Source organism: Actinomycetota bacterium (assembly GCA_035640355.1).
GTDB lineage: Bacteria > Actinomycetota > UBA4738 > UBA4738 > HRBIN12 > CALGFI01.
Genome location: DASQWI010000004.1, coordinates 1 through 56,672, shown reverse-complemented (window position 1 = coordinate 56,672; position 56,672 = coordinate 1). Strand labels below are relative to the sequence as shown.

The following is a 56,672-nucleotide window of genomic DNA, read 5'->3' as shown; positions in this document are numbered from 1 at the left end:
GCTGCGATCCTGTCGACGTGCAATCGAGTCGAGGTCTACGCCGCGGTCCCCGGATACCACCCCGGCTTCCAGGCGTTGAAGCGACTGCTGTGCGAGTCGCGCCACGTTGCGCCCGGTGACATCGACGAGGCCCTCTATTCGCACTACGAGCTCGATGCCGTCGAGCACGCATTCACGGTGGCGAGCGGGCTCGACTCGATGGTCCTCGGCGAACCGCAGATCCTGTCGCAGGTTCGCGAGGCGCTGAAGCGCGCACAGAAGGAGGGAGCGGCAGGTCGAACGCTGACCGCGCTGTTCCACTCGGCCACCCGAACGGGACGGCGCGTTCGGACCGAAACCGGGGTGGGCGCGGCTCCGGACGCGTTCGTTTCGGCCGGTGCGGACCTCGCGGAGGCTGCACTCGGTGGCATCGCCGACCGAAACGCACTTGTCGTCGGCGCGGGACACATGGCCGCCCTCGCGGCGAAGCACCTCCGCGAGCGCGGTGCAGCGAACGTGCGGATCCTCAACCGATCGACCGAACGTGCGGCTCGGCTCGCGGAGCGGACCGGCTCGGACCACGGGTCACTCGATGAGCTTCCGAGCGCGATAGCTCAAGCCGACGTCGTCGTCTCGGCAACGGGCGCCGCCGGCACCGTCATCTCGGCATCCACGATCGGCGAACGCAAGCGCCCGCTGTTCGTCATCGATCTCGCGGTGCCGCGCGATGTCGAACCGGAGGCCGCAACGCTCGAGCACGTCGCACTCGTCGACGTCGCCGGACTTCGCGAAGCCGTCTCGGTTCGAACCGGCGGGGCGTCGCTCGAGATCGAGCGCGCGAACGCGATCGTCGGCGATGAGCTCCGCAGGTTCACGCTGCGACGTCGCGCCGAGCGGCTCGCGCCGCTCATCCACGCGCTCCGGCGTCGGGGGGACGAGATCGTGGTGTCGGAGCTCGAACGATTCCGCTCGGACCTCGGCTCATTGACGCCGGATGAGCGTGAGGCCGTCGAGACGATGGCGCGGGGGATCGTGGCCAAGCTGCTGCACGAGCCGATCGTTCGTCTGAAGGAGCTCTCCGAGCCCGGCACGCAGGACGCGCACGCCAAGCTCCTCGCCGAGCTGTTCGGTGTTGAACGGGTCAGGTGAAGCTCCGGATCGGCACGCGGCGCTCCAAGCTTGCGCTTGCGCAATCCGAGGAGGTCGCGACGGAGCTCGCCGCGCGCCGCGTCGTCTCCGAGCTCGTCCCGATGACGACGTCGGGAGATCGTGGTGGAAACCCGTACTCGGATCCCGCAGGTGTGAAGGGGCTATTCGTCACGGAGATCGAACGCGCACTCCGCGATGGCGAGATCGACCTCGCGGTGCACTCGGCGAAGGATCTGCCCGCGCGTGACGACGAAGACCTGGCGATCGCCGCAGTGCCGGAGCGTTTGTCGCCGCTAGACGTTCTGGTCACCCGTGACGGCGAGCTCGCCGCAGGTTCAAGGGTCGGGACGTCGAGCGTTCGGAGACAGTCGCAGGTCTTCCGGTGGCGCCCGGATGTGCTGGTGAAGGATGTTCGGGGCAACGTTGACACGCGGCTGCGAAAGCTCGCGGACGGTGAGGTCGACGCGCTCATCCTGGCGGCTGCCGGCCTCCTTCGGCTGCGTGTCGTCCCGGAGCACGCGCAGCCGATGTCGATCTCGGAGATGGTTCCGGCGCCCGGCCAGGGCTGCCTCGCGGTTCAATCGCGCACCGGCGACGAGGCGACGATCTCGGCCGTCGCGCCCCTCGATCACGCGCCGAGCCGTGACGCGCTCACTGCGGAACGAACGCTGATGCGCGCGCTCGGCGGCGGGTGCGCGTTACCCCTCGGCGCGTTCGCCGAACGCAAGGACGATGGGATGTGGATGGTGGCAATCGTGCTGACACCCGACGGCGGGCGGTACGCGCGCGCCGAGGCCGCGGCGGCAACGCCCGAAGAGGTGGCGGAGCTCGTTCGGCTCGATCTCGCCGCCAGCGGGGCGGACGAGATCCTGTCTCACGTCCGGCCGTGACGACGCGCCGGTCGGCGCAGCCACTCGCCGGTCGGACGGTCATCGTGACTCGCCCCCAAGAGCAAGCGGCCGATCTCGTTCGCCAGTTGGAGCGGCGCGGCGCCACCGTGATCGTCGCTCCGGCGATCGAGATCTTGTCCGTCCGAACGGCCGCGCTGACGCGCGCTTTGCGCGATGTGGCCGATGGTCGGTTCGACTGGGTGACGATCACGAGCCCGCGCACGGTCGACGTATTTCGCGAACACCTGACGCCTGGTGACGTTCGCGCCCGAGTCGCAGCGATCGGCGACGGGACGGCCGATGGGTTTCGGCGGTGGACTGGTCGCGACCCGGACCTCGTGCCGAAGACGTTCACGACGTCTGCGCTCGCGCGCGCGTTCCCGCGAGGTGACGGGCGTGTGTTGTGCGCGCGGGCCGACGTCGCGCCCGAAGGTCTCGAGGATGCGCTCGCGTCGAAGGGCTGGCATCCCGTACGGGTGAACGCATACCGAACGCGGTTCCCTCGTTCGCTGCCGAAGGACGCGCGCGACGCGCTGCGACGCGGCGAGGTCGACGCCGTCACGTTCACGAGCGCGTCCACGGTTCGCGGATTCGTGCGGGCGTTGGGAGCCGTGAAGGGTGCACCGAAGGTCGTCTGCATCGGTCCCGTAACCGCCAAGGCGGCGCGCGAGCACGGGTTGACCGTTCACGCCGTCGCAAAGCCGCACACGGTCGAGGGCCTCGTCGCAGCCGTCGAACGGGCTCTCGCGTCGCGAACCCGTAGGTAGACTCGGGATCGTGAGCGGGTTCCCTCGACAACGGCCGCGCCGGATGCGTCGTACTCCAGCCCTACGCGCGCTCGTCCGCGAAACCGACCTCTCTCCGCGACACCTGATCGCGCCGCTGTTCGTGAAGGAAGGCGTCCCGGATCCGGTGCCGATCGCCTCGATGCCGGGTCAGTTCCAGCACACGCTCGAGTCGCTCCGGAAGGAAGCGGCCGAGATCGCCTCGCACGGCGTGCTCGCGTTCATGCTGTTCGGCGTCCCCGAGCGCAAGGGTCCCGAGGGATCGGAGGCGTGGAATCCCGAGGGGATCGCGCAGAAGGCGCTCCGAACGCTTCGCGCCGAGCTCGGCGACGAGCACGTGGTGATCGCGGACCTGTGTCTCGACGAGTACACCGACCACGGACATTGCGGTGTGCTCGACGAGAACGGCAACGTCGACAACGACGAGACACTCGAACGCTACCGGCGCATCGCGCTCGCCCAAGCCGAGGCAGGAGCGCACATGGTCGGGCCGAGCGGAATGATGGACGGCCAGGTCGCAGAGATCCGTGATGCGCTCGACGTCGGTGGCTTCGACCAAGTCGGGATCATCGCGTACGCGGCGAAGTTCGCCTCCTCCTTCTATGGGCCCTTCCGCGAGGCAGCAGAGTGCGCGCCTCGGTTCGGCGACCGAACGGGCTACCAGATGGACCCTCCGAACGCCGACGAGGCAATCCGGGAGATCGCGGCCGACATCGACCAGGGCGCCGACGTGGTGATGGTCAAGCCGGCGCTGCCCTATCTCGACGTGATCCGCCGCGCCAAGGACGAAACGCGCTTCCCGATGGCCGCGTACAACGTGAGCGGGGAGTACGCGATGGTGAAAGCCGCGTCCGCGAACGGCTGGCTCGATGAACGCAAGACCGTCCTCGAGATCCTGACGTCGATCCGCCGGGCCGGCGCCGACCTCGTCCTCACCTACCACGCGAAGGACGCGGCCGACTGGCTGCGCGACTGAGCCACCTCCAGCGCTTTCGGTAGCCTCGGTCCCGTGGGACCGTCGTTGCAGATCGTGTTCGACGCGAATGACGTACCGCGGCTCGTCGCGTTCTGGGAGGAGGCGCTCGACGGCTATGAGCAACAGCCGCCACCTCCTGGCTACGCGTCCTGGGAGGACTTCGCACGCGAGCAGGGGATCCCCGAGGAGCAGTGGGACTGGTGGGGCGCGCTCGTCGATACCGAGGGGACGCGACCGAGGATCCTGTTCCAGCGCGTCCCCGAAGGCAAGACGGCAAAGAACCGCGTGCACTTCGACATCAACGTTGGACAGGAGCTCGATGGCGACTCGCGGATCGTGCGCGTCAAGGACGAGGCCGATCGACTCGAAGCGCTCGGCGCCACCAGGCAACGGGAAGCGACCGAACGCGGAGAGTTCTGGATCGTGATGCAGGACCCGGAAGGCAACGAGTTCTGCCTCCAGTGACGAGCTCGGAGGAGTTGTTCGACCGCGCACGCCGAGTGATTCCCGGCGGGGTCGATTCGCCGGTTCGTGCGTTCGGCGCGGTCGGCGGTGTTCCGAGGTTCGCCGTTCGTGGCGAGGGCGCGTACATCTTCGACGCCGATGGAAACCGATACGTCGATCTCGTCCAGTCGTGGGGCGCGCTGCTATTCGGGCACGCACGCCCCGAGATCCTCAAGGCGGCGATCGACGCGGCCGAGCGCGGGACCACATTCGGCGTCCCCACGGAGCTCGAGGTCGAGCTCGCCGAACGCATCACCACGGTCATGCCCGCCGTGGAGATGGTTCGATTCGTCTCGTCGGGAACTGAGGCGGCGATGAGCGCGGTGCGTCTCGCCCGCGGCTTCACCTCCCGCGAAGTCGTCGTGAAGTTCGATGGCTGCTATCACGGACACTCCGACGCGCTCCTCGCGAAGGGAGCCGGCTCGGGCGTGGCGACGTTCGGGATCCCCGGCTCTCCCGGCGTCACAGAGGGCGCCGCGGCCGACACCCTTTCCGCGCCGTTCAACGACCTCGACGAGGTTCGAGCCCTGTTCGCCGAGCGGGGCGACGAGATCGCGGCCGTCATCATCGAGCCGGTCGCAGCGAACATGGGCGTCGTTCCCCCTAGGGTCGGCTTCCTCGAGGGAATCCGGGAGTTGTGCTACCGGCACGATGCACTGCTCATCTTCGACGAGGTCATCACCGGATACCGCGTGGCGTACGGCGGAGCCCAGGCTCACTTCGGCGTCGCCCCGGACCTCACCGTGCTGGGGAAGGTGATCGGCGGCGGCTTCCCGTGCGCCGCGTTCGGCGGTCGGCGCGATGTCATGGAGTTGCTCGCCCCGATCGGCCCTGTGTATCAGGCGGGAACACTCAGCGGGAATCCTGTCGCCATGGCCGCGGGCGTCGCCGCGCTCGACCTCGCTGCGGATCTCGACCCCTACGGGGAGCTCGACAGGACGGCCGAGACCATCGTCGATGGGCTGGCGAAGGCGCTCGCAGATCGGGGGATCCCCACGGCGATCAACCGCGTGACCTCGATGTTCAGCGTGTTCTTCTCCGATCAGCCGGTGACCGATTTCGAGGGGGCAAAGGCCGCCGACCACTCCCGGTTCGGGAGGTTCTTCCACCACCTGCTCGAACGCGGCGTCCACCTTCCCCCGAGCGGGTACGAGCTTTGGAGCCTCTGCACCGAACACGGCAGGGGGGAGGTCGACCGGATCCTCGCCGCCGCCGGCTCGTTCGAGGGCTAGCCAAAGCGGCGGCGGGAACGTTTCAAGGCGAGTCGGGGTTCATGAGGGTGAACCCATCCGAAGGAGGGGATGTTTCGCATGCGCACCGAGACCGCGACGTTCGGCGCCGGCTGTTTCTGGGGTGTCGAGTACGTCTTCGAGCGCGTCCCGGGCGTCCTGGCCACCGAGGTCGGGTATGCGGGCGGCCACACCGAGAACCCCACGTACCGCGACGTCTGCTCGGCCAGGACCGGCCACGCCGAGGTCCTGAAGCTCGAGTTCGACCCGGCGCTCGTCAGCTACGACCAGCTGCTCGAGGTGTTCTGGGCGATGCACGACCCGACGCAGGTGAACCGGCAGGGGCCGGACGTCGGCGACCAGTACCGCAGCTTGATCTTGACGCACTCCGACGAGCAGCAGCGGGCAGCTGAGGCTTCGCGCCAGAGGGCGCAGGAGCGGTTCAGCCGGCCGATCGCGACTCAGATCGAGCCCGCCGGTCCGTTCTACGGGGCGGAGGAGTATCACCAGCACTACTACGACAAGAACGGGCACGAGCCGTACTGCCACGTCATTCCGTGGGGGACGCTCCGTGAGCTCGGGCTTGTGAAGGCGAACGCCTAGCCCGGCGTTCGAACCACGCAGAACTCGTTGCCCTCGGGGTCGGCGAGCACGACGAACGGGTCGTTCGGATCTTCAGACACCCAAAGTCGCGTCGCTCCGAGGGCTTCGATCCTCTTCGCCTCCGCCTCCTCGTCCTGTGCGCCGAGATCCACGTGCACGCGGTTCTTGACCACCCTCCCCTCCGGCACCTTCTGGAAGCCGACGATGATCTTCCGATCGCCCTCGCCGTGGATGGAGGCCCAATCGTCCTCGTAGCTGTGGAGGTCGTAGCCCGTTGCCGACGCCCACCACCGGGCCAGCGACCGCGGGTCGGCGCAATCGATGACGACCTCGTGGAAGTGGACGGTCACCGAAGTCGGTCGGCTTTCGCGGCGAACACGAAGTCCGACTCGTGCAGGCCGTTGATCTTGTGCGTCCAGATGGTGAGCTTCACCTTGCCCCACGCGAGGTAGATGTCGGGGTGATGCCCGATCTCCTCGGCGAGCTCGCCGACACGGTTGGTGAAGTCGAGTGCCTCACGGAAGTTCTTGAAGGTGAACTCCTTCTCCAGGTGATGGTCGTCGACGACGCGCCACTCGTTGCCGAGATCGGCGAGGTACGGCTCGATCTGCTCATGGGTGAACGGCGGCACGCCGCCCTTGCACGGAACGCACACCATCGATGCGAGGTCGCGCTTGCTCATCGGGCTGATTCGGCGAGCCGTTGCCGCCAGATTCGGTCGGCGGCGTGTTCCGTCGAGATGTGTTCCGCATCGGCGATCCGGAAGACTTCGGTTGCCGTCTCGCCGATCGCCGCGATTCGTGCGTCACGCTCTTCGACGGTCTCGCCGAGCATCTCCAGCGACGCAAGGTGGATGATGCCGCCGGCGTTCACCACGTAGTCGGGCGCGTACAGGATCCCGCGCTGGGCGAACCGCTCGGCGTCCTCGGGTTCGGCGAGCTGGTTGTTCGCGGCGCCGGCCACGATCCGACATCGCAGCCGAGGGATCGATTCCGCGGAGAGAATGCCGCCGGTAGCGTTCGGAGAGAACACGTCGCATTCCGTCGCGATCGCGTCATCCGGTGCGACGACGTCGCCATCGACCTCGACGGCGAGCTCTTTCGCTCGGATCTCGTCCACGTCCGTAACGATGACGCGCGCGCCAGCGTCGGTGACGAGCCGCGCGAGGATCGATCCCACAGCCCCCACTCCCTGAACGAGCACCGTCCGTCCCGACAGATCGTCCGTGCCGAACAGGTGTCTCGCACTCGCGCGGATCCCCACGAACACGCCGTCTGCCGTCGCCGGCGCGGACGTCCCCGAACCGCCGTGCGCCTCCGTCTTGCCGAACACCGACGAGCACCGCTCGCCGAGAACGTCCATGTCGGCCGGCGACGTGTTCATGTCGCACGCGGTCCAGTAGGTGCCATGGAGCGACTCGACCATGTCGGCGTAGCGAAGCAGCAGCGAGCGACGCGCCTCACCGTTCGGTATCTCGGGTACCGAGAGCACGGCCTTGCCACCGCCGAGCGGCAATCCCGCGACGGCGTTCTTCCGGGTCATCGAGGAGGAGAGACGGAGGCCATCGGCCGACGCGTCTCGGGGATGCGCGTACACCTTCATCCGCGTGCCGCCGGCCGCAGGGCCGAGGGCGGTCGAATGAACGCACACGAACATCCACGTGCCGGACGGCGCGTCGTAGCGGACGACGACCTCCTCGCCGTCCCACGATCGCAGCAGCTCGTCGAACACGAGCTACGCGGAGCTTCTCGACGCCTGTTTCTTCGCCTTCTTGGCGGCGCGCTTCTCCTTGATGGACTTCTGCGCGGCGCGCTTCACGTTCTTGTCGCCACCCTTGTCCTTCGCCTTGGCCATGGGTCGTACCTCCGCGTCTCGGGTCGCTTCATTATGGCGCGTGCGCGCGGCGTACACTCCCCAGAATGGACGACGGGGCCGTCCGTTCTAGGCGAGATCCGCGAACGCCGCTCGGACGTCCTTCCGGATCCCCATCACGAACGGAACCTCTTCCTTCGTGAAGCGGCGTGCCTCCGCCGCGCGGAGCCGGCGGATGCACTCCACGATCCGGTCGAGGTGGTCCGCCTCGAACGCGAGGATCCACTCCCAGTCGTTGATCCCGAACGCGCTCGTCGTGTTGGCCAGGACGTCGGGGAACTCTCGCCCGATCTCCCCGTGCTCGCGGAGAAGTGCGGAGCGCTCCTCGGCCGGGAGCAGGTACCACTCAGACGTGCGGACGAACGGGTACACGCTGAGGTAGCGCTTGGGCGGCTCACCTCTGACGAACGCCGGCGAGTGATCACGTGTGAACTCGGCGGGCTTCACCACGCCCATGAACGACCACGACAGCTCGAGCAGCCGGCCGGCCTCGGTTCGCCGCAGCGAGACGAGCGCCTCCTGGACGACATCCGGCGACGGCCCGACGAGCCACAGCATCAGGTCGGTGTCGGCTCGGAATCCGAACGTCAAGTAGACACCCCGAACGTCGACTCCGTCCCACGACTTGAACACGTTCTCGACTTCCTGCGCGGCGTCGTCGGTGTCGAGCTCGGCGAACGACGGTGATGCCTTGAAGCAAGGGTAGAGCGCGTAGATCGACTCGCTCATCGCACCTTCTCCGTTCGAACCGTTCCGGCAACGTGGGTACGCACGCGTTCGGCGACCTCGGTGGCGCCGCGAACCGTGTCGGCGATCCCAACGCCTCGATACGCATTGCCCACGACGAAGATACCGGGCGGGAGCGCGGCCTCGGTGGCCGCAACCCGGTCGAGGTGGCCGACCCCGTACTGCGGCATCGAGCGCGGCCAGCGGACGACCGTCGACGCGTCTGCGCGCTCGGGAAGCGGAACGAGCGCCGCGAGGTGCCTGGAAACCGCGTCCACGATGTCCTCATCCGCCGCATCGAGGACGTCCTCCGTGCCGGCCGCACCGACGAAGCATCGGACGACGGCTCGATCGCCGAACGCGGGATCCGGCCACTTCCGGGAAAGAAAGGTCGCTGCGGTCATCGGCGCTCGCTCCTTCGGCACGACGAATCCCGTGGCATCCGGTAGGGAGTCCCCGGTGCCTCCGCCGTAGACGAGCACGACCACTGCGGTCGACACGTACCGGATCTGGTCGAGGTGTCTCGCCGCATCGGGCACCGTCTCGCGCAGCAAGTCTGCTGCAGCGAACGCCGGCGTCGCCACGACGACGCCGTCCGCGCTGAGATCCCCGTCTGCCGTGCGAACCACGAACGCTTCGCCGTCGCCCACCACCTGGGTCGCTCCCGCCACGGTTCGAACGCGCAGGTCACCGATCGCCGCGACGAGCGAACGCGGCAACGCCTGAACGCCTCCTACGGGTCTCACGAACATCGGACCGGCGCCGGACGCCGCCTTCGACGCCGTTCGAGCGGCACGGATCAGACTGCCGAACGTGCGCTCCCAAGCGGCGAGCTCCGGGAACGTCGAGCGGACCCCGAGCTCATCGACGTCGCCGGCGAACAGACCACCGAGGAGCGGAGCGACGAGCCGGTCGGTCGCCTCGTCCCCGATCCGTCGCCGCAAGAGCGCCCCGAGCGCCTCGTCGTTCTCTCGTGGTCGCGCCTTTCGGACGAGATCCGAAAGGGCGCCGAACCTTCCGACGCGCGATAACGCCGGCCACCGGATCAGCGCACCGACGTCGGCGGGGATTCCAAGCGCCGTCGGCGGCAGGGGGACGAGGCCGCCATCGGTCCAGACGTACGCGCCGGGCGCGCCCGGTTCCGCCAACCTCAGGCCGAGCTCACGGCAGAGCTCGACGGCCCATGGCTTCCGAGCCACGAACGAGTCGGGGCCGGCGTCGATCTCGAGATCCGCGATTTCGAGGGACGTGAGCCGCCCACCCGGCCGATCCGCGGCCTCGAGGACGGTCACCGAGAGCTCGGGGTCACCTTGGAGCAGTCGGTACGCCGTCGTCAGACCGGCAACGCCGCCGCCGATGACGACGACCGAGCTCATACGTCGTCGAGGTGCTCGCGCACCACCGCGGCGAGCAACGCCACGAACTGCGGGTCGTCGTTCGGCATCTCCGTTCGAACGAATCGGATCCCGGCTTGCTCGGCGACCTCGCGCGCGTCGATGTCGAGGTCGTACAGGATCTCCAGGTGATCCGCGACGAAGCCCGCCGAACACACGACCACCGCAGGATGGCCTCGTTCGGCCAGGTCGACGATGACCTCCTCGATCGGCGGCCCCCACCACGGGTCTGCGGTGCGGCCCGCGCTCTGCCACGCGATCGCGTGATTCGCGAGGTCGAGCTCCTTCGCGACGAGATCCGCGGTCTCCTGCAGGCCATCTCGGTACCGACACGAGGTCTCACAGACGGTGCACGTCTTGCACCGGAGCGTGCCGTCCTCCACGGTGCGAACGGGAAGGCTGTGCGCCGAGAAGATCGCGGCGGCCCCCTCTCGTTCGGAGGGGCCGAGCTTGGCGAGCGCGTGGGCCACCCGACCGCCGAGCAACTCGATGAACGCCGGGTGGTCGTGGTAGCTGCGGACGAACGCGAACGCCGGTGGCCCGTCGCCGGCCGCGGTGCGTACGCGCTCGACATAGGTCTCCACCGACATCGCGGACCAGTGCGGCGCCATGACAAGGCCGACGGCCCGCTCGATCCCGTCGCTTCGCATCGTCTCGACCGCCTCGGAGACGAACGGCGGCGAGTGCTTCATGCCGATGTACGCGCGGAAACGTCCCTCGTCGCCGTGGTTCAGCGCGCGCTCGAGCCCTTCGGCCTGACGCCGCGTGATGCCGAGAAGCGGGAACCGGTTCCCGATCGCGGCGTACCGCTCCTTCAGCTCTTCCAGGTGTTCAGCCGACGGCGCGCGGCCGCCGCGGATGTCCGTGTAGTACCGCTCGATGTCGTCGGGGCCGCTCGCCGTCCCGTACGCCATGACGAGCACGCCGATCGGCGTGTCGATCATCGTTCGGTCCGTTCGTGGACCAGATCCACGAGCCGCTGGAGGTTCTCGACCGGCGTCTGGGGCAACACGCCGTGGCCGAGATTGAACACGTGTCCATCGCGCATCGCCGCGCGTTCGAGCACCTGGAGCGCCTTGCGTTCGACGGCCGGCCACGACCCCGTGCACACCGCAGGATCGAGGTTCCCCTGGATCGCCCGGTCGGTGCCGAACACGTCCCACGCTAGGTCGAGCGGCGTGCGCCAGTCGACGCCGATGGCATCACCGCCGGCGTCGCGCATCTGCCGAAGCAGGTGCGCCGTTCCGACGCCGAAGTGGATCGACGGGACGGCCAGATCCTCCAGGATCCGACGCACGAACGGAGCAACGTCCCGGTCGTAGTCGAGGGGGTCGAGCGTCCCCACCCAGCTGTCGAACAGCTGCACCACTTGCGCGCCCGCCTCGATCTGCGCGTCGAGATGGGCACGGACGATCGATGCGAGCCGCTCCATCAACGTTCGCCACGCCGCCGGGTCATCCTGCATCAGCCCCTTGGTTCGAACGTGGTCGCGCGATGGACCTCCATCGACCAGGTACGTGGCCAGCGTGAACGGCGCGCCGGCGAACCCGATCAGCGGAACGCTCAGCTCCTTGCGGGCGAGCCGGATCGTCTCGAGCAGGTACGGCTCGTCTATGTCGGGCTCGAGCGGTCGGAGACGCTCGAGGTCGGCTGTCGTCCGGATCGGTTCGTCGACGACCGGGCCGGTGCCGGCCTCGATGCGCACCCCCACGCCGACCGCCGCGAGCGGCTGCATGATGTCGCTGAACACGATCGCCGCGTCGAGCGGCATATGGCGGAGCGGCTGAAGGGTGATCTCGACCGCGAGCTCCGGCTCACGGCATACCTCGAGGACGTCGCGGTCGCCTCGCACGTCGCGGTATTCAGGCAGGTACCGCCCCGCCTGCCGCATGAACCAGACCGGCGTTCGGTCGACCGACTGGCGGCGGAGCGCACGAAGCAGGCGATCGTTCACGGCCACGCAGAGAGCATACGAACGCGCCGAGCGGGCTCAGAACGCCGCTTCCCGCGCCCGCGGGTACAGTCGAGTCGGAGGCGATACGGAGGAACCATGCGCGGGTTCGACGAGTCCGAGTTCGGCCCCAACGCCTGGCTGGTCGACGAGCTGTACCGCCAGTACTTGGCCGATCCGGAGTCGGTGAGCGAGGCCTGGCAGGAGTACTTCGAGGACTACCAACCTCGCGCGGGAAACGGACAGGCCGCGCCCGCGCAAGCACCCGCGCCTCCGCAAGCACCCCCGCCCGCGCAAGCACCCCCGCCCGAACCGACGCCTCCCGCGCCGGCCCCGCCGCAGGCGGCGCAACCCCCGAAACGGACGGCAGACCAACCGGATGCGACCGAGGCTTCCACCCCGGACGGCGCGACCACGCCCCTCACCGGCGCCGCGGCAGTCATCGCGCGGCGGATGGAGGAAAGCCTCACCGTCCCCACTGCGACGTCGGTCCGGACTGTTCCCGCCCGCCTGCTCGAGCTGAACCGCAGCCTCATCAACCGTCACCTCGAACGCGTTCGCGGTGGGCGCGTCTCGTTTACGCACCTGATCGGGTACGCGATCGTGAAGGCGCTCGGGGCATTCCCCGGCATGAACCTTTCATACGCCGTCGTCGATGGAAAGCCGACCTCGATCGCGCACGAGCACGTGAACCTGGGCCTCGCCGTCGACGTGAAACGGGACGATGGCTCACGCACATTGCTCGTTCCGGCGATCAAGTCGGCGGACGGTCTCGACTTCACCGCGTTCCACGCAGCGTACGAGGAGCTGATTCGCAAGGTCCGCGCGAACAAGCTGACGCCCGACGACTTCGCCGGAACGACCGTCTCGATCACCAACCCCGGCACCGTCGGGACGGCGATGTCCGTTCCGCGGCTGATCGCGGGGCAGGCCGCGATCATCGGCGTCGGCGCCATCGCGTACCCCGTCGAGTATCAGGGCGCCGATCCCGAGACGCTCGCCGAGCTCGGCGTCTCGAAGGTCGTCACGCTCACGAGCACCTACGACCACCGCGTCATCCAGGGAGCAGAGAGCGGCGAGTTCCTGGGCCGCGTCCACGAGCTGTTGCTCGGCGGGCACAACTTCTACGGCGAGGTCTTCCGTTCGTTGCGACTGCCGTACCGACCGATCCACTGGACCGTCGATACCAGGCCCCGCGAGGACTCACTCGATGCGCGCGAGAAGCAGGCCCGCGTCCTCCAGTTCGTGAACAACTACCGGGTACGCGGTCACCTCATCGCCGACCTGGATCCGCTCGCGACGGCGCCTCCGGCGACGCATCCGGAGCTCGACCCGGCGAACCTCGGGTTCACGATCTGGGACCTCGAGCGGAACTTCGTCACGGGCGGGCTCGCCGGAACGCGCGAGGCGACGCTCGACGAGATCTGGCAGATCCTTCGGGACGCCTACACGGGAACACTGGGTGTCGAGTACATGCACATCCAAGATCCCGAACAGAAGGAGTGGATCCAGCAGCGCGTCGAGGGCGAGTCGGACGGGATCACGCCAGAGGACCGGCGGCACATCCTGTCGCGACTCACGGAGGCCGAAGCGCTGGAGCGATTCATGCACCAGCGGTTCCTGGGCCACAAGCGGTTCTCGCTGGAGGGCGCCGAGAGCCTCATCCCCATCGTCGCCGAAACCCTCGACCAGGCCGCCGATGCCGGGCTCAACGAGGTGACGATGGGGATGGCTCATCGGGGACGTCTGAACGTTCTGGCCAACGTGATCGGCAAGAGCTACGCACAGATCTTCCGCGGCTTCGAGGGAGAGCTCGACCCGCTGTCGGTGGAGGGCTCGGGTGACCTCACGTACCACCTCGGCGCGACCGGAAAGCACACGTCGCGCCGCGGCAACGACGTGAAGGTGTCTCTCTCAGCGAACCCCAGCCACCTGGAATCCGTCGACCCCGTGGTCGAAGGAATCGCTCGCGCCAAGGAGGACCTCCTCGGCTCGATCGACGGCGCGCCGGTGCTTCCGCTGTTGATACACGGCGAGGCGGCGTTCGCCGGACAGGGCGTCGTCGCCGAGACGCTGAACCTGTCGCAGCTCCCCGGGTACCAGACGGGCGGAACGATCCACGTCGTGGTGAACAACCAGCTTGGGTTCACCACCACGCGCGAGCACGCGCGGTCGAGCGTGTACGCGAGCGACGTGGCGAAGACGGTGCAGGCGCCGATCTTCCACGTGAACGGCGACGACCCGGAGGCGTGCGTCCGCGCTTCGCGCCTGGCGTTCGAGTTCAGGCAGACGTTCGACAAGGACGTCGTGATCGACATGTGGTGCTACCGCCGATGGGGGCACAACGAGGCGGACGAACCGTCGTTCACGCAACCCGTCATGTACGCGCGCATCAGCGAGCTGCGTTCGGTACGCAAGCGCTACATGGAAGCGCTCGTCAACCGGGGCGAGCTTTCGCTCGAGGAAGCCGAGAGCGCGTTGGAGGCCTTCTCGGAACGTCTCCGTCAGGCGTACGACGAGACGAAGGAGCAGCGGCCGAGCGTTCCGAGGACCGAACGCGAGCGACCCGAGCCGGTCTCGGCCGCTCCACTCGAGACGGGCGTCGAACGCGAGCGGCTGGACCAGATCGCCGATGCCCTCACGCGCGTGCCCGAAGGCTTCTCGGCGCATCCGAAGATCGAGCGATGGCTCGAGGACCGGCGCGGCAGGCTCGCGAAGAACAACGTGGATTGGGCGTTCGCCGAAGCACTCGCGTTCGGCTCGCTGCTGCTCGAGGGGATCACCATCCGGCTGACGGGACAGGACACGCGGCGCGGAACGTTCAGTCAGCGTCACGGAGTCCTCGTCGACCAGCGGACGGGGGAGGAGTACTTGCCGTTCCAACACGTCGCGGAGCGACAGGGAAAGGCGTTCATCTACGACAGCCTGCTGTCGGAGTTCGCGGCAATGGGGTTCGAGTACGGCTACTCGGTGGCCGATCCGGACGCGCTCGTCCTGTGGGAGGCGCAGTTCGGCGACTTCGTCAACGGGGCGCAGGTCATCGTGGACCAGTACGTCGTTGCGGCGGAGGACCGCTGGTCGCAGACGAGCGGGCTCGTCCTGTTGCTGCCGCACGGCTACGAGGGCCAGGGGCCCGAGCACTCGAGCGCCCGCCTGGAGCGATTCCTCAATCTCGCCGCGGAGGACAACGTCGAGATCGTCGTGCCGTCGAACGGAGCACAGTACTTCCACCTGTTGCGGCGACAGGCGCTGCGCGACGTTCGAAAGCCGCTGGTCGTGTTGACCCCGAAGTCCCTGCTACGGCTCGGCGCAGCGGCGAGCACGACCAGCGAACTCGAGTCGGGTCACTTCCGTCCCGTGCTGCCGGACCCGTCACCGCCTAAAGGCGCGAGACGCGTGCTGCTCTGCCAGGGGAAGCTGTTCTACGAACTCGTCGATCGAAGGAGCGAACAGAAGATCGAGGACATTGCGATCGTCCGCTTGGAGCAGTGCTACCCGTTCCCGGCCGATGCGCTCCGATCCGAGCTCGAGCGATTCGGCGGCCCGGAGGTCCTCTGGGTTCAGGAGGAGCCGGAGAACATGGGCGCCGGCCGGTTCGTCTGCAGGAACCTGCGCGAGCGGCTCGGCGTGGAGGTTCGTTTGGTATCGCGCGCCGAGAGCCCCAGCCCGGCAACCGGCAGCCTCACTCTCCATAAGAAGGAACAGGCCGAGCTCATCGATCGCGCCTTCGCCCGCGACGGTTAGCGAACCCCCGGATGGTCGTTCGGCTCAGTCACCTCTTCATGATCGTGTCGAACGTTGACGCCGAAGTGCGACTACTGGTGGATATCGTGGGCCTCGAACTCCTCGTTCAAGAGGAGGGATACGTCCGCGTTGGCGGCAACGGCGGCTTCTACATCGGCATGGAGCAGGGAAGCCCATCGGTTGGCGACGACATCGATATCAACATGGAGGTCGACAACGTCGACGCCGCGTACAGGCGTTTGATCGAGGCCGGTGTCGAGGTCGAGGGACCGCCCGAGCAGCAGGAGTGGGGCGGGAGGCACCTGTGGTTCCGAGACGTGGACGGCCGTCGCATGTCGCTGTTCACCTCATAAGGTTTCGTCGCATGCCTGCCGAGCAGAAGAACGGGCGGCCGGGAACGATCCTGCTGACAGACGATCCGGTCGAATCGATCGACGAGTACGTCCAGCGTGGTGGTGGCCTTGGGCTTGCCGCTGCCCGCGATCGTTCGCCGGACGACGTCATCGACGAAGTCCGTAGGTCTGGACTTCGCGGTCGAGGAGGCGGGGGGTTCCCGACCGGCATCAAGTGGCGCACTGTTCGAGACGACCCGAGCGGGACGAAGTTCGTCGTGTGCAACGCCGCCGAGGGTGAGCCGGGAACGTTCAAGGACCGCTGGCTGCTTCGCGCCAATCCGTACCAGGTCGTGGAAGGGCTCGGCATCGCGGCGTACGCCGTCGGAGCTGAGCGCGCCTTCATCGGGATCAAGACGGCGTTCGAACAGGAGATCGAACGCCTACGCGCGGCGATGGAGGAGATGGCGGCGCGCGATCTGATCGGCCCGGCAGCCATGGAGCTCACGCCGGGTCCGGACGAATACCTGTTCGGCGAGGAGAAGGCGCTGCTCGAGGTCATCGAGGGCAACGAACCACTCCCCCGCATCGTGCCACCGTGGATGGAAGGACTCTTCCGATCCCCGGACTCGCCCAACCCAACGGTCGTCAACAACGTCGAGACGCTCGCGAACGTCCCGCACATCCTCCGGCGCGGCGCGGAATGGTTCCGCTCGTTCGGCACCGACGAGTCTCCGGGAACGATGGTGTTCACCTTGTGCGGCGACGTTCGTCACCCCGGCATGTACGAGCTGCCGTTGGGGTTCTCACTCCGAGACCTTATCTACGGGATCGGTGGCGGTCCGCGCGAAGGTCGCGACCTGAAGGCGGTCTTCCCCGGCGCGTCGAACACCATCATCTCGGCGGAGCAGCTCGACGCCCCGCTCGCCTTCGAGACCATGCGCGCGGTTGGGACGGGCCTCGGATCCGGCGGCTTCGTCGTGTACGACGACACGGCCTGCATCGTCCGAGCAACCCTTGCGTTCTCGCGGTTCCTCTACGTCGAGTCGTGCGCGCAGTGTCCGGCCTGCAAGCACGGGACCGGCGCCATCACGCAGCTCCTCGAGCGGATCGATCGCGGCGACGGCACGGACGCAGACGTCGAGACGATCCTCGCGCGAGCTCTGACGGTCACCGACGCGCAACGGTGCGCGCTCCCGACGGGAGAGACCCTGATCGCCCAGAGCGCCGTGCAGGTGTTCGGCCACGAGTTCGAGGAGCACCTCGGTCGACCGTGCCCCCGTCCGCGCGACCTGATCGTGCCGAGGATCGTCGACTTCGACGACCGTGCGGGCGACTTCGTCTACGACGAGCGGTACCGACTCAAGCAGCCGGACTGGACGTACGCGGACGAACGCAGCGCATGAGGTCTAGCCGGACGGGCCGTACTCGTCCGCGAAGTCCCACGCTCGGACGACTCCCGGCTCGAGTCGGACGATGACGAGATCGTCGTCCACAGAGCTCGCGTACGTCGTTCCTTTCTCCTCGCCGAGATAGCGCACGGCGATCCGGCGATTCGTCTCGACGACTTCGTCTGCCAACAGCTTCGCACGAGCGCGGAGCTCGACGCCGCGGTACGGGGGCTCCTGATCGAACACGACCAGACCGGCGCGAGGGTCGCTACGAACATGTTGCGCTTTGGCGTCGTCGGCGCCGACAACAATGTTGAACCCGCCCTCCCACCACTCGTGCCACACGGGCGACAGCAGCGGGTCGCCGTTCGAGCGGTGCGTCGCCAGGACCGCAACGATCGGACGCTCGAGAAGGTCCCCGAGGTCGCCGATCGCCAGATCGCGGCGCATCGACGAAGCGTATGCCACGTTCGGTCGTCGCGTCCCTGCGAAAAAGGCCGAAGAGATGTTCGAGCGTGACGAGCGTTTGCGGAGTCAACGAGGCGGGGAGAATCGTGCCTTCGGCGGGAGGAGGACGGTATGTTCGGCGTGCTGGGACTACTGTGCATCATCGTCGGATTCGTCGTAGCCATCATCGAGGAGAAGATCCTGTTCGGCCCGCAGGCGTGGTTCATCGCCGCGATCGCGTTCAACACGATCGGGAGCATTCCCTTCTTCGCCAGAGGCCGCACTCGGTAACTCTGAACGTCAGCGAGCGCCGGCCGCGTCGATGAGACCCATGGCCGTCCGGCGCCACGACCACTGACGCGTTACGAACTCCCGGACGCCCTCCCGAAGCGAGGCGCGATCCGACGGCTCGAGCATGAGCAGCCGGTCGATCCCTTCGGCGATCCGCCCAACGCTTCCTGATCCGGGTTGGAAGGAGAACAGCCCAGGACGACCGACATGGCTCTCGAGTGCGCCGGCCACCTCGGCCAGTCCGGAGTGGCGAGCCACGAGCGGAAGCGCGCCGGCGGCGGCGCCCTCGGCGGCCACCATCCCGAACGCCTCGTTCAGCACGGACGGCACGACCAGGACGTCGACGGCCGCGAGAGCGTCGGGCGCGTACGAATGGTCGAGCCTGCCTGTGAACGTCACGCCGGAGCGCAATGGAAGCGGCCCCAGGTCGGCCCACGGCATATCCCAGCCCGCGGACCCAAGGAGCCAGCGCAGCGTCGCGTCGTCGCCGGAGCGGAGCGCACGCGCGAGCGCCTGGAGTCGCTCGCGTTCGGTACCGAACCCGATGATCAGAGCGGAGGGGGTCGTCGAAGTCCGCGTGAGCGCGGCGAGCAGCAAAGCCACGCCTTTCTGAGGGATCAGCTTCCCGAGGTAGCCGACCGTAGAGACATCGCTCCGCGCGAGCACGCGCAGGGCGGCCGCAGCGGTCGGATCCGGGACCGTTTGGTCGTAGTCGTGGGCGAGCGCGTCTAGCGAAGTGAGGTTCCGAGACCGCGCCGCGTCTTCAGCTTTCACATCGATCGACGGTGGGCGGCCACGCGCGGTCGACGCGTCGATGTCGAGACGTGCAGCCACATCGAGCAACGCCGAGCGTCTCGGACGTGGGCTGAAGCGGACTGCGTCGACACCGGGATGCACGACCCGCGAGCGCCGTTCGATCCCAGGGACGAGCTCGGCGCACCGGTCGAGGACGTCTTGGGAGGAGCCCGTTACCACGAGCGCAGTCTCGAGTCCTTCGCGCGCCAGTTCCCGGTAGCGCTGTTGCGGTCGCATCGCGTACTCGACGTCGCTGCCGTGGATCTTCACGACGTATCGTCCGGCACCGAGCGCACGCCCCCCGATCACGCCGCCAGGCACCGCATGTCCCACGACCACCACGTCCGACGATTGCCACTCAACTGCCGCGCGGAGCGCTTGGACGTTCGCGTCGAGATACCGCCCGAGCTCGTCCTCGGTCAGGTCGACGAATCGCTTGACGTCGAATCCCTCGTATTCGTCGAGCACGAAAACCGGGAGCAGCCGTCCGATGTCCGGCCGCAGGATCGCACCTCGTCCGGAGCCGGGACCGGCCGATGCCGGCTCCGGATCCAAGGCACCCACACCCGCCGCTGACACCGTGCCGACGGCGCCTACCCACGCGTGTCGTTCGGTGTGGCGCTCCTGACATAGGACGACGACGTCGTGCCCGTCCTCGACGAGCACCTCCGCCACCCGGGCGGTGTAGACGTTCGAGCCGGTGCCATCGAGTAGCCACCCGTGCCAAAGAAGGACGCGCATGGAAACAGCGGGATGCTCGCACACGCGTGGCTGACGGAGTCATCGCTAGGCGTGAACGGTCGTCCCCGTTGGCCCCCGCGAACGGCGCGCAAAAAGGTGGGCCAGGGGAGCCAGTCGCCCGCTGGCGGTTGTCAGTAAACAGTGCGCGGAGGGGGTGGGATTCGAACCCACGGGAGGTTGCCCCCCAGCAGTTTTCAAGACTGCCACCTTCGTCCGCTCGGTCACCCCTCCGGGGAGCTCGGATCGCGAACGGCTCGAGTCGAGTGTATCCCCGCAGGATCCACCTGATGCAGTCCGTGTATCGGCGAATATCGGCGACGCTGGCGGCCGGACCGACCGGACAGTCGAAACGCAACTGGCGCTTTCTGTCACGATGAACCGATGCCGAGCCACGACGAGCCCGTGGGCCCAGACCGCGAAGGGACCGGTGACGCCGAGCGAGCGCTGCGCGAATCGGAGGCCCGCTACCGCTTGCTCGTCGAGAACATCCCCGCGGTTGTGTACATGGTCGCGCCCGACGTCGATCGGCGAACGCTCTATGTGAGCCCTCAAGTCGAGCGGGCGCTCGGGTACACGCGCAAGGAATGGCTCGATCAGCCGGACATCTGGATGGAGCTCCTCCACCCCGACGAGCGCGAGCAGACGCTCGACGCGCACGATCGCCACAGCGAGACCGGCGAGCCGTGGAGCCGCGAGTACCGGCTGATCGCCAGCGACGGACGAGCGGTCTGGTTCCGCGACGTCGCGACGCTCGTGCGCGACGAGAGCGGACGACCGCAGTACTGGCTCGGCGTCCAGACCGACATCACCGAGCTGAAACGGGTCGAGAGTGCCCTGCGGGCATCCCGAGACGAGCTCGAACGACGGGTGCAGGAGCGAACGGCGGAGCTGGAAGAGGCCAACGAGCTCATGGCGCTGGAGATCGCCGAACGACGGCGCGCAGAAAAGGAGCTGCGCGCTACCGAGCACCGATATCGCACGCTCGCCGAGCACATCCCGGCCGTGACCTACATCTGGGAGATCGATTTCGAGCAAGCATCGCCCCACGCCTACACGAGCCCGAGGATCGAACAGCTCCTCGGCTTCACGATCGACGAATGGCACCAGTCGCCCGATTTCTGGACGTCGCGCCTGCACCCGGACGACAGGACCGCCGTGCTCGCCGCGACGATCCGTTCCGAGACGACCGGCGAGTCGTTCTCGATGGAGTACCGCTATCTGCACAAGGACGGGCACATCGTCTGGGTGCTCGACGAGGCGGTCCTGCTCACGCGCGACCAGCACGGACGCCCCGACCTGTTCCAGGGAGTGATGATCGACGTCACCGCGAGGAAGCTCGCGGAGGAACAGGCGCTGCGGAGCGAGCTACGGTTCCGCTCGCTCGCAGAGCACGCGCCCGCGGTCACGTACGTGGTCGACGTGACGACGGGAACTCCCGGCGGAGAGGTCACGTACATAAGCCCGCAGCTCCGAACGATGCTCGGCTACACGCACGACGATGTACGAACCGACTGGGTCGACAGCGTTCATCCCGAGGACATTGATCGAGTCCTCGCCGTCACGAAGGACGTCACCGAGACCGGCGAGCCCTACGCGATCCAATACAGGATGCTTCACCGTGACGGTACTGTCCGTTGGGTGCGCGACCATGGGACGGTGCTCTCGCGCGATCCGAGCGGCAGACCGAAAGAGCTACAAGGCCTGCTGCTCGACATAACCGAAGCCAAGCGAGCCGAACAGGAACGTGACCAGGCAGAGGTTCGGTACCGCGCGCTCGTCGAGCAGATGCCGGCGGTCACGTACGTGGAGATCCCCAACTACCAGCCCGCCGAGGTACGGTTCGCCTACCTGAGCCCGCAAGCCGAGCGGATCTTCGGCATCCCGGTGTCAGATCTCGTGACGGATCCGGCACATTTCGGGCGGATGCTCCATCCGGACGACCGCGACCGCGTGCTCCTGGCCAACGCGCATGCCGAGGAGACGGGCGAGCCGTTCGATGAGGAGTACCGCGTCGTCCGGCCCGACGGAGACATCGTGTGGCTCCACAGCCGGGCCACGCTCGTTCGCGACGACGAGGGGCGCGCGGTGTTCTGGCACGGTGTCGCCCTCGACGTCACCGCGCAGCGATTGACCGAACTGTCCCTCCGCGAGCTCGAGGATCGCTACCAGGAGCTCCGGGCGAGGACCGAGCGGCCCTAACCGTCGCGCGGGCGGAGCTCGCGGAGGCTCTCGGGAAGGAACTGATGGAGCACCTTCGGCAGGGCGACCGACCCGTCCGCCTGCTGGCCGTTCTCCAGGATCGCGATGATGGTCCGGCCGATAGCGGTCGCGGTCCCGTTCAGCGTGTGGAGGACCTCGATGTCGCCCCCCTCTCGCCGGACGCGCGTCTGCGCTCTGCGCGCGCCGTAATCCACGTAGTTGGAGCACGACGTGAGCTCGCGGTAACGGTTCTGCCCCGGTAGCCACACCTCGATGTCGTACTTCTTCGCCGCAGCGCTGCCGAGATCGCCCGCCGCGATGTTCACGACGCGGTAGGGCAACTCGAGGTTGCTCACGATCTGCTCCTCGATACCGACCATGAATTCGTGCTCGTCCCACGAATCCTCGGGACGAGCGAACGAGAACATCTCCACCTTGTCGAACTGGTGTACACGGAACATTCCACCGAGATCCTTGCCGTACGAGCCGGCTTCGCGGCGGAAACACGTCGAATAGCCCGCGTATCGGATCGGCAGGTCCCTCTCGTCGAGGATCTCGTTCATGTGGAACGCGGCGAGCGAGACCTCCGAGGTGCCGACGAGGTAGAGCTCGTCCGGCTGCGTGACGTAGATGTTGACCTCATCGGTCGGCAAGAAACCCGAGCCGTACATCGCCTCCTCGCGAACCAGGACCGGCGGGATCACCGGCGTGAAGCCCTTATCGACCAGGACGTCGAGCGCATGCCGGAGCAGCGCGAACTGGACCTGCACGATGTCGCCCAGGAGATAGACGAATCGAGAACCGCTCGTCCGGGCGCCTCGTTCGGTGTCGAGCACCCCGAGCAGCTCGCCGAGCGCCGCATGATCCTTCGGCTCGAAGTCGAATGTCGTCGGCTGGCCGTGACGCCTGACCTCGACCGCGTCTTCCTCGGTGAACCCGTCGGGCGCCGACTCGTGCGGGACGTTCGGGACGCGCGCGAGGAGCGCGTTCAGCCCCGACTCGGCGTCCGCCAGTTGCGGCTCGAGCTTCTGGATCTCCTTCGAGACCGCGGCGACCGCGGCGATGAGGTTCTGCTTCTCGTCGCCCTGCGCCTTGCCGATCTGCTTCGAGGCGCGGTTCTGCTCGGCGCGGAGCTCTTCGACGCGTACGGTCAGCGAACGACGTCGCTCGTCCGCGGCGAGGAGTTCGTCGACGGCTTCGGCCATGTTGCGCCGGCCGAGGCCGGCGCGGAACCGCTCCGGGTCCTCGCGGATCGCCCGGATGTCGAGCACGTCCTAGACCTTGGCGCGCTCGGCCTCGGGGATGTTCTCGCGGCGCGCGGGCTGTTGGGCGGGTTGCTGACCCGCCTGTTGGGCTTGCTGATCCATGATGCTCTGCCCCTGGAAGATGCCGCCTTCCTCGACCACGAGCGTCTTCGCCGTGATGTTGCCGTCGACGCGACCTCCGCGCGCGAGCTCCGCCCGCCCCTTCACGACGATCGAGCCCTTGAACCGACCGGCCACGGCGACGTTCTGCGCTCGGATGTCCGCTTCGACCTGGCTCTCCTGCGCCAGCATCACGTCGCCGTCGGCGTTCACCTGGCCCTTGATCTGTCCCTCGATCCGGAGCGAGCCGACCGAGACGACCGTTCCTTCGAGCTTCGCGCCCTTCCCGATGATCGTGACCTCACCGCTCTGCTGCTCTGCCATCCGCGGTCCCCCCGTCTCGAGTTCCTCGGCGGGCCGAGCCTGACCCTCGGCCTCGGTCTCTGCGTCTTCACGTCGCCAGATCATGTCGCCGTCACCGTCTCCCGCGGTGTGGCCAGCGCCTGGCGGATCGCTTCCTCCTCCTCGATCGACAGGTTGTGGGCGCTCCGCCCTTCGGTAACGGGCTTCGCGTAGACCCTTGTGTCCTGCCGTCCGTTGATCGAGGTCATCACCACGCCGTTCCCTCTCGCGTCCAGCAGCGCGCACGAGAACGACAGCCGTCCGCCGACGTCCTCGAACGCGTCATAGCGCACCAGTCCTACATGCCGCACGGCGCCCGCGATGAGTCCACCGCGCTGCTGTTCGGTAGCCGCCAATGAGCGCACAGCGGCCTCGAGTTGTTGGATCTGCCGCGCCTGGCCCTGCAGGAGTCCACGCAACATCGTGGTCACGCGGACCGGGTCGCGTGGTTGTTCCGCCCGCGCACGCCCCCTCGAAAGTGCCGAGAACGCGAGCGCCAGCGCCGCCAGGCCCAGCGCGACAAGCACCAGAAGTGTGAGCGTCTCGGGCGAAAAGGTCATCGCGATCCACGATCCCCGTTACATGGCCATTGACCTGCGGTGTTGCGGAGACGGGAGTATACAATCGACGCTCTCGCGGTCGAACCGACCGCGCCGTCCCGAGGCGGTTCGACCTGATGCGCATCGCCTACTTCGATTGCATCGCCGGGATCACTGGCGACACGGCGCTGGCAGCGCTCCTGGACACAGGCGTCGACGTCGACCACGTGAAGTCGCATCTGTCGACGCTGCCGCTCGAGCCGTTCGATCTCGCCGTGGACGAGGTAGAAGAGCACGGCATCCGAGCGACGCGCGTCGGGGTCAGTGCCGACAACGTGGCCGGTGTCATCCGGACGTACGCGAGCGTAAGAGCGTTGATCGACGCGGCCGATATCCCGCCGGAGGCCCGGCGGCTGGCGCATCGCATGTTCCGGCTGTTCGCCGAGGCCGACGCTCGCGTTCACCGTCGCGAACCCGAGACCGTGACGTTCCACGAAGCCGCCGGCGTCGACGCGCTCGTCGATCTCGTCGGCGTGGCGGTCGCGTTGACGACGCTCGAAGTACAGCGGGTCTTCTCATCAGCGGTTCCGACGGGGCTCGGCATGACCAGAACGGAGCACGGCGCGATGCCGATCCCCACACCGACGGTCGTCGAGCTGCTCCGCGGCGCGCCGATGTTCTCGCTGGGCATCGCCAGTGAGCTGACGACGGCGACCGGGGCGGCGATCCTCGCGGCGACGGTCGAAGGGTACGGAGAGCTCCCGACGATGCGAGTCGAGGCGGCCGGCTACGGCGCCGGCGCACAAAGACTGGAGATACCGAACCTGCTTCGAGTTCTGATCGGCGAACAGGAGCCGGCGACATCGCGGCCGAGCGTCGCCGGTACGCCCGATCTGCGCCTTGTCACAGAGCCGGAGCCAGCGCTCGAGCCGGAAGACGCAGGCTGAACCGGAAGGGTACCGAGAAACGCCCGATGCTGCCCCGTCGTGGGGCAGCATCGCGGCTGTTCCTGGCGCGCGCGCTGGAGTGCGACTAAGAGTTCTTCCAGCCGTTACCAACGGCCATCATGAAGGCCGCTAGCCAGCCGAGCGACACCATGAGTCGGCGGTACTTCGACACGGCATCGCCTCCTTTCGGGGCCGGTACCGACGGGGTGTATCGGCACCTCGGGGTCGGAACGTAAGCTGAACGCACGTAGGGCCGATATCCCCCCATCGGCGGGAATGGCTGGTGGGGCGGCCGATTTGAAAACAGTCCGATCACGGGGGACATGGCGAGCGGCGGGTTATGGCAGACGGCCGAGCGGCGTGTCATAAACGGGCTGGTAACCGCAGTCGAACGCTCGCGGAGGTGACCGCATGACGCCGGAGGAGGAGCTCAGGCGCGAACCGGCCCGACGCTGGATACAAGTCGCGTACCAACTTGGCGTCGTCGTCCCGCTCCTGACGTACCTGGCGATCGCGCTCCCCACCGCTCGAGAACGGCTCGAACCTTCGATGGTCCTGTTCGTGATCGCGGTCGCCGCGGTTGATCTCATCCCCGTTCCGGCGTGGGGCGGGATGCAGCTCTCGCTGAGCTTTCCGTTGCTGCTCGGCGTGGCGATCATCTTCGGCCCACCCGAAGCGACGCTGATCGCGCTCCTCGGTTCGGTGGATCCGCGCGAGTTCCGCCGCGAGGTGTCGCTCCTCAAGGCCGTGTACAACCGGAGCCAGATGGCGCTGTCGATCCTCGCGGGCAGCGTGCTCTTCCACGCAGTCGCGGATCCGCACTCCGACTGGTACGTGCTGCTGTTCGGCACGGTGCTCGCCGCATTCGCCGCGTACGCCCTGAACGCGACCCTGGTCGCCGGGCTGGAGGCATTGCAGCAAGGCTTCACGCTGCGCCAGGTGCTCGTGAAGATGCACGGTCCAGCGCCGTACGAGTTCCTGTTCTCCTACATAGGGCTCGGACTGTTCGGCGCGGTGATCGCGCAGTTCTATCTTTCAACCGGGTTCTGGTCGGTCGTCGTGTTCCTCGGCCCGCTCGTGTTCGCGCGCCAGATGTACTTCCGTAGTCGCGCGCTCGCCGATCGACTCGCCGAGCAGAACAAGCTCCTCGCCGACCAGACGCGACGGCTCGAGGAGCTCCTCCAAAAGGAACACCACACGGTCGGCGAGCTGATCGAGCTGAACCGCATGAAGGGCGAGTTCGTTGCCGTTGTGTCGCACGAGCTCAGAACACCGGTCACCGCCCTCATGGGCTACGCGAAGACGCTCCGCCAACCGGAGTTCGCAGACGACGACAAGATGCGCGAGGAGTTCCTCGAACGCATGGAGCGGCAGAGCGACCGGTTGCTTCGCCTGATCGAGAACCTGCTCACCGCGTCCAACCTCGAGACGCACCAACTTCCCGTCGCCGTCGGGCGCGTTCTGTTCGAGGACCTCGTGCGTGAGGTTATGGAGGGACTGGCGAACGACGCGGTTCGCGTGCACGTCGACATGCCGGACGATCTGCCCGTTCTGACTACGGATCGTCAGCTCCTGACTCGCGTGCTGCAGAATCTCGTCGACAACGCGCTCAAGTACTCACCCGACGGGTCGCCGTGCGAGCTGGAGGCGCGAAGCGACGGTGACTACATCGTGTTCTCCGTCCGCGACTACGGGATCGGCATACCGCCCGACGAGCTCCCCAGGATCTTCGACCGCTTCTATCAGGTGGACTCGTCGAGCACTCGGACGTTCCGGGGTACGGGGCTTGGCCTATCACTCGTTCGCGACCTGCTCGATCACCTGGGCGGGACCATCGACGTTCAGAGCACGCCGGGCGACGGGAGCAAGTTCATCGTGACGATCCCGATTCGCTACGAGCCGCCGCAGCCGGGCGATCTGGACGCCGGGAGGCCCGGCGACGTGGTCATCAAGATCTAGTCCGATACAGGCGCTCCAACCAGAGCGCCGGACGTGGGCGAGGGGGGAGTTGAACCCCCACGAGGTTGCCCTCACAGGAACCTGAATCCTGCGCGTCTGCCAAGTTCCGCCACTCGCCCGGCGGGGCGTCATGGTAGCAGCGGCGTGCCGCGGAGATGCGGCCCAACGCACCGGGTAGAATCGCGCTTCGAATGGCGTGAGCAGGGGAAACACTTCCAAACGTGCCGATCCTCCGAGACTTCGAGCGACGCCTCGGCGCCCTGGTTGAGGGCTTCTTCGCTTCCACCCTTCGTTCAGGGCTGCAGCCCGTTGAGCTCGCCAAGCGGGCCATCCGTGAGATGGACGCGAACAAGACCGTGGGCGTCCGCGAGGTGTGGGCGCCGAACCGGTTCGTGTTCACGCTTTCAGTTGCGGACGGCGAGCGGTTCGAGCAGGTCGAGCAGGCGCTCGTTTCGGAGCTTCGTCGCGTCGTCCGCGAGACGGCGAGCGAGCGCGGCTGGGGCCTGGCCGGGCCACCCGAGATCGAGCTCCAAACGGACGAATCCCTCGGCAAGGGACGGTTCGACGTCGAGACCTCCTTCGTCGAGGGCGAAGAGGAGCTCGCGCCGGCACCGAGCGGTCGAGCCACCCTGACCGCCTTGAACGGCGGGGAGACCTTCACGCTCGGAACGAGCGTCGTCACGCTCGGCCGGCTCCCCGAGAGCGATGTCGTGGTGGACGACCCCGGCGCATCGCGCCAGCACGCGCGGATCAGGAACTCCAATGGCGAGTTCGTGTTGACCGATCTCGGGTCGACGAACGGCACGCTGGTGAACGACGAGTCGGTGCAGGAGCGCGTGCTCGACGACGGCGACCGCATCATGATCGGCGAGACGGTGTTGGAGTTCCGGAGGGCCTGATATGACGCCGTTCGTCCTATCCGTCCTCAAGTACTCCCTCCTCTTCCTGCTGTACTTCTTCGTGTTCCGCGCGGTGCGTTCGGTCGCCCTCGACATGGCCGGTCGGCGGCGTGAACGACGCACGACGGAGATGCGGGCACCGACGGAGCAGCTCGCCGCCGCGCGGACGTCGAAGGGCGGAAAGCCGCCGTCGCACGTCGTCGTCCATGAAGCCGACGGCTCGAAGGCGCGGAACGTGAAGCTGTCTGGCCCGACGCAGATCGGCCGGGGAGCCGCGTGTGCGATCCGGTTGTCGGACACGTACGTTTCCCTGGTGCACGCGCGCCTGTACGGCGAGAACGGGAGCTGGTTCGTCGAGGATCTCGGCTCGACGAACGGCACGTACCTGAATGATCGCAAGGTCGCCTCGCCCGTGGAGGTTCACGCCGGCGACGTGGTCAAGGTCGGCAAGACCGTGCTGGAGCTCCGCCGATGAGGACCCGTGTCGGCGCCACGACCGATATCGGTCAGGTCCGCGAGGGGAACGAGGACGCAATCCTGATCGACGATCCGCTGTATGCCGTGGCCGATGGCATGGGCGGGCACCGAGGCGGCGAGGTGGCGTCGAACCTTGCGTTGCAGACCGTCGAGCAGCTGTTCGCGGAGCGAGAGGGAACGCTCATCGAGCAGGTCGAGCGAGCTAACCGGGCAGTGTTCGAGCGATCGCAATCCGACCGAGACGTGTCCGGGATGGGAACGACGCTCACCGCGGCGCTGATTGAGGGCGGCGCGGTGCGGCTCGCGCACGTTGGCGATTCGCGCGCATACCTGTTCCGCGGCGGGAAGCTTCAACTGCTGACGGAGGATCACACGCTCGTTCATCGGATGGTCGTGGAGGGCGAGATCACCGAGACAGAGGCCGAGAATCACCCGCACCGAAGCGTCCTCACGCGTGCGCTCGGCGTCGAAGGAGACGTGCGGGTCGACGAGACCAATGTCGAGGTGCAGGTTGGGGATCGCCTGCTGCTCTGCACCGACGGGCTCACCGGCATGCTCAGCGAGGACGAGATCGTCTCGGTCCTCCAGGACGTGCGAGACCCGCAGGAAGCCGTCGATCGGCTCGTCCGCGAGGCGAATCGCGCCGGCGGGATCGACAACATCACCGCGGTGATCATCGATTTCACCGAAGACGGGCGTATCGATGGCGGCGGGACGAAGGAGGTCTCGCGACCGCACCCGCCGACGACGACCCGACATCCGACCCCGACGATGACACCGCCACCGCCTGCGGGCGGCGACGTCACCACCTGGTCGAGCCCTCCCAGCACGCGTCGTCAGCCCGCACCAACCTCCTCTCGGCCGCCGATCGCGCGCAAGTTCTTGGTCGGAATAGTGATCGTGCTCGCCATCGCCGCCCTCGGGTTCGTCGGCGTCCGTCTCTACCTGGACTCGCAGTGGTTCGTCGGCGTGTCGAACGGCCGTGTCGCCATCTTCCGCGGCGTGCCGGCCGAGGTCGCTGGGATCGAGATGAACTCGGTCGTCGTCGAGACGTCGATCCGCGCCGGCGAAACCGAGGACCTTGCCGTCTGGAGCGACCGCCTTCCCGAAGGCATCACGGTCGACGATCGGGACGCCGCCGAGGACGTCGTCGAACAGATCCGCACCGACATCGAGCGCGCACGACAGAACGCCTCGTGAGTCGCGCGGTCGTTCGCACGTCGCGCGTGTCTCTCGGTTCGGCACTCGGATTCACGATCACCGCGCTGATCCTTTCGGTCGGCGCATACGTGATCGCGGGCTATGGCAAGCGCGGTCAGCTCCCAGCGAAGTTCGTGATCTACGCGGCGATCTTTGCGGGCGGGTATGCGCTCGCGCTCATCGCGATCAGGCGGTTCGCCCCGGCGGCGGATCCCGCGCTGTTCGCGACGGCGGGCGTCCTGGTCGGCTTGGGGTTCGCCATGATCTTCCGCCTTTCGGGCGGACTGGCAACCGAACAGGCGACGTGGATCGTCGTCGGTCTCGCCGCGTTCGTCGTGACGATCGTTGTCGTGCGCGACCATCGGATGCTCGACGCGTACACGTACACGATCGGCTTGCTCGGCCTGATCCTGCTCATGCTGCCGCTGGTTCCGGGCATCGGCCGCACGATCAACGGCGCCAGGCTGTGGGTGCAGATCGGACCCCTCGGCTTCCAGCCGGCGGAGCTCGGCAAGGTGCTGATCGTGATCTTCCTCGCGTCATACCTGACGCAGAAGCGCGAGCTGCTGCAGGTGGCAACGACGCGGCTCGGTCCGTTCCGCCTTCCGGCGCCGAAGCACCTCGCACCGGTACTGTTCGCATGGGCCGGGTCGCTGGCGATCCTGTTCCTACAACGCGACCTCGGCGCGTCGCTCCTGTACTTCGGCATCTTCGTCGTGATGCTGTGGGTCGCCACCGGCCGCGCCGTGTACTTGGTCATCGGGTTGGTCCTATTCGCAGTCGGCGCGTACCTGGGGTGGGCGCTGTTCGATCACGTCCAGCTTCGCGTCGACGTCTGGTTGAACGCGCTCGACCCGAACAAGGTGTTCGACGTGGGCTACGGACAACTCGCGCAGGCGCAGTTCGGCATGGCGACGGGAGGCCTCGTCGGCGCCGGGCTCGGTCAGGGTTCACCGGGGTTGATCCCCTTCGCGTCGACCGACTTCATCTTCGCGGCGATCGGGGAGGAGCTCGGCCTGCTCGGCACGACGGCGCTGCTGCTGCTGTACGTCGTGCTCGTCGGGAAGGGCCTTCGAATCGCGCTCGAGGCGCGCGATCCGTTCGGACGGCTGCTCGCCACCGGGCTTTCGGCGTTGATCGGCCTGCAGACGTTCGTGATCGTGGGCGGCGTGACGCGTGTCATACCGCTAACCGGCGTGACGCTGCCGTTCGTGTCGTACGGCGGCTCCAGCCTGGTGTCCAACTTCATCCTGCTCGCGCTGCTCGTGCGGATCTCGAGCGGTCCCGCGCCCGGACGGGCGGTGACCTGACGTGGAGCGGCAGATCCGGCGCCTGGGCATCGGTCTGCTCGTGCTGTTCCTGTTGCTGTTCGCGCAGGTCAACTTCATCCAGGTGTTCGCCGCAGAGGACCTCGAGAACAACCCGGCGAACGCACTGCGGCTGTTGCGGACCGAGTACTCCGTCGATCGGGGCGAGATCCTGGCCGCCGACGGTACAACGGTGCTCGCGTCGAGCCGTCGCAGCTCGGGTGATCTCAAGTACCAGCGCCGATATCCCCAGGGCGACCGCTTCGCGCACCTGACCGGGTTCTACTCGTTCGTTTTCGGGCGCACCGAGCTCGAGCAGAGCTTCAACGACTACCTGGCCGGCGAGGCGGCCGAGCTCTTGCCGCAGACGCTCGCCGACCTGGTTCTCGGTCGCGACAAGCGGGGTGCAACGATCGTGACGACTCTGGAGCCGGAGCTCCAAGAGGCCGCGATCCAGGCGGCCGAGGCGGAGTCCGGCGACGTCGCCATCGCGGCGGTCGATCCAACGACGGGCAACGTGCTGGCTTTGTACGCGGAGCCGACGTATGACCCGAACCAACTTGCCTCGCAAGACCCGAAGGTCGTTCGTGCCGCATGGGACGAGCTGAACGAGGACCCGGACAAGCCGCTGGTCTCGCGCGCGAGCGACGAGCTGTTCCCGCCGGGCTCGACATTCAAGATCGTCACGGCGTCAGCTGCGCTCGAGAACGGGTTCGGTCCCGAGAGCACGTGGCCGAACCCGCAAGAGCTGGATTTGCCACTCACGGATGCGACGATCCAGAACTTCGGCGGAACGCACTGCTCCGGCGGCGCTGCACAGATAACGCTGGCCTCGGCGTTGCAGCAATCGTGCAACGTGACCTTCGGCGAGGTCGGTCTGGAGCTCGGCGCAGAAGCGCTGGCGGAGCAGGCGCGGAAGTACGGGTTCACCGCGGAACCGGGCGAGGATCTGATCCCCTTCGACATCCCATGGGTCTCGGGCGTGTTCCCCGATGCCGAGAGCTTCGTCGAGAGGGCGCCGGCGGTCGCCATCTCGGCGATCGGGCAGCAGGACGTGGCGACGAACGTGCTTCACATGGCTCTGGTCGCCGGCTCGATCGGCAACGGCGGTGTGATGATGCGGCCGCGTCTCGTCACCGAGGTTCGAGATCCGAGCGGCCGCGTGATCCAAGAGTTCGCGCCGGAGGATTTCTCGGAACCGCTGTCGAGCGAGAACGCGGCCGCGCTGACGCAGATGATGGTCTCCGTCGTCGAGGGCGGGACCGGGACGGCGGCGCAGATCCCCGGCGTATCGGTCGCGGGGAAAACGGGTACGGCACAGCACGGCGAGGGCGAGGCGCCGCACGCGTGGTTCGTATCGTTCGCGCCGGCAGGAAGTCCGCGGGTAGCAGTCGCAGTGGTGGTGCTCGACGGGGGTAACCTCGGGAGCGAGGCGACGGGCGGCCAGGTTGCGGCACCCATTGCGAGGGCAGTCATCGAGGCCGCGCTCGGCCTCTAGGCGCAGGAGATGACCATCGATCAGCCCGTGATGCTCGGAGGACGCTACCGGGTCGAGAACGAGCTCGGCCGAGGCGGCATGGCGAAGGTGTATCGGGGGCAGGACACCGTGCTCGGGCGCACGGTGGCGATCAAGATCCTCGCGCCGCAGTACGCGGAGGACCAGGGCTTCGTTCAGCGGTTCCGCCGCGAGGCGCAGGCCGCGGCCCGGATCAGCAACCAAACGATCGTTTCGGTGTTCGACACCGGCTCGGACGACGGCGTGCACTTCATCGTCATGGAGTACGTCGAGGGCCGAACGCTCGCGGACTACCTCACCGGCGGCGGGCGGATCATGCCCGACCGCGCGATCGACATCGCGATCGACGTCGCGCGTGCACTCGAGGCCGCGCACGCGCAGGGCGTGATCCACCGCGACATCAAGCCCGGAAACATCATGCTCGACGGCCAGGGCGACGTGAAGGTGACGGACTTCGGCATTGCGCGCGTCACTGCTACGGCCGAAACCGTTGCGCAAACGGCGGCGGTGCTCGGGACCGCGTCGTACCTGTCGCCGGAGCAAGCGCAGGGTCAGCCCGTCGACATACGTTCGGACATCTATTCGCTGGGGTGCGTGCTGTTCGAGATGGTCACGGGACGGCCGCCGTTCCCCGGCGACTCGCCGGTGGCGGTGGCATCGAAGCATGTGCTCGAACAGCCGACGCCACCTTCGCAGATCAACCGGGACGTGTCGCCGGATCTCGACGCGGTGATCCTCCGCGCGCTGGCGAAGAATCCGGCCAACCGGTACCAGTCGGCGACGGAGATGCGAGAAGACCTCGAGCGCGTCAAACGAGGGCAGCCCGTCGAGGCGACACCGCTCCTCCCGGCGGGCGTCGGAACGACGCAGGTCATCCATCGAGACCAACCGGCGCAGACGGCGGTGCTGCCGCCCACCGGTCCGCCGGAGCAAGAAGAACGATCGCGGTGGTGGATACCAGTCCTCGTGACGCTGTTGATCCTCGGATTGCTCGGCATCGTGCTCTTCTTCTTGGCCCAGAACCTGCTCGAGGACGAACAGCCGCAGGCCCAGATGGTCTCGGTTCCCGATGTCGTCGGCGATCCACGACGCGAGGCCGAGCAGGAGATCCGCGACGCCGGCTTGGAAGTCGGCGAGATCGTCCCTGCGCCCGCGGAGGATCATCCCGACGAGGAGCCGGGAACGGTGATCGAGCAGAACCCCGCCGCCGACCAGCAGGTGTCGGAGGGGACTGAGGTGATCCTCACGGTCGTCGCGCAGCCCGAGCTCGTTGCCGTGCCGGACATACCCGAGGGTTCGAGCTTCGAGGAAGCTCAATCGATCCTCGCGGACGCTGGCTTGGTGGCCGTCCCACAGGACCAGGCGAGCGACACCGTCGAGGAGGGCGACGTGATCGGAACGGAGCCGCCCGCCGGCACAGATGTCGAGCCTGAGTCCGAGGTCCAAGTGCTCATCTCGACCGGCCCCGGCACCGTCGCCGTCCCGGAAGTGCGTTGCCAGTCGTTCCCATCCGCGCAGAACGAGCTCAGCAACGCCGGTCTGAATCCGGTGATCTCGGATGAGAGGGTGGAGATCAACCCGGCGTGTCCGCTGGGGAACAAGGTTGCCGCTCAGGAGCCCAGCGCGGGAACCGAAGCCGAACAAGGTGAGACGGTGACGCTGTTCGCAGGAGAAGAGTCGGTTCCAACCGGCCCGACCGGCGCAACCGGGGCGACCGGCGACTGACGTGAGCCTCTGGTTCGTCCACGAGGAGTTCACGCCCGACGAGCGGGCGCGCCTCGAACCGCACTTCACGAACCTCGACGGTCCGGTGTTCGCCCTGGTGAACCTCCCCGAGGTCGTAAAGGGCGCGCTGTTCGCTCGCTACTCGCGGACGACGAAATCGCTGCGCCGCTTGTTCCTCGACGAGTTCGCCGACGAGGTGGGGGACGCCTCGCCGCAGAGCGTCGTCGGAACCGCCCGCGCGGAGAAGCTCTATGACAACGTCTTCTTCGAGTACGGCGACGACTCGGTGGCACAGCTCGGCGGCGTCCACCTGGCGTGCGAACAGGCGTCGCAGCTGCTGGCCAAGGCGATCGAGTGGGGACGCCTGGCCGCGTACCTCGAGCAGTCGACGCGGTACATGCGGTACGACGACAGGCCTGGAGGGCGGTGGCGGCTCGCGATGCCGCCGGAGATCGACGGTTCGCCCGCCGGGGATGCGTACCTCGCATTCGCCGATCGGACGTTCGCCACGTACGGACAGCTGTTCCAGCCGCTGTACGACCTGTTCGTCGAGCGCTTCCCCAAGGAACCGAACGACTCGGACTTCCTTTACCGGTCGACGATCACGGCGAAGACGTGCGACACGCTTCGAGTGCTGCTGCCCGCCGGCACGCGGTCGAACCTCGGCGTGTACGCGACGGGCCAGAGCTACGAGCAGATGCTGCTGCGCATGCGAGCGCATCCGGTGGCAGAGGTGCGCGAGTACGCCGATCTGATGCTCGTCGAGCTTCGCAAGGTCATCCCCGCGTTCCTGAAGCGCGTCGACCTCCAGGACCGAGGCGTCGCGTGGTCCAACTACCTGCGCGATGCGCGCGAGTCGACCGCCGAGATCACCGCGAAATACACCGACGGCGTCGAACCCGGACCGCGCGACGTCGTCACGCTGACAGATTTCGATCCGCTCGGCGAGGAGAAGGTCGTCGCGGCGGCGCTCTACGCCTCGAGTGACCTGCCCGACGATCGGCTCCAGTCGCTCGCCCATACGATGAGCTTTGACGAGCGCGAGGCCGTCCTCACCGCCTACATCGGCGATCGAACCAACCGACGTCACAAGCCGGGGCGCGCGTTCGAGCGGACGGGATACCGGTTCGACGTGCTGTGCGACTACGGAGCCTTCCGGGATCTGCAGCGTCACCGGCTTCTGACGCTCGAGTGGCAGTCGCTTTCACCGACGCACGGCTACGAGATCCCGGAGATCATCACTGAGGCGGGCATGACAGACGACTGGGAGCGCGTCATGGATGACTCCGCCTCGACGTGGTCCACGATCGCGGAGCACGCCGGCGCGGACGTCGCGCAGTACGCGGTGTCGATGGCGTACCGGATCCGGTTCGTCATGCAGATGACCGCGCGTGAGGCGATGCACTTGATCGAGCTGCGCTCGTCGCCGCAGGGACATACGACGTACCGGAAGGTCGCCCAGCAGATGCACGACCTCATCGACAGAACCGCAGGCCACCGGGCGATCGCCGCGGCGATGAAGTACGTCGACTACAGCGACGTCGACCTCGAACGCCTCGAGGCGGAGCGCCGCACGGAAGCCAAGCGGAAGGCGGCGCAATCCTCGCGCTGAGGCGCGACCACTACGTGCGCTTCGGCGGCGGCCAGTCGCCGTCGCCGCGGAACTCCGCCCACGGGTCGTAATCCACTTCGAGCGCTTCCTGCGGCGGCCGCTGTTCTTCGGGGACGTGCTCGAGGTTCACGCGGATCCGCCACCAGGCCTTGAAACGACCGCGCATCGAGTCGACGAGCACGTCCGCGGGCTGAAGATGCTCCGCAGCCACGACGTGCCGTTCCTTCCATCGCTCGAGACCCGCAAGAGCTTCGTCTTTCGACTCGGCGCGGGCGATCTCGATCAGCGGCTTCGAGCTCTGTCGGCGCCCGGTTCCGGTTCCGCTCGACGTGGGCGGAGCTTTCCGCCTCCGTGACGGCTGCACGCGCGGGGGTTCGTCCTCTCCCTTCGGGAAGTGCGGCGGCCACGGCGCGTCGCCGAGTCCATCGCGCTCGTCCCGATCGGCCAGCTCGAGCAGCGCATCGAGCGTGTGCGATAGCTCGTCGATCTCGGCGCCCGGATCGCCGACGGTCCGGAGTCGTTCGGGGATCGTCGCCACCGTGTACGCGGCCGGATCGACGTTGGCAACCTCGTCCCACTCCAGCGGCGTCGAGATCCGGGCATCCGGCACAGGACGGATCGAGTAGGCGCTGGCGACGGTTCGGTCGCGCGCGTTCTGGTTGTAGTCGACGAAAACACCGTGACGTTCCTCCTTCCACCACGCGCTCGTCGCTTTCGGAGAGCGGCGCTCGACGGCGCGCGCGAGCGCCAGTGCGGCGCGCCGGACCTGTGTGAACGTCCATCGCGGCTCGATCCGAAGGTTCACGTGGATGCCGCGCTTGCCGCTCGTCTTGGGGAACGCCCGGTACCCGAGCTCGTCCAACACATCGCGCGTGACGAGGGCAACCTCGCGAACGTCCTCCCACGGAACGCCCGGGATCGGGTCGAGGTCCACTCGGAGCTCGTCGGGGTGGTCGACGTCGTCGCCTCGGACCGGCCACGGATTCACGTCGACGCAGCCGAGCGTCGCGTGCCAGGCGAGATGCGCTGCGTCCGCCATCACCGGCATCGTCGCCGTTCGCCCGCTGGGGAACGTGATGTGCGCGGTCTCCACCCATTCGGGCGCACCTTTGGGCAGGCGCTTCTGATAGAAGTCCTCGCCCTCGATCCCGTCGGGGTACCGGTGAAGAACAACCGGACGGTCGCGGCACCCGTGAAGCGCGACCGCCGCGACGTCGACGAAGAACCGAACGACGTCTAGCTTCGTCAACCCCGCCCGCGGGAAGTACGGCTTGCTCGGGTTGGTCACGCGGATCTCGCGACCGGCGACCTCGAGCACCTCGGCTTTGGCGGGGCTCATCGTGGCTAGCTTGCCGCATAAATGAGGCGCCGGGACGTGGATCGCGTCCCGGCGCCTCGCGCGCTTCGTGAACCTCACGCTGCCAGCGGCAGAACCCTCACGATCGGCTCGTCGCTTGGGAGCTGCACGGCGGCGAGCTCGGACCCGGAAGCGGCGTCGAGCACAGCCAGCCTGTCACCGACCGCTGCGTAGAGGTTCGAGCCATCGAAGGACCCACCGATCGACGACACCACGCCGCCGAGTCGCCACGTGGCGATGACCTCGAACGTGGACGCGTCCAGCGCGGTCACGACCGATCCATCGTCCTCGCCGGTCGCACTCATCGCGTCATCTCCCGCCACCGAGACGAACAACGTTCGTCCGTCAGGGCTGATCCACGCCGAGGTCCGACCGATCGACCCGATGTTCGGCAGCTCGAGCTCGGACGTATCGACCTTGAGCGACCCCGTGTTCATCGCGGCGACCAGTCCCCGACCGGCGTCGACGATGTACAGGTACGCCCCGTCGGGTGTCGTCGCCATCGCCTGCTCGTCGGCCGGTCGGTCCCACATGGCTCTGGGCAGCCCGACACAGTGCGCCCACCCGTCCTCGAGGCTCAGCACGTGGACGAACGAGACGTTCGCATCGCTCGCAACGGGCGCGTCGTGCGGCGCGTATCCAGGGCGCGAGCTCGTGTACAGGGTGTAGAGCTGGTCGGCGTCCGGAGCGAGGAGCTGCGACAGACGCGTGCCGGGCATCCGCTCGGCCGGGCCCTTGAACGGCCCGAAGACCGGCAGGAGCTTCTCGCGGACGAGGTCGAGCACCGTGACGCGATACGCCGTCGGCGTCTCGGCCGGCAGGTGCTGGATCAGGAACAGGCTGTGGTCGTCCGTCGAGAACGCCTCCGGCTCGAAGTTGCCCTCGAGATCGAGCGTGATCGTCTCGTTCACCCCGGTCGGATCGGCCACGACGATCGTGGTCCGGGCGCGGGGGAACGGAACCGACGCATCCCAGCTCTCGGGCAGCGGTTCGGTCAGGGCAACCGCTCGCCCACTCTCGGAGACGATGCGCGCCTCGAAGTCGCCTGGAACCGTGGTCGTCGATTCGAGCACACCGGTTGCCGCGTCGCGCTTCTTGATCGCGGTCTGGCGACCATCGAACGATGTGGACAGAACCCATCCGCCGCCGAGGCTCGACACGGACCCGGGGCCGTCGAACACGACCGAGCCGGTGGGCACTCGAACGACAAGCGGTCCGTCGGGCGTGCCGAGGAAGAGCGTCTCGGCGGTGAGGTCCCTCGCTGTCTTGGTTTCAGTCGGAGTGGTAGGGCCCGTGCACGCCGCTGTCAGCAGCGTGAGCACGGACGCCGTCACGAGCAGCCTGACGCGCATCCCAGCCTCCCGTTTGTCGTGAGGCACTGGTCTCAGTACGCCTCGACCAGAACTACTGCCGGAACGCCGAGAAGGTTCCAGGGAACCGACGCCCGATCCGCTCGGTCTGCCTCGATGAGAAAGCGGATAGCGAGGAGACTGCGATGCGCTTGAGGTTCGGACTCGTGGCGTTGGTGGCGATCGTTCTCATCCTGTCCGCGCAAACGGCCATGGCCGACGGCGGCGCGTACATCGAATTCCGCGGGCCGCGTCCAGGGTCGCACTTCCTTCCCGGCGACGACGCATCGGGAACGGCGTTCGTGGCGATCCCCAAGCGACACGAGGAACTCCTCAACCGTGGGCCGTTCTACGTCTATCTCGTCCCGGGCAACAAATGGATCCAGGAGGGGAAGGCCCTCCCCGAAGGGGTCATCAGGCTCGCCGCGGCGACAATCGAGCGCGACTCAGGAACGACCTTCGAGATCACCACGAGCTTCACGGTGCCCGACGTGCCGGGTGAGTACTACACAATCCAGTTCTGCAACGACCCGTGCACGATCTCTGGCTTCCGCGAGTCGCTCTCGGGACAGATTTCGATCGTGCAGACGCTTCGCGAAGCGAGCCTGCTGAACGAGCAGCAGCGCTTGTACGGCAAGAATTGGCACCTGCGGCGTCAGGTCCGCAAGGCGACCAAGGAGATCGAAGACCTCCAACTGATGATCGATTCGGCCGGGTCGGAGCGGAGCGATCTCATCCAACAGATCGACGACCTCGAGGCAGAGATCATCCGGGATCAACAGGCGCCGGCGGAGATCCGACGCCCGCTCGCCGAGGCGTGGGCACTCGTGGCGCTCGGGATCGCCGTCGTCGTCGCGCTGACCTCCATCGGGCTGGGGATCGTCTTCGCACGTCGGCGTGACGTACACACACCCTTCGTGGTTCCCGACACGATCGCCGAGCTCGACAGGGAGCGCGAGGACACACTCGCCCGAGCCTGACGCTGCTTCCGCACCGGGAAGCGGCTAGTCGAACGACGACATGCGCGCCATGGTGTTTCGGGTACCCTTTCGATCCCCATGGACCGGCAAGGGACGCTGCTCTTGGCCCTCGGCCTGTTGATCGTCGCCGCCGCGGTCGTCTCCGCGAGCGGCTGGATCCTGTTCGTCCGTGACCGTCGCGCGTCCCGCGCCATCACCCCGGAGCATCACGAGGCCATCGAGGGGCACTAGTGCTCGAGGTCCTCGACCTCCGGGATCGGAGGGAGCGGCTCGAGCCCCGGCGCCTCGAGATCGGTCCCGACGTATCCGCCACCGCTCGCGACGCGATCGAACGCGTCCGCCGTGAGGGTGACGCAGCGCTCTTCGATCTGACGCTTCGATTCGACGGTGCCGACTTACGCGAACGCGGCATCGTCGCGACGCCGGACGAGTTCGCCTCGGCATTCGACACCGTTCCGGTGGAGCTTCGCTCGGCGATCGATGCGCTCGTCGAGCGTTTGATCGATCTCCATACACGGCAACTGCCGATCGAATGGCGGGACGAACGCGACGGGGTCCGGTTCGGCGAACGCGTCACGCCGCTCGGAGCGGTGGGGTGCTACGTCCCGGGTGGTCGAGCTGTGTACCCCTCGTCGGTCGCGATGACCGTCGTGCCGGCGTTCGTCGCCGGCGTCAGGCAGATCGTCGTGTGCACGCCGCCGCGCTCGGACGGATCGATCCATCCGCTCGTCATGTACGCGACGAAACGAGCGGGCGCCACGACGGTCGTGAAGGCGGGAGGCGCGCAAGCGATCGCCGCGCTCACGTTCGGAACGAACAGCGTCCCTTCCGTCGACAAGATCGTCGGGCCGGGAAACGCGTTCGTCACCGAGGCCAAGCGCCAGGTTTCCGGCGTGGTCGGCATCGACGGACTGGCCGGCGCGACCGAGCTCGCGATCGTCGCCGGTTCCACGGCGGACGTGCGTTGGCTCGCTGCGGACCTCGTGGCGCAGGCCGAGCACGATCCGGACGCGATCGCCACGTTGGTCGTGCTCGATCCCGATCTCGTCGAGGCGGTCGAGAAAGCGCTCGAGGCGGAGGTGGCCAAGGCGGCGCGTCGAGACGTCGTCGAGGTCGCGCTGGCGAAGGCTCGCGCGGTGATCGTGAAGGACCTGGAGCAGGCGGTCGACGTCGTGAACGACCTCGCGCCGGAACACCTCCAGGTCGCAATCGACGACGCGGCCTCCTTCGTGTCGGCGGTTCGCACGGCGGGCGCGATCTTCGTCGGACCGTTCACGCCCGTGCCGTTCGGCGACTACGGCGTCGCGTCGAACCACGTGCTCCCGACGTCGGGCACCGCGAGGTTCGCGAACGGGCTGCGATCGTCCGACTTCGTGCGCGTGACGTCGGTCGTCGAGATGACCGACGACGCGGCTGCCCGACTTGCGCCCGAGGTCAGCGCCCTCGCGCGGAGCGAGGGTCTTATCGGCCACGCGCGAGCCGTCGAGATCCGCGCCGAGGACGGGGGCAGAACGTGACGACGGCATCGCCGCGACCCGGCCTTCGCGACGTCGAGCCGTACGAGGCGCCGCAGCTCCCCGTTCGAGCGCGGCTGAACACGAACGAGTGTCCGTACCCGCTGCCGAACGGATTCGCGGACGACGTGGCAAAGGCCGTTCGGGAGCTCGAGCTGAACCGCTACCCGGATCGCGACGCGGAGGCGCTTCGCGAGCGCCTGGCCGAGCTCCACGGGCACTCGCTCGAGGGCACCTGGGCGGCGAACGGTTCGAACGAGATCTTGCTGCAGCTGCTCCAGGCGTACGCAGGTCCCGGGCGGCGAGTGCTGGTGTTCGAACCGACCTACGCGGTTCACTCGCGGCTGGCCTGGATCGCGAACGGGGAGCGCGTAGCGCTCAGCCTCGAGGAGCCATGGGTGTTGTCGTCGCGCGACGTCGACGCGGCGCTTGCGGGTGAGGCGGACGTCGTCCTCCTGTGCTCGCCGAATAACCCGACGGGCAACGCGCAGCCGATCGAGATCGTCGAGAAGCTCGCCCGGCGGAGCTCCGCGCTCGTCGTCGTGGACGAGGCGTACGTGGAGTTCGGCGGCGAGAGCTCCGCGCCACTCCTGGACCGCTTTCCGAATATCGTCGTCGTGCGGACGTTCTCGAAGGCGTTCGCGCTCGCCGGCGCGAGGATCGGGTACTGCCTGGCGGCGCGCGCGGTGGTCGAGGACCTCCGTCGCGTGCGGCTTCCGTACCATCTGTCTGCGATCACGCAGGCGGCGGGCCTCGTGGCGCTCGATCATCGCGACGATGCTCTCGACATCCTCAACAGGATCCGCGAGCAGCGCGATCGCATCTCGAAGGAGCTGCCCACGCTCGGGGTCGAGGCCTTCCCCTCCGACGCCAACTTCGTGCTGTTCCGCCCGCCCAGGCCCGCTCGCGATGTGTTCGACGAACTCTTGATGCGCGGAGTGCTCGTGCGCGAGTTCACCGATCTCATCGACGGGTGCCTCCGCGTCTCGGCCGGCACGCCCGACGAGATCGACCTGTTCCTGTCGTCGCTCGACGAGGTGTTGCGATGACCGAACGCCGGGCGTCGGTTGAGAGCAGCACGAAGGAGACCAACGTGCGCATCGAGCTCATGCTCGACGGTTCGGGGACGGCGACTGCCGACACGGGCCTGCCGTTCTTCGACCACATGCTCCAGCAGCTTGGGACCCACGGAGGGTTCGATCTCACCGTCGAGGCGAAGGGAGATCTCGACGTCGACGGCCATCACACGGTCGAGGACGTCGGGCTCGTGCTCGGTCGGGCGCTACGCGAGGCTCTCGGCGACAAACGCGGGATCCGCCGATTCGCGTCGATCACCGTTCCGCTCGACGAGGCGGCGGTCGAGGTGGCGTTGGACCTTTCGGGCCGGCCGTTCGTCGTGTACGAGGTCGACGTTCCGGCGGAGACCATCGGCACGTTCGACTCAGGACTGACCGAGGACTTCGTGCGAGCGTTCGCCACGGCGGCCGAGATGACCGTGCACGTTCGGCTGGTCAGCGGCCGTTCGCCTCATCACGTCGTGGAGGCCGAGTTCAAGGCGCTCGCCACGTGCCTCCGGTGGGCGGTCGCCGTCGGCGACGGCGACGTTCCGAGCACGAAGGGAACGCTCTCCTGAGGACGATCGCCGTCCTCGACTACGGGATGGGCAATCTTCGTTCGGTCGCGCGCGCCGTGGAGCATGTCGGAGGGACCGTCCACGTCACGGAGGACGGCGCGCGAGCCCTGAACGCCGACGGTCTGGTCGTTCCTGGAGTTGGACACTTCGGTGCGTGCATACGGAACCTTCGGGAACGCGGCCTCGACGCGGTGGTGAAGGAGTTCGCGACGAGCGGCCGGCCGACGTTCGGCGTGTGCGTGGGCATGCAGGTCCTGTTCGATGGAAGCGAGGAGGCGCCCGGCGTTCCCGGGATGGGACTGTTCGAGGGCGTCTCGAAGCGTCTCCCGGCCATCGTGAAGGTGCCGCACATGGGATGGAACCGGGTGGTCTGGAGCGAGGAGCATCCGTACGTCCGGGACGTCCCCGAAACGTGGTTCTACTTCGTCCACTCGTTCGCGCCTCCGAGCGGCCCCGGCATTGTCGGCTCGACGCGATACGGTGCGCCGTTCGCCGCCGCCGTCGCGAAGGACAACGTGTTCGCCACGCAGTTCCACCCCGAGAAGTCCGGTCGGTGGGGCTTGAGGCTGTACGAGGAGTTCGTCCGCAACGTCGAGGCGAGCTCAGAACAGAGGGCACGATGATCGTCATCCCCGCCATCGACCTCCGCGGCGGGCGATGCGTTCGCCTGTTCCGCGGCGACGTCGACGCCGAGACGGCCTACGACGACCACCCCGTCGAGATCGCAAGACGCTTCGAGATGGACGGCGCACGTCGGCTCCACGTGGTCGATCTGGATGCGGCGAGGGATGAAGGATCCAACCGGGAGGTCATCAAGGAGATCTGCCGGAACGTCGCGATCCCCGTGCAGCTCGGTGGGGGCATCCGAACGCTCGACGCGATCGACGTGGCCCTCGTGGATGGCGCGGCCCGGGCGATCCTTGGAACCGCCGCCGCGCTGGACCCTGATTTCGTCGCCGGCTCCGTCCGTCGGTTCGGCGATCGCGTGGTCGTCGCCCTCGACGTGCGTGACGGCCGCGTGATGACGCACGGCTGGCGCGAGGACGGACCCTCGCTCGACGACGCGCTGAAGGCGCTCGACGAAGCGAACGCGCCGCGCATGCTCGTCACGTCGATCGTTCGCGACGGAACGATGGACGGACCCGACCTCGACCTGTACCGGCGGACGCTCGAGCTCACCGACAGGCCGGTGATCGCGAGCGGAGGCGTTCGGGTCGCCGACGACGTCTGGGCGCTGCGCCAGATCGGCGTGGAAGCCGTCGTGATCGGCAAGGCGATGTACGCGGGGACGCTGAAAATGCACGAGGTCGTTCGGGGATGACCGTGTCGACGACGCTGGCCAAGCGCCTCGTGCCGTGCCTCGACGTCGACGCCGGCCGCGTCGTGAAGGGCACGCGCTTCGTCGATCTTCGCGACGCCGGTGATCCCGTCGAGCTGGCGGCGCGCTACGACGCCGAGGGCGCCGACGAGCTGGTGTTCCTCGACATCACCGCCACCGTCGAGGGACGTCAGGCGACACTCGACGTGATCGGTCGCACGGCGGAGAAAGTGTTCATCCCGCTCACGGTCGGCGGCGGCGTTCGGAACGAAGAGGACGTGTGGACGTTGCTCCGCACCGGCGCGGACAAGGTGGCGGTCAACAGCGCGGCGGTCCGCGATCCGTCGTTGCTCGCCCGGTGCGCCGAGCGGTTCGGCACGCAGTGCATGGTCATCGCGATCGACGCGAAGCGCCGGAACGGCGGGTGGGAGGTCTACGTCGACGCCGGCCGAACGGCGACAGGCCGCGACGCGGTCCAGTGGGCGGCCGAGGCAACCGAACGCCACGGGGCGGGCGAGGTTCTCCTCACCTCCATGGACCGAGACGGAACCGGGCAGGGATACGACCTCGGTCTTCTCCGCGCGGTGGGCGATGCCGTGAATGTCCCCCTTGTCGCGAGCGGCGGCGCGGGACGGGTCGAGCACTTCGCGGAGGCGCTGACCGACGGCGGCGCCGACGCCGTTCTTGCCGCGTCGAGGTTCCACTTCGAGGAGCTCACGATCGGCGACGTGAAGCGTTATCTCGAGGAGCGTCAGATCCCGGTGAGGACGTCGTGATGGAGACGGTCGCCCTCGACGAGCTCACATTCGACGAGCGCGGGCTGATCCCCGCTGTGATCCAAGACGCGGAGAACGGCGACGTGCTGATGGTCGGGTGGATGAACCGTGCGTCGCTCGACCGGACGCTCGATGAGAAGCGCACGGTTTTCTGGAGCCGGTCGAGACAGGAGCTGTGGCGAAAGGGAGAAACGAGCGGTCACGTCCAGCACGTCGAGGAGATCCGCGTCGACTGCGACGGCGACGTCCTGCTCGTGCGCGTTCACCAGGTCGGCGCGGCCTGCCACACGGGCCAGCGGTCCTGCTTCTTCCGGGGGCTGTAGTGCTGCGCCTCGTCCTGCCGAAGGGCTCACTCGAGCAGCAGACGCTTCGGTTGTTCGAGGAGGCCGATCTTCGCGTTCGGCGCGGATCGGACCGCGACTACCACGGCACGATCGACGACGAGAGGATCGATCGTGTCTCGCTTCTCCGGCCCCAAGAGATTCCTCTCTATGTCCAGGACGGATTGTTCGACCTCGGTATCACCGGTCAGGACTGGATCGCCGAGACGGACGCGGATGTCGAGGTGCTGACGTCCCTCACGTACGCCAAGAGCGGACCTGGCCACGGCACGAGCGTCGTCCTCGCGGTTCCCGCGGATCACCCGGCGAACAGCGCGAAGGAGATGCCGGCGGGCTCCCGGATCTCGACGGAGTTCGTGAACCTGACGAAGCGGTACTTCGACGACCTCGGAATCGACGTTCGCGTGGTCTGGTCGTTCGGCGCGACCGAGGCGAAGGTGCCCGAGATCGTCGACGCGATCGTCGACGTCACGGAGACCGGCAGCACCCTCCGGGCGCACGGGATGAAGGTCATCGAGACGCTGATGACCTCGGAGCCCGTCCTCGTAGCGAACCGTGACGCTGCTGCCGACGCGCCGAAGCGCAGAGCGATGGACGACGTGATCACGTTGCTCCTCGGGGCGATCCGTGCGGAAGGGCGCGTGCTCATCAAGATGAACGTGGGAGATGCCGACCTCGCCGCCGTGATCGACGCCGTTCCGGCGATGAAGTCGCCCACGGTGTCGCGCCTGCAGGAAGGTGGCTACGCGGTCGAGACGGTCGTGGACAAGGATCAGGTGAACCGGCTGATCCCACTCCTCAAGGAACGTGGCGCGACCGACATCCTCGAGATCCCCATCTCGAAGATCGTCCCCTGACCCAAGGCTGTTTGACACGGCCCTGCCGAGTGGGGCAGACTCGCCTCGATGAAGCTTGAGCGGCCATTCAATTTCGCCGCGTTCTTCCGGGTAGCCCTCTCCTAGGGCACCGCCCGGGCCGGCCGAACGGCCTGCTTATGTGCCCACTTCGATCCGCGCCAAGCGCAAGGATCGTTCGACTCGCCGTTCAACGAACGCTTTTCGAAGGAGGCGGGCATGATCGACATCACGCACCAGGAACGTGCTCGTCGTGAAGGGGACAACCTCACGACTCACTGGCGATCGAGCTCTCGGTGGAAGGGCGTCGAACGCCCATACACGGCAGAGGACGTGATCGCCCTCAGGGGCTCCGTCAGCGTCGAGCACTCGCTCGCCCGTCTCGGTGCCGAGCGGCTGTGGTCACTCATGAGGAGCCGCGAGTCCGTGGCCACGCTCGGCGCGCTCACGGGAGGACAGGCCGTCGAGATGGTCAAGGCGGGACTCGACGCGATCTACGTCTCGGGGTGGCAGGTGGCCGCCGACGCGAATGCTGCCGGACACACGTACCCGGATCAGTCGCTCTATCCGGCGAACAGCGTTCCCGCCCTCGTCAGGCGGATCAACAATGCGTTGCTACGCGCCGACCAGATCGCGTGGTCCGAGGGCCACCGGGGGACGTACTGGCTCGCGCCGATCGTCGCGGACGCCGAGGCTGGGTTCGGTGGGCCGCTGAACGCGTTCGAGCTGATGAAGGCGATGATCGAGGCCGGCGCGGCGGGCGTGCATTTCGAGGACCAGCTGGCGAGCGAGAAGAAGTGCGGACACATGGGCGGCAAGGTTCTCGTTCCGACGCGTCACTTCGAGCGGACGGTCGCCGCGGCGCGTCTCGCGTCCGATGTCCTCGGCGTTCCGACTGTCCTCGTCGCCCGCACGGACGCGCTCTCCGGTGCGCTCCTTCAGAACGACGTCGACGAACGAGACCGCGCGTTCCTCACGGGCGAGCGAACCTCGGAGGGGTTCTACCGCGTACGGAACGGCATCGATGCGGCGATCGCGCGCGGGCTGGCGTACGCGCGGCTCGCCGACGTGCTGTGGTGCGAGACGTCCACGCCCGACCTCGACGAGGCGCGCGCGTTCGCGGAGGCGATCCACGCGGAGTTCCCCGGCAAGCTCCTCGCGTACAACTGCTCGCCGAGCTTCAACTGGCGCAAGCACCTGGACGAGGACGAGATCGCGATGTTCCAGCGCGAGCTCGCGGCGATGGGGTACCGGTTCCTCTTCGTGACGCTCGCCGGGTTCCACGCCTTGAACGCGTCGGCGTTCGAGCTCGCGAACGGCTACGCCAGCGAGGGCATGCCCGCGTACGTCCGGCTGCAGCGGCGCGAGTTCGAGCTGGAGGCGCTCGGCTACACCGCCACACGCCACCAGACCGAGGTGGGGACGGGGTACTTCGACCGGATCGCCACGATCGTCTCCGGCGGCGACGCATCCACGCTGGGGCTCAGTGGGTCCACGGAGGAAGCGCAGTTCGAGACGGCGGAGTCACCCGCGCGGCGAGCCGCGACGGCCTAGGCTCGGATCGGCGGCTCGACGTCCGGCGGAGGGCCGGGCGGAGGTTCGGGACTCGGCTGCGGCGGCTGGGGCTCGGGAGAAGGTTCGGGCTGCGGGAACGGCTGCGGCGGTGTCGGTGAGGGCGCCGGCGGACTCGGCTGTGGCGGCGGTGCGGGTCCCGGTTCCGGAGCCGGAGACGGCTGTGGCTCCGGTCGTGGTGGCGGCTGAGGCTGCGGCGCGGGATCCGGCTGCGGCATCGGTTCCGGCTGCGGCAACGGCTCGGGCTGTGGGCTCGGTGGCGGAACCTCGGACCTGATCACGGCTCCACCCCTGTGGTTCCCGGGTCGACGACGTCGTCGGACGTTCGGCGTTCGACGTTGGGATCGTCTCGGGCGGCGTCGACGAGACGGCCGACCTCGACCTCGTGACCACACGTGAACGTCACGACCTCACCGCTCTCCGGTGCCTGCTTCGGCGGATCGACGGGCGGATGATGCTCGTCATACGCGATGTCGGCCAGCACACCGTTTCCGCAGATCGGACAGCGCAACCCTGCCTGGCGCATCGCTTCCACGATGCCGAAAGGTACCCGTGCGGGGAGGACGGAAACCAACCGTTAGCATCCGCGAATGCTGCACGGAGCGATCGCGGCCGCGGTGACGCCGTTACGCGAGGGCGGGTCAGCGGTCGACGACGGGGCGTTCGCCTCGTTCGTGCGGTTCCTCGCCGACGGCGGCGTCGACGGCGTGCTCGCGTGCGGGACGACCGGCGAGGGAATCCTGTTGTCCGTCGATGAGCGCAAGCGCACGGCGGAGCGCTTCGTCTCCGCACGCCCCGACGGCTTCCTCGTCGCGGTCCACGCCGGTGCCCAGACGACGGATCACACCGTCGCGCTGTCCACGCACGCGAAGGAGATCGGGGCGGACGCCGTCGCGGTCATCGCTCCGCCGTACTTCCCGCTCGACGATGAGTCCTTGTTCGAACATCTCCACGCCGCTGCCGATGCGTGCGCCCCGCTGCCGTTCTACCCCTACGAGTTCGAGGCGCGCTCCGGATATCGGATCTCGGTCCCCGTGATCGAGCGCCTCAGCGACACGACCACGAATCTCGCCGGGCTCAAAGTGTCGGATCGGCCGTTCGACAACGTTCGTACGTATCTGATCGACGGGCTCGATCTGTTCGTGGGGTCCGAACCGCTCGTCCTCGAAGGGCTGGGAGAGGGCGCCGCCGGTGCCGTCAGCGGACTGGCCACGGCGTTCCCCGAGATCGTCTCGGCGCTGGTGCACGAACGGAGCGCCGAGGCGGGCAAGCATGTGACGACGCTCCGCGAGTTACTCGCGCCGCCGATGCCGTTCATCTCTGCGATGAAGGAGGTCCTCGGCGCTCGTGGAGTGCCGGTTCGGCCGGACGTCCGCGCGCCACTTCGCCAACTCACGCCGGTCGAACGCGAGGGCGCCCTCGCCGCCGCACGGCGCGTGGGCGCCCTCGCTTGAGCGAGCCTCAGTCCTTTGCTCGACGCGCCTCAGAGATCCCTCGGAGCGCGATCAACGCACCGACGACGTAGATCCCCGTTGCGAGGTAGATCAGCCCGAGGTGCCCGAGCGTGTCGAACGAGTTCGGGTAGTGCGCGGGGAGCGCCACGGCCAAGCCGACGACGGGCGCCAGCACTGCGCCTACCCACGCCCACACGTCTCCTCGCCTGACGTACCGCAGCAGGAACAGCACTGCCACGCCCGTCGCGGCGATGAACCCGGACACCGCGATGTGCAGATGCCCGATGTAGTGGAACAGCGCCGGGCTAAAGGCGGCGATCTCGTCCTTGCCCACATCCACCTCGTTCGGGCCGATGCCGAGCTCCAGGAACGAGTCGGTGAAGTTCCTGACAAGGAACAACACTGCGTACCCGATGAACCCGACCGCCGCCGCGCCCATGATCCACGTGCCGACCCGCATGTACTGCTCCACGCCACGTTCGCTCGAGCGCCGAGCCGCGATGGTGGCCACCGTTGCATCCCCCCTTTCGGGATGAGAGGTCCCTTTCGCCCACAACGACGCATGCGCTAGCCGACACATTGCGTTTTCGGACCGATGCAATAAGTTCCGCTCGGCCGGCGTCCCTTCCTTCGAGAGGCGATGTGAGGACGTGGCCCGTGGGCTGGAGTACCTGGTGGGTGACATCCGGAACGTCGCGGCGTCGAAGGAGGCGTTTGAGCGACTGGCCCGCGCGCAGCTGCCCCGGCTGTATTCGCTTGCGCGGCGTCTCAACGATCGCGGGGCGGAGGACCTCGTCCAGGAGTGCCTGCTTCACGCGTTCCGCTCGTACAAGACGCTCGACGACGCGGACGCGGGCGGCGCCTGGCTCCAAACCATCCTCGTCAACGTTTTCCGCGACCGCCTGCGGAAGGAAGCGAGATCGGTGAGCGAGATCGCGGTCGACGACGTTGAGGACTTCTCGCTGTACCGCACCGTTGCCGAGGAGGACCCGTTCCCCTACTCGGACACGCTCCACCTCGACTTCCTCCGCTCGTTCGGTCCGGAGGACGTCCGGGCGGTGCTCCACCGACTCCCCGAGATCTACCGCGTGCCCCTCGTGCTCCGATACATCCAGGGGTACGCAACGAAGGAGATCGCGCGTCTGCTCGCCGCGCCGATCGGGACCGTGCTCGCCCGCCTTCACCGAGGAAGGAAGCTCTTCGAGCGCGAGATGTGGGCCTACGCGTCCGAGACGGATCTGCTCAGCACGGAGAGCGGGTCGTGACCAGCACCGACAGGATGATCTCGTGCTCTGAGGCGGTTCGGAGGTTGTGGGACTTCCTCGACCGGTCCCTGTCCGCGGACGACGCGGCGGCCGTCGAGAACCATCTGGCGTTTTGTCGCCGATGCTGTGGGGAGCTCGAGTTCGCGAACGAGCTTCGCGCATTCCTCCGCTCCCACGAAGTGGAGGAGATCCCCGTGGACGTCAAGATCCGGCTCGAGGCATTCCTGGAGGAGCTCTGACGGAGGAGCGATGAGCACCGAGGACCTGCTGTTCCAAGACGAGATCAAGAACGTCGTTCGCTCCGTCTATCAGGAGATCCCCACGGGCGGCGGCGAGGACGTCGCGACGAAGCTGTACGCAGCCGAGGAGCTCGACGAGGTGCCGGCCGGCGCGGTGACGTGGGCGCTCGGCGTTGGCAACCCGGTTCGTCACGCCGGTCTGACCTCTGGAGAGACCGTCGTCGACCTGGGATCCGGCGGGGGCATCGACTCGATCCTCGCGGCGAGGCGCGTCGGACCGACGGGCAGGGTCATCGGCGTCGACTTGCTCGACGAGATGGTGGAGCGCGCTTCGGACAACGCTCGGTCAGCAGGTGTCGCCGACTGGACGGAGTTCGTCCGCGGGGAGATGGAGGACCTCCCGCTTCCGGATACCTCCGTGGACGTCGTCATCTCGAACGGCGTGATCAACTTGTCGCCGCGGAAGAGTCGCGTCTTCGCCGAGATCTTCCGCGTTCTGCGGCCCGGTGGCCGGATGTGCGTTTCAGACCTCACCGTCGAGGACGATCTTCCGCCCGAGATCATGACGAGCGACGCCGCATGGGCTGGGTGAGTGTCGGGTGCCCTGGCGGAGCGTGCCTTCGCCACGAAGCTTCGAAAGGTCGGATTCGCCGACGTCTGGATCGGCGAGAAGGTGCCGTACGGCATCGATCAGGCGGCGCTCTACCCGCTGTTCACCACTGAGCTCGTCCAGCTGATGCGCCGGCTCATCCCGCAGCAACGACAGGATCGCGTGGCCATCAGCGTGATCGTCAAGGCGCAAAAGCCGTAGACGCACGGCGGCCTTTGACACCGCATGCCCTAGTCGCCGAAGACGAGGGCGCTGATCTCGCTCAGGTGAGCGATGGTCGGCCCGGTCCATTCTTCCGCTTCGGGGCGGAGCGCCTCCATCTCGGCCTCCGCGGGGTCGCTGATCAGCACGGCGTACATGCCGACCGACGACGCGCCGGTGAGCTCGGCGTAGGCGCCGTCGCCGACGTACAGGCACGCGTTCGATGCGACGTGCAACCGTTCGGTTGCCGCGAGGTAGATCTCCGGCTCGGGCTTGCGCAGTCCGACCTCGCACGAGAAGACCTCGACGTCGATCAACCCGGCGAGCGCCGACGCCCGCCACAGCGTCGGAGTATCCGGCGCGCACATGCTGATCATTGCGGTCGGTATGTCCCCTTCCTGGAGCTCGCGAAGGATCTCCTCGGCGCCCGGCCTTGGCACGAACCACTTGCGGTACAGCTCCGCTCGCGCCTCGAGCGCCTCGGCGACTTGCGCGTCCGTCGGCCACGCGCCCGCGCGCGCCGCCACGGTTCGGAGGTTTTCGTCGATGGCCCCCGCCGCGCCGGTCTGGCGATCGATGGCGGTCGCGTGCCACGCGCCGGCGAACGCCTCGGGTTCGGCCTCCAGAACGGCCGCTGTGGTCTCCAGCCACTCGTCCCAGTCCACGCGGGGGAACTCGTACACCAGCGTTCCGAACAGGTCGAAGACAACCGCGGCGAACCCGCTCACTCCCGCTTCCATTCCCGGTCGAGCAGCCCGTACACGACGAGGTCGTGGTAGCCGAGCGACGTGCGGCCGGCCTCCCGCATGACGCCCTCTTCGGTGAACCCGAGCCGTTCGGGGATGGCACGGCTCCGAGCGTTGTTCGGTGCCGCTCTGATCGTCACTCGATGAAGACCGAGCTCGCCGAACGCGCGGTCGATCAGCGCCCTGCACGCGCGCGTGACGAGCCCGCGCCCCTCGTGGGTCGACGAGATCCAGTAGCCGATCTCCGTGTCCCCGTGCAGCTCCACCGGCCGCATTCCGATCCCGCCGACGTACGCGCCGTCGACGAAGATCCCGAGCGCGTCCAACCCATCCGTCGCGATGTTCGCCTCGATGAACGAGCGCGTGGTCTCGACCGAGGCACCTTCGGCCCACGGCATCCACGGCTGGAGGCGTTCGCGCTCGCTCCCCACGATCGCGTAGATCTCCTCGGCGTCGGCGGGTTCGAGCTTCCTGACCTCGACGCCGTCACCGAGGTCGAGGAACGGCGTGCTCACCTCACCCGCGCGCGCTCGTCGCGGACGCCCTCCGACGCTCCTCCTCCGACAGCACGCGACGGAGGACCTTGCCGATCATCGTCTCGGGGAGCGACTCGCGAATCTCGAGCTGCTTCGGAACGCGGTAGGCCGTGAGTCCGTTCCCGGGATCGCGTGCCCAGTCGAGGATCTCCTGGGGCGTCGCGTGCTCGCCCTCCCTCAGCACCACGAACGCCTTCACGGCCTCGCCCGTGCGTTCGTCGGGAACGCCGATGACAGCGGCCTTGACGATCTTCGGATGACGGTAGAGCGCGTCCTCCACCTCGTTGGGATACACGTTGAACCCGGAGACGATGATCATCTCCTTCAGCCGGTCGACGATGCGGAAGTACCCGTCCTCGTCCATCGTCGCGACGTCGCCCGTGTGCAGCCATCCGTTCCGGATGGAGAGCGCCGTCTCTTCGGGGCGGTTCCAGTATCCGAGCATCACTTGCGGACCCTTCACACACAGCTCACCGCGTTCGCCCGCGGCGAGCTCTCGGTCCGGGTCATCGAGGTCCACGATCCGGCAGTCCGTGTCGGGCATCGGAAGCCCGATCGAGCCGACCTTACGAACGCCCTTCAGGGGGTTCGCGTGCGTTACCGGCGAAGCCTCGGTGAGCCCATAGCCCTCGACGAGGACCGCGCCATGCGTGATCTGGGCGAACTTCTCGGCGACGGCCGCGGGGAGCGGGGCGGCCCCCGAGATCGACGCCGTCACCGAACGAAGGTCGAGCTTCGTCGCGAGTGGGGAATCGTTCAGCGCGGCGAAGAACCGTGGGACGCCCGGCACGAACGTCGGCTTCTCCTTGTCGATCTCCTCCATCACCAGGTGAAGGTCGCGGGGGTTCGGGATGGGGATGAGCTTGCCCGCACGGAGGATGGCCACGTTCATCACGAGCATGCCGAACGAGTGGAAGAACGGGAGCGAGCCGAGCAGCGCTTCGTTCCCTTCGCCGATGCTCAGGTACGAGGCGCCCTGCATCGCGTTCGCCACGAGGTTCCGGTGCGAGAGCATCGCGCCCTTGCTGACGCCGGTCGTTCCCCCGGTGTAGATGAACCCCGCCGGTTCGGTCTCCGGATCGACCTGCGCGGCGAGCGGAACCGGGCCGGCCGCGTTCATCCATGCCTCCCACCACAGCACACGCGCGCCCTTCGGCACCGGAGGCCACGGCTTGCCCTGAGAGCGCTGCGTCTTGCGGAACTTCACGAGCGGCGCGAGCTGTCGCTTGGGAAACGACATGTAGTCGTTCAGGCGCGCGACCACGACGGGCTCGAGGCCGACCGTCTTGAACACGTCGGCGAAGTCGTGATGGAGGAGATCGAGCACGATGGCCACCTTGGCGCCGGAGTCGCGGAGTTGGAACTCCATCTCCCGCTTCGTGTACAGGGGGTTGTTGCCGACCACGATCGCGCCGAGGCGCATCGTCGCGTAGTACGCGATCAGGTACTGCGGGCAGTTCGGCATCACCAGCGCCACGCGGTCGCCCCGGCCGACGCCGAGAACGGCGAGCGCGGCCGAACAGCGCTCGGTCTCGGCGAACAGCTCCGAGAACGTCAGCTTGCGGCCGAACCAGGCAATGGCCGTCGCGCGCGGGTACTTCCTCGCCGACGCCTCGAGCATGCCGAACACCGAGATGCGTGGGTACGGCTCGAGGGTCCGCGGGGCATCCGGCGGGTAGCTCCTGAACCACGGACGGTGACTGGCCATGGCGGGCATCATTCCATCTGCATGGACGAGGTGCGCGCCGCCGCAGAGGCGGCCCTGCCGCAGGTCGACGGGACGATCCGTCTCTCGGGCCTGCAGGATCCGGTCGAGGTTCAGCGCGACTCCTGGGGCGTCCCGTCGATCTTCGCCGCGTCGCTCGACGACCTTTGGTTCGCGCAAGGGTTCGTCACGGCCTCGGACCGGCTGTTCCAGATCGACGCGGCGCTACGCGCCGCCAACGGGCGGCTGTCGGAGGTCTTCGGCGACCTGACGGTTCCGCAGGATCGGTTCGCCCGCGTCCTGGGGTTCAACCGGCTCGGTGTGCAAGAGGCCGAACGGTGGACCGAGCGGTCGAGGTCGATGGTGACGCGGTTCGTCGAAGGCGCCAGGGCGTTCGTGGCATCCTCGCCGGCGCCGCCGGTCGAGCACGCTCTGCTGGCGTTCGCGCCGGAGCTGCCGACGGACCTCGGGTCGTGGGCGGCGGGCCTTGCGTTCGTCGCGTGGGGACTCTCAGGGAACTGGGACCGCGAACTGCTCCGCGTCCATCTCGCGGAGCGCTTCGGCCGGGACGCCGTCGGAGCGCTGCTGCCGCCCTCGCCGTCGGATCCGCCGAACGTGCTCGCCGGCGGTCTGGCCGGCCGGTTGCTCGATGCGCTGCCGCACGTCGGTGGCCAGGGCTCGAACGCGTGGGTGGTCAGGGGATCTCGGACGGAAAGCGGTAAGCCGCTGCTGGCGAACGATCCTCACCTGCTCGTCCAGCAACCTGCCGCGTGGTTCGAGCTCGAGCTCCATGCGCCCGGCTACGACGCGCGTGGCGTGGCGTTCCCGTTCGCGCCAGGGATCGTGATCGGGGCGACACCGCACCACGCGTGGGGCATCACGAACGTGAGCGGGGATGTTCAAGACCTGTCCGAGGAGCGGCTGAACGAGGATCGTTCGGCGGCCGAGTTCGATGGCGCGTGGGAACCCGTCGTCGTGCATCGCGAGGAGATCGCCGTTCGGGGCGGCGACCCGGTGATCGTCGACGTTCGCGAGACACGGCACGGTCCGCTCCTCGAGGTCGAGACGGTCGGCGTGTCGAACATCGAGTACGTGCCGCTCGATCGTGCGTACGCGTTGCGATGGACGGCGACCGAAGGGCTGTTGGAGCCATCGGCCCTCGTCGACGGCGCGAACGCTGAAAGCTTCGAGGAGTTCCGCAAATCGTTGCGCGGGCTGTCGTGTCCGGGACAGAACGTCGTGTACGCCGACGTGAACGGGACGATCGGATATCAGCTCACGGGCCTGTATCCAATACGGCGGAACGGCGACGGCACCGTACCCGTGCCGGGATGGACGTCGGAGCACGAGTGGGATGGGTTCGTTCCGTACGAGGAGCTGCCGTGGTCGAAGAACCCCGAGCGCGGCTACCTCGTTACGGCGAACAACCGTCCGCACGACGACGCGTATCCGCATCTGATCGGGCACGACTTCCACACCTCGCATCGCGCTCGCCGGATCGTGGAGGTGATCGAGGCGACCGAGAAGACGAGCGTCGACGACGCCGCGGACCTCCAGGTCGATACCGAGTCGATCGCGGCACGCGAGCTCGTTCCACGCCTGACGGCGTTCGAGCCGTCCAGCGACGACGATCGGTGGGCGCTCGAGCTGCTGCGCGCGTGGAAGGGCGATCAGCGGGCGGACTCCGTCGCAGCGGCGGTGTTCAACGCTTGGGTGTCGCGGATCGCCTGGATCGTCCTCGATGCGGAAACGAACCGAGCGGCGCACGACCGGTACTTCGCACGGCGCGAGGCGTTCGTCTGTCGTGCGCTCCTCCAACTCCTCGAGGACGACGTCCCGGCATGGATCGCCGGTGGTTACTCGAGCTGGGCGGAGCTCCTACGCGTTGCGCTCCGCGAGGCGCTCGCGGTTCTGGAAGCCGACCTCGGTGTGGACAGAGCGGCGTGGAGATGGGGAGCCGTTCATCGCGTTCGGTTCGCCCATCCGCTCGCCCGGATGCCGGGTCTTGGGGCGCTGTTCGTCGCCGCGGAGCGGGAACTCGGCGGCGACGAACAGACCGTCCTTCAGGCGAGTTTCGACGCACGGCTGGGGTTCGACGTCGTCGTCGCGCCGTCGTGGCGACTGGTCGTGGACCTCTCGGACGTCGAACACCCACGGTCCGTGCTGCCGACGGGTCAGTCCGGGAATCCGGCGTCATCGCAGTGGAACGATCAGGCTTCGCTGTGGGTCTCCGGCGAGCTCAGGCCCGCGCGCGCCTCTCGCGACGCCGGCGGGGTGACGACCCTCCGGCTCGAGCCCGACGGGTAACATCGCCGATCATGCCTAAGTCTCGCCAAC

The 56,672-nt window shown here is 67.7% G+C and carries 56 protein-coding genes, 2 tRNA genes and 1 pseudogene (1 of these 59 running past the window's edge); 38 read left to right on the top strand and 21 right to left on the bottom strand.

The window, feature by feature from the left end; genetic code table 11:
• The 7 genes from hemA to msrA all read left to right on the top strand — a co-directional run.
• Nucleotides 1–1,128, top strand: the 3' portion of a protein-coding gene (gene hemA, locus VFA08_01820) for a glutamyl-tRNA reductase (protein HYZ12329.1). Its footprint begins 129 nt before the window's first position; only the last 1,128 of its 1,257 coding nucleotides appear in the window; its start codon lies off the left edge, out of view; the stop codon is at nt 1,126–1,128.
• Nucleotides 1,125–2,018, top strand: a complete 894-nt coding sequence (hemC, locus tag VFA08_01815) for a hydroxymethylbilane synthase (GenBank protein HYZ12328.1) — start codon at nt 1,125–1,127, stop codon at nt 2,016–2,018. The genes hemA and hemC overlap by 4 nt, the downstream gene beginning before the upstream one ends.
• Complete coding sequence (locus VFA08_01810) at nt 2,015–2,785, top strand: uroporphyrinogen-III synthase (GenBank protein HYZ12327.1); 771 nt, start codon at nt 2,015–2,017, stop codon at nt 2,783–2,785. Before hemC ends, VFA08_01810 begins: the two co-directional genes overlap by 4 nt.
• A gap of 7 nt (nt 2,786–2,792) precedes the next feature.
• A complete protein-coding gene (hemB, locus tag VFA08_01805; protein ID HYZ12326.1) occupies nt 2,793–3,779 on the top strand; it encodes a porphobilinogen synthase in 987 nt (328 codons plus the stop codon).
• A 33-nt stretch (nt 3,780–3,812) separates the two neighbouring features.
• Entirely contained in the window at nt 3,813–4,244 is a 432-nt protein-coding gene (locus VFA08_01800; protein HYZ12325.1) for a VOC family protein, read from the top strand.
• On the top strand, nt 4,241–5,515 hold the full coding sequence (gene hemL, locus VFA08_01795; protein HYZ12324.1) for a glutamate-1-semialdehyde 2,1-aminomutase: 1,275 nt from the start codon (nt 4,241–4,243) through the stop codon (nt 5,513–5,515). Before VFA08_01800 ends, hemL begins: the two co-directional genes overlap by 4 nt.
• 78 nt (nt 5,516–5,593) lie before the next feature.
• Nucleotides 5,594–6,115 carry a peptide-methionine (S)-S-oxide reductase MsrA gene (gene msrA, locus VFA08_01790; protein ID HYZ12323.1) on the top strand — a complete coding sequence of 174 codons (522 nt, stop codon included), beginning with the start codon at nt 5,594–5,596 and terminating at the stop codon, nt 6,113–6,115.
• Here the strand turns inward: msrA and VFA08_01785 are convergent.
• From VFA08_01785 to hemE, 7 genes are all read right to left on the bottom strand, one after another.
• Entirely contained in the window at nt 6,112–6,465 is a 354-nt protein-coding gene (locus tag VFA08_01785) for a VOC family protein (protein HYZ12322.1), read from the bottom strand. The two genes, msrA and VFA08_01785, sit on opposite strands and share 4 nt — an antisense overlap.
• Nucleotides 6,462–6,797, bottom strand: coding sequence for a 4a-hydroxytetrahydrobiopterin dehydratase (locus VFA08_01780; protein HYZ12321.1), 336 nt, complete (start codon nt 6,795–6,797; stop codon nt 6,462–6,464). Before VFA08_01780 ends, VFA08_01785 begins: the two co-directional genes overlap by 4 nt.
• Nucleotides 6,794–7,846, bottom strand: a complete 1,053-nt coding sequence (locus VFA08_01775; GenBank protein ID HYZ12320.1) for a Glu/Leu/Phe/Val dehydrogenase dimerization domain-containing protein — start codon at nt 7,844–7,846, stop codon at nt 6,794–6,796. Before VFA08_01775 ends, VFA08_01780 begins: the two co-directional genes overlap by 4 nt.
• 210 nt (nt 7,847–8,056) lie before the next feature.
• Complete coding sequence (hemQ, locus tag VFA08_01770) at nt 8,057–8,716, bottom strand: hydrogen peroxide-dependent heme synthase (GenBank protein ID HYZ12319.1); 660 nt, start codon at nt 8,714–8,716, stop codon at nt 8,057–8,059.
• Nucleotides 8,713–10,089, bottom strand: coding sequence for a protoporphyrinogen oxidase (hemG, locus tag VFA08_01765; protein ID HYZ12318.1), 1,377 nt, complete (start codon nt 10,087–10,089; stop codon nt 8,713–8,715). The genes hemQ and hemG overlap by 4 nt, the downstream gene beginning before the upstream one ends.
• Entirely contained in the window at nt 10,086–11,051 is a 966-nt protein-coding gene (hemH, locus tag VFA08_01760; protein HYZ12317.1) for a ferrochelatase, read from the bottom strand. Before hemH ends, hemG begins: the two co-directional genes overlap by 4 nt.
• Nucleotides 11,048–12,067: a uroporphyrinogen decarboxylase gene (gene hemE, locus VFA08_01755; GenBank protein HYZ12316.1), complete on the bottom strand. Its 1,020-nt coding sequence runs from the start codon at nt 12,065–12,067 to the stop codon at nt 11,048–11,050. The genes hemH and hemE overlap by 4 nt, the downstream gene beginning before the upstream one ends.
• Before the next feature lie 90 nt (nt 12,068–12,157).
• On the opposite strand from hemE, the gene VFA08_01750 reads away from it, so the two are divergent.
• The 3 genes from VFA08_01750 to VFA08_01740 are packed head-to-tail and all read left to right on the top strand — an operon-like array spanning nt 12,158 to nt 17,540.
• Nucleotides 12,158–15,802 carry a multifunctional oxoglutarate decarboxylase/oxoglutarate dehydrogenase thiamine pyrophosphate-binding subunit/dihydrolipoyllysine-residue succinyltransferase subunit gene (locus VFA08_01750; protein HYZ12315.1) on the top strand — a complete coding sequence of 1,215 codons (3,645 nt, stop codon included), beginning with the start codon at nt 12,158–12,160 and terminating at the stop codon, nt 15,800–15,802.
• 11 nt (nt 15,803–15,813) lie between these two features.
• Nucleotides 15,814–16,155, top strand: a complete 342-nt coding sequence (locus tag VFA08_01745; GenBank protein HYZ12314.1) for a VOC family protein — start codon at nt 15,814–15,816, stop codon at nt 16,153–16,155.
• Between the two features lie 11 nt (nt 16,156–16,166).
• Nucleotides 16,167–17,540, top strand: a complete 1,374-nt coding sequence (locus VFA08_01740; protein ID HYZ12313.1) for an NADH-ubiquinone oxidoreductase-F iron-sulfur binding region domain-containing protein — start codon at nt 16,167–16,169, stop codon at nt 17,538–17,540.
• Nucleotides 17,541–17,543: 3 nt separating this feature from the next.
• Here VFA08_01740 and VFA08_01735 read toward each other — a convergent pair whose 3' ends face one another.
• Nucleotides 17,544–17,975: a pyridoxamine 5'-phosphate oxidase family protein gene (locus VFA08_01735; GenBank protein ID HYZ12312.1), complete on the bottom strand. Its 432-nt coding sequence runs from the start codon at nt 17,973–17,975 to the stop codon at nt 17,544–17,546.
• Nucleotides 17,976–18,104: 129 nt separating this feature from the next.
• On the opposite strand from VFA08_01735, the gene VFA08_01730 reads away from it, so the two are divergent.
• Complete coding sequence (locus VFA08_01730; protein HYZ12311.1) at nt 18,105–18,263, top strand: hypothetical protein; 159 nt, start codon at nt 18,105–18,107, stop codon at nt 18,261–18,263.
• Between the two features lie 9 nt (nt 18,264–18,272).
• Here the strand turns inward: VFA08_01730 and VFA08_01725 are convergent, their stop codons facing one another.
• Together VFA08_01725 and VFA08_01720 are read right to left on the bottom strand one after the other, a co-directional pair.
• A complete protein-coding gene (locus VFA08_01725; GenBank protein HYZ12310.1) occupies nt 18,273–19,799 on the bottom strand; it encodes a glycosyltransferase in 1,527 nt (508 codons plus the stop codon).
• 146 nt (nt 19,800–19,945) lie between these two features.
• Nucleotides 19,946–20,030: transfer RNA gene (locus tag VFA08_01720), tRNA-Ser, on the bottom strand.
• Between the two features lie 150 nt (nt 20,031–20,180).
• On the opposite strand from VFA08_01720, the gene VFA08_01715 reads away from it, so the two are divergent.
• Complete coding sequence (locus VFA08_01715) at nt 20,181–21,998, top strand: PAS domain-containing protein (protein HYZ12309.1); 1,818 nt, start codon at nt 20,181–20,183, stop codon at nt 21,996–21,998.
• Here VFA08_01715 and serS read toward each other — a convergent pair.
• Genes serS through VFA08_01700 form a run of 3 tightly spaced genes read right to left on the bottom strand, consistent with a single transcriptional unit; the run spans nt 21,995 to nt 24,264 of the window.
• The gene (gene serS, locus VFA08_01710) at nt 21,995–23,269 is read right to left on the bottom strand and encodes a serine--tRNA ligase (GenBank protein HYZ12308.1); all 1,275 of its coding nucleotides are present in this window, start codon (nt 23,267–23,269) and stop codon (nt 21,995–21,997) included. The genes VFA08_01715 and serS overlap by 4 nt on opposite strands.
• A 3-nt stretch (nt 23,270–23,272) precedes the next feature.
• Complete coding sequence (locus VFA08_01705; protein ID HYZ12307.1) at nt 23,273–23,770, bottom strand: polymer-forming cytoskeletal protein; 498 nt, start codon at nt 23,768–23,770, stop codon at nt 23,273–23,275.
• On the bottom strand, nt 23,767–24,264 hold the full coding sequence (locus VFA08_01700) for a DUF4446 family protein (protein HYZ12306.1): 498 nt from the start codon (nt 24,262–24,264) through the stop codon (nt 23,767–23,769). Before VFA08_01700 ends, VFA08_01705 begins: the two co-directional genes overlap by 4 nt.
• A 116-nt stretch (nt 24,265–24,380) precedes the next feature.
• Here VFA08_01700 and VFA08_01695 point away from each other — a divergent pair, with 116 nt between their 5' ends.
• Both VFA08_01695 and VFA08_01690 read left to right on the top strand, forming a co-directional pair.
• Nucleotides 24,381–25,190 carry a LarC family nickel insertion protein gene (locus VFA08_01695; GenBank protein HYZ12305.1) on the top strand — a complete coding sequence of 270 codons (810 nt, stop codon included), beginning with the start codon at nt 24,381–24,383 and terminating at the stop codon, nt 25,188–25,190.
• Nucleotides 25,191–25,601: 411 nt separating this feature from the next.
• Nucleotides 25,602–27,149, top strand: a complete 1,548-nt coding sequence (locus tag VFA08_01690) for an ATP-binding protein (GenBank protein ID HYZ12304.1) — start codon at nt 25,602–25,604, stop codon at nt 27,147–27,149.
• A gap of 34 nt (nt 27,150–27,183) precedes the next feature.
• On the opposite strand, the gene VFA08_01685 is transcribed toward VFA08_01690, so the two are convergent.
• Nucleotides 27,184–27,268 (bottom strand) — tRNA-Leu (locus tag VFA08_01685).
• A 102-nt stretch (nt 27,269–27,370) separates the two neighbouring features.
• Here VFA08_01685 and VFA08_01680 point away from each other — a divergent pair.
• From VFA08_01680 to VFA08_01650, 7 genes are read left to right on the top strand one after another with little or no spacing between them, the layout of a single operon-like run.
• Complete coding sequence (locus tag VFA08_01680) at nt 27,371–28,048, top strand: DUF3662 and FHA domain-containing protein (GenBank protein HYZ12303.1); 678 nt, start codon at nt 27,371–27,373, stop codon at nt 28,046–28,048.
• Between the two features lies 1 nt (nt 28,049).
• Nucleotides 28,050–28,523 carry an FHA domain-containing protein gene (locus VFA08_01675; GenBank protein HYZ12302.1) on the top strand — a complete coding sequence of 158 codons (474 nt, stop codon included), beginning with the start codon at nt 28,050–28,052 and terminating at the stop codon, nt 28,521–28,523.
• A complete protein-coding gene (locus VFA08_01670) occupies nt 28,520–29,725 on the top strand; it encodes a Stp1/IreP family PP2C-type Ser/Thr phosphatase (protein ID HYZ12301.1) in 1,206 nt (401 codons plus the stop codon). The genes VFA08_01675 and VFA08_01670 overlap by 4 nt, the downstream gene beginning before the upstream one ends.
• Nucleotides 29,722–31,035: an FtsW/RodA/SpoVE family cell cycle protein gene (locus VFA08_01665; protein HYZ12300.1), complete on the top strand. Its 1,314-nt coding sequence runs from the start codon at nt 29,722–29,724 to the stop codon at nt 31,033–31,035. The genes VFA08_01670 and VFA08_01665 overlap by 4 nt, the downstream gene beginning before the upstream one ends.
• A gap of 1 nt (nt 31,036) precedes the next feature.
• Nucleotides 31,037–32,530, top strand: a complete 1,494-nt coding sequence (locus VFA08_01660) for a penicillin-binding protein 2 (protein ID HYZ12299.1) — start codon at nt 31,037–31,039, stop codon at nt 32,528–32,530.
• A 9-nt stretch (nt 32,531–32,539) separates the two neighbouring features.
• Nucleotides 32,540–34,273, top strand: coding sequence for a Stk1 family PASTA domain-containing Ser/Thr kinase (pknB, locus tag VFA08_01655; GenBank protein HYZ12298.1), 1,734 nt, complete (start codon nt 32,540–32,542; stop codon nt 34,271–34,273).
• 1 nt (nt 34,274) lies between these two features.
• Nucleotides 34,275–35,885: an FAD-dependent thymidylate synthase gene (locus VFA08_01650; GenBank protein HYZ12297.1), complete on the top strand. Its 1,611-nt coding sequence runs from the start codon at nt 34,275–34,277 to the stop codon at nt 35,883–35,885.
• Nucleotides 35,886–35,895: 10 nt separating this feature from the next.
• On the opposite strand, the gene VFA08_01645 is transcribed toward VFA08_01650, so the two are convergent.
• Nucleotides 35,896–37,224 carry a DNA primase small subunit domain-containing protein gene (locus VFA08_01645; GenBank protein HYZ12296.1) on the bottom strand — a complete coding sequence of 443 codons (1,329 nt, stop codon included), beginning with the start codon at nt 37,222–37,224 and terminating at the stop codon, nt 35,896–35,898.
• A gap of 74 nt (nt 37,225–37,298) precedes the next feature.
• On the bottom strand, nt 37,299–38,594 hold the full coding sequence (locus VFA08_01640) for a hypothetical protein (protein ID HYZ12295.1): 1,296 nt from the start codon (nt 38,592–38,594) through the stop codon (nt 37,299–37,301).
• A 143-nt stretch (nt 38,595–38,737) separates the two neighbouring features.
• On the opposite strand from VFA08_01640, the gene VFA08_01635 reads away from it, so the two are divergent.
• The 11 genes and pseudogenes from VFA08_01635 to aceA all read left to right on the top strand — a co-directional run bounded on the left by VFA08_01635 (nt 38,738) and on the right by aceA (nt 47,561).
• On the top strand, nt 38,738–39,571 hold the full coding sequence (locus VFA08_01635) for a hypothetical protein (GenBank protein HYZ12294.1): 834 nt from the start codon (nt 38,738–38,740) through the stop codon (nt 39,569–39,571).
• A 78-nt stretch (nt 39,572–39,649) separates the two neighbouring features.
• Nucleotides 39,650–39,802, top strand: a complete 153-nt coding sequence (locus tag VFA08_01630) for a hypothetical protein (GenBank protein ID HYZ12293.1) — start codon at nt 39,650–39,652, stop codon at nt 39,800–39,802.
• A complete protein-coding gene (hisD, locus tag VFA08_01625; GenBank protein ID HYZ12292.1) occupies nt 39,802–41,088 on the top strand; it encodes a histidinol dehydrogenase in 1,287 nt (428 codons plus the stop codon). Before VFA08_01630 ends, hisD begins: the two co-directional genes overlap by 1 nt.
• Nucleotides 41,085–42,134: a histidinol-phosphate transaminase gene (hisC, locus tag VFA08_01620; GenBank protein ID HYZ12291.1), complete on the top strand. Its 1,050-nt coding sequence runs from the start codon at nt 41,085–41,087 to the stop codon at nt 42,132–42,134. Before hisD ends, hisC begins: the two co-directional genes overlap by 4 nt.
• Nucleotides 42,131–42,718: an imidazoleglycerol-phosphate dehydratase HisB gene (hisB, locus tag VFA08_01615; GenBank protein ID HYZ12290.1), complete on the top strand. Its 588-nt coding sequence runs from the start codon at nt 42,131–42,133 to the stop codon at nt 42,716–42,718. Before hisC ends, hisB begins: the two co-directional genes overlap by 4 nt.
• Nucleotides 42,661–43,341, top strand: a complete 681-nt coding sequence (gene hisH, locus VFA08_01610) for an imidazole glycerol phosphate synthase subunit HisH (protein ID HYZ12289.1) — start codon at nt 42,661–42,663, stop codon at nt 43,339–43,341. Before hisB ends, hisH begins: the two co-directional genes overlap by 58 nt.
• A complete protein-coding gene (gene hisA, locus VFA08_01605) occupies nt 43,338–44,039 on the top strand; it encodes a 1-(5-phosphoribosyl)-5-[(5-phosphoribosylamino)methylideneamino]imidazole-4-carboxamide isomerase (GenBank protein ID HYZ12288.1) in 702 nt (233 codons plus the stop codon). The genes hisH and hisA overlap by 4 nt, the downstream gene beginning before the upstream one ends.
• Nucleotides 44,036–44,812 carry an imidazole glycerol phosphate synthase subunit HisF gene (hisF, locus tag VFA08_01600; protein ID HYZ12287.1) on the top strand — a complete coding sequence of 259 codons (777 nt, stop codon included), beginning with the start codon at nt 44,036–44,038 and terminating at the stop codon, nt 44,810–44,812. The genes hisA and hisF overlap by 4 nt, the downstream gene beginning before the upstream one ends.
• Nucleotides 44,812–45,132: pseudogene (gene hisI, locus VFA08_01595) on the top strand (phosphoribosyl-AMP cyclohydrolase). The gene hisF and the pseudogene hisI overlap by 1 nt, the downstream one beginning before the upstream one ends.
• 2 nt (nt 45,133–45,134) lie before the next feature.
• Nucleotides 45,135–46,010, top strand: coding sequence for an ATP phosphoribosyltransferase (hisG, locus tag VFA08_01590; GenBank protein HYZ12286.1), 876 nt, complete (start codon nt 45,135–45,137; stop codon nt 46,008–46,010).
• A gap of 216 nt (nt 46,011–46,226) precedes the next feature.
• Entirely contained in the window at nt 46,227–47,561 is a 1,335-nt protein-coding gene (gene aceA / locus VFA08_01585; protein HYZ12285.1) for an isocitrate lyase, read from the top strand.
• Nucleotides 47,562–47,856: 295 nt separating this feature from the next.
• On the opposite strand, the gene VFA08_01580 is transcribed toward aceA, so the two are convergent.
• The gene (locus VFA08_01580) at nt 47,857–48,105 is read right to left on the bottom strand and encodes a hypothetical protein (protein ID HYZ12284.1); all 249 of its coding nucleotides are present in this window, start codon (nt 48,103–48,105) and stop codon (nt 47,857–47,859) included.
• 64 nt (nt 48,106–48,169) lie between these two features.
• Between VFA08_01580 and VFA08_01575 the strand changes: the two genes are divergently transcribed.
• Nucleotides 48,170–49,033 (top strand): dihydrodipicolinate synthase family protein, encoded by an 864-nt coding sequence (locus VFA08_01575; GenBank protein ID HYZ12283.1) that lies wholly within the window; start codon nt 48,170–48,172, stop codon nt 49,031–49,033.
• 7 nt (nt 49,034–49,040) lie between these two features.
• On the opposite strand, the gene VFA08_01570 is transcribed toward VFA08_01575, so the two are convergent.
• Nucleotides 49,041–49,544: a hypothetical protein gene (locus VFA08_01570; protein HYZ12282.1), complete on the bottom strand. Its 504-nt coding sequence runs from the start codon at nt 49,542–49,544 to the stop codon at nt 49,041–49,043.
• 139 nt (nt 49,545–49,683) lie between these two features.
• Between VFA08_01570 and VFA08_01565 the strand changes: the two genes are divergently transcribed.
• Genes VFA08_01565 through VFA08_01550 form a run of 4 tightly spaced genes read left to right on the top strand, consistent with a single transcriptional unit; the run spans nt 49,684 to nt 51,348 of the window.
• Nucleotides 49,684–50,298 (top strand): sigma-70 family RNA polymerase sigma factor, encoded by a 615-nt coding sequence (locus VFA08_01565; GenBank protein HYZ12281.1) that lies wholly within the window; start codon nt 49,684–49,686, stop codon nt 50,296–50,298.
• Nucleotides 50,295–50,537, top strand: a complete 243-nt coding sequence (locus VFA08_01560) for a zf-HC2 domain-containing protein (protein ID HYZ12280.1) — start codon at nt 50,295–50,297, stop codon at nt 50,535–50,537. Before VFA08_01565 ends, VFA08_01560 begins: the two co-directional genes overlap by 4 nt.
• A gap of 10 nt (nt 50,538–50,547) precedes the next feature.
• Nucleotides 50,548–51,129 carry a methyltransferase domain-containing protein gene (locus tag VFA08_01555; GenBank protein ID HYZ12279.1) on the top strand — a complete coding sequence of 194 codons (582 nt, stop codon included), beginning with the start codon at nt 50,548–50,550 and terminating at the stop codon, nt 51,127–51,129.
• Nucleotides 51,130–51,348: a hypothetical protein gene (locus tag VFA08_01550; GenBank protein HYZ12278.1), complete on the top strand. Its 219-nt coding sequence runs from the start codon at nt 51,130–51,132 to the stop codon at nt 51,346–51,348.
• A gap of 29 nt (nt 51,349–51,377) precedes the next feature.
• On the opposite strand, the gene VFA08_01545 is transcribed toward VFA08_01550, so the two are convergent.
• Genes VFA08_01545 through VFA08_01535 form a run of 3 tightly spaced genes read right to left on the bottom strand, consistent with a single transcriptional unit; the run spans nt 51,378 to nt 54,338 of the window.
• On the bottom strand, nt 51,378–52,076 hold the full coding sequence (locus tag VFA08_01545) for an HAD-IA family hydrolase (protein HYZ12277.1): 699 nt from the start codon (nt 52,074–52,076) through the stop codon (nt 51,378–51,380).
• Complete coding sequence (locus VFA08_01540; protein HYZ12276.1) at nt 52,073–52,609, bottom strand: GNAT family protein; 537 nt, start codon at nt 52,607–52,609, stop codon at nt 52,073–52,075. The genes VFA08_01545 and VFA08_01540 overlap by 4 nt, the downstream gene beginning before the upstream one ends.
• 1 nt (nt 52,610) lies before the next feature.
• A complete protein-coding gene (locus tag VFA08_01535) occupies nt 52,611–54,338 on the bottom strand; it encodes a long-chain fatty acid--CoA ligase (protein HYZ12275.1) in 1,728 nt (575 codons plus the stop codon).
• Nucleotides 54,339–54,359: 21 nt separating this feature from the next.
• Between VFA08_01535 and VFA08_01530 the strand changes: the two genes are divergently transcribed.
• Nucleotides 54,360–56,642 carry a penicillin acylase family protein gene (locus VFA08_01530; GenBank protein HYZ12274.1) on the top strand — a complete coding sequence of 761 codons (2,283 nt, stop codon included), beginning with the start codon at nt 54,360–54,362 and terminating at the stop codon, nt 56,640–56,642.
• The last annotated feature ends 30 nt before the right edge of the window (nt 56,643–56,672 follow it).

What these genes read in the sequence shown, in the direction of transcription:
- VFA08_01635 (HYZ12294.1), top strand. Translation starts at nt 38,738, where the DNA reads ATGCGCTTGAGGTTCGGACTCGTGGCGTTGGTGGCGATCGTTCTCATC.
- VFA08_01645 (HYZ12296.1), bottom strand. Translation starts at nt 37,224, where the DNA reads ATGAGCCCCGCCAAAGCCGAGGTGCTCGAGGTCGCCGGTCGCGAGATC.
- VFA08_01695 (HYZ12305.1), top strand. Translation starts at nt 24,381, where the DNA reads ATGCGCATCGCCTACTTCGATTGCATCGCCGGGATCACTGGCGACACG.
- VFA08_01780 (HYZ12321.1), bottom strand. Translation starts at nt 6,797, where the DNA reads ATGAGCAAGCGCGACCTCGCATCGATGGTGTGCGTTCCGTGCAAGGGC.
- pknB (HYZ12298.1), top strand. Translation starts at nt 32,540, where the DNA reads ATGACCATCGATCAGCCCGTGATGCTCGGAGGACGCTACCGGGTCGAG.
- VFA08_01535 (HYZ12275.1), bottom strand. Translation starts at nt 54,338, where the DNA reads ATGGCCAGTCACCGTCCGTGGTTCAGGAGCTACCCGCCGGATGCCCCG.
- VFA08_01740 (HYZ12313.1), top strand. Translation starts at nt 16,167, where the DNA reads ATGCCTGCCGAGCAGAAGAACGGGCGGCCGGGAACGATCCTGCTGACA.
- VFA08_01730 (HYZ12311.1), top strand. Translation starts at nt 18,105, where the DNA reads ATGTTCGGCGTGCTGGGACTACTGTGCATCATCGTCGGATTCGTCGTA.
- VFA08_01700 (HYZ12306.1), bottom strand. Translation starts at nt 24,264, where the DNA reads ATGACCTTTTCGCCCGAGACGCTCACACTTCTGGTGCTTGTCGCGCTG.
- VFA08_01640 (HYZ12295.1), bottom strand. Translation starts at nt 38,594, where the DNA reads ATGCGCGTCAGGCTGCTCGTGACGGCGTCCGTGCTCACGCTGCTGACA.
- hisA (HYZ12288.1), top strand. Translation starts at nt 43,338, where the DNA reads ATGATCGTCATCCCCGCCATCGACCTCCGCGGCGGGCGATGCGTTCGC.
- hisF (HYZ12287.1), top strand. Translation starts at nt 44,036, where the DNA reads ATGACCGTGTCGACGACGCTGGCCAAGCGCCTCGTGCCGTGCCTCGAC.
- VFA08_01745 (HYZ12314.1), top strand. Translation starts at nt 15,814, where the DNA reads ATGGTCGTTCGGCTCAGTCACCTCTTCATGATCGTGTCGAACGTTGAC.
- VFA08_01530 (HYZ12274.1), top strand. Translation starts at nt 54,360, where the DNA reads ATGGACGAGGTGCGCGCCGCCGCAGAGGCGGCCCTGCCGCAGGTCGAC.
- hisB (HYZ12290.1), top strand. Translation starts at nt 42,131, where the DNA reads ATGACCGAACGCCGGGCGTCGGTTGAGAGCAGCACGAAGGAGACCAAC.
- VFA08_01715 (HYZ12309.1), top strand. Translation starts at nt 20,181, where the DNA reads ATGCCGAGCCACGACGAGCCCGTGGGCCCAGACCGCGAAGGGACCGGT.
- msrA (HYZ12323.1), top strand. Translation starts at nt 5,594, where the DNA reads ATGCGCACCGAGACCGCGACGTTCGGCGCCGGCTGTTTCTGGGGTGTC.
- VFA08_01575 (HYZ12283.1), top strand. Translation starts at nt 48,170, where the DNA reads ATGCTGCACGGAGCGATCGCGGCCGCGGTGACGCCGTTACGCGAGGGC.
- VFA08_01670 (HYZ12301.1), top strand. Translation starts at nt 28,520, where the DNA reads ATGAGGACCCGTGTCGGCGCCACGACCGATATCGGTCAGGTCCGCGAG.
- VFA08_01580 (HYZ12284.1), bottom strand. Translation starts at nt 48,105, where the DNA reads ATGCGCCAGGCAGGGTTGCGCTGTCCGATCTGCGGAAACGGTGTGCTG.
- aceA (HYZ12285.1), top strand. Translation starts at nt 46,227, where the DNA reads ATGATCGACATCACGCACCAGGAACGTGCTCGTCGTGAAGGGGACAAC.
- VFA08_01675 (HYZ12302.1), top strand. Translation starts at nt 28,050, where the DNA reads ATGACGCCGTTCGTCCTATCCGTCCTCAAGTACTCCCTCCTCTTCCTG.
- VFA08_01705 (HYZ12307.1), bottom strand. Translation starts at nt 23,770, where the DNA reads ATGATCTGGCGACGTGAAGACGCAGAGACCGAGGCCGAGGGTCAGGCT.
- hemQ (HYZ12319.1), bottom strand. Translation starts at nt 8,716, where the DNA reads ATGAGCGAGTCGATCTACGCGCTCTACCCTTGCTTCAAGGCATCACCG.
- VFA08_01725 (HYZ12310.1), bottom strand. Translation starts at nt 19,799, where the DNA reads ATGCGCGTCCTTCTTTGGCACGGGTGGCTACTCGATGGCACCGGCTCG.
- VFA08_01735 (HYZ12312.1), bottom strand. Translation starts at nt 17,975, where the DNA reads ATGCGCCGCGATCTGGCGATCGGCGACCTCGGGGACCTTCTCGAGCGT.
- VFA08_01555 (HYZ12279.1), top strand. Translation starts at nt 50,548, where the DNA reads ATGAGCACCGAGGACCTGCTGTTCCAAGACGAGATCAAGAACGTCGTT.
- hemH (HYZ12317.1), bottom strand. Translation starts at nt 11,051, where the DNA reads ATGATCGACACGCCGATCGGCGTGCTCGTCATGGCGTACGGGACGGCG.
- VFA08_01630 (HYZ12293.1), top strand. Translation starts at nt 39,650, where the DNA reads ATGGACCGGCAAGGGACGCTGCTCTTGGCCCTCGGCCTGTTGATCGTC.
- VFA08_01750 (HYZ12315.1), top strand. Translation starts at nt 12,158, where the DNA reads ATGCGCGGGTTCGACGAGTCCGAGTTCGGCCCCAACGCCTGGCTGGTC.
- VFA08_01690 (HYZ12304.1), top strand. Translation starts at nt 25,602, where the DNA reads ATGACGCCGGAGGAGGAGCTCAGGCGCGAACCGGCCCGACGCTGGATA.
- hemG (HYZ12318.1), bottom strand. Translation starts at nt 10,089, where the DNA reads ATGAGCTCGGTCGTCGTCATCGGCGGCGGCGTTGCCGGTCTGACGACG.